Annotated in this window: 55 protein-coding genes and 1 pseudogene (1 of these 56 only partly in view); 17 read left to right on the forward strand and 39 right to left on the reverse strand. The window is 65.0% G+C overall.

What is annotated here, in order from left to right; translation table 11 throughout:
• Nucleotides 1-67: 67 nt before the first annotated feature.
• From ACVMDN_RS21020 to ACVMDN_RS21075, 12 genes are all read right to left on the reverse strand, one after another.
• Entirely contained in the window at nt 68-370 is a 303-nt protein-coding gene (locus tag ACVMDN_RS21020; protein WP_057019685.1) for a copper-binding protein, read from the reverse strand.
• A 29-nt stretch (nt 371-399) separates the two neighbouring features.
• Nucleotides 400-873: a cupredoxin domain-containing protein gene (locus tag ACVMDN_RS21025; protein WP_253639544.1), complete on the reverse strand. Its 474-nt coding sequence runs from the start codon at nt 871-873 to the stop codon at nt 400-402.
• Nucleotides 874-914: 41 nt separating this feature from the next.
• Nucleotides 915-2,270 carry a multicopper oxidase family protein gene (locus tag ACVMDN_RS21030; RefSeq protein WP_456814519.1) on the reverse strand — a complete coding sequence of 452 codons (1,356 nt, stop codon included), beginning with the start codon at nt 2,268-2,270 and terminating at the stop codon, nt 915-917.
• Between the two features lie 12 nt (nt 2,271-2,282).
• Entirely contained in the window at nt 2,283-3,710 is a 1,428-nt protein-coding gene (locus tag ACVMDN_RS21035; RefSeq protein WP_456835023.1) for a TolC family protein, read from the reverse strand.
• A gap of 9 nt (nt 3,711-3,719) precedes the next feature.
• Nucleotides 3,720-4,031 (reverse strand): hypothetical protein, encoded by a 312-nt coding sequence (locus ACVMDN_RS21040; protein WP_456814521.1) that lies wholly within the window; start codon nt 4,029-4,031, stop codon nt 3,720-3,722.
• A gap of 77 nt (nt 4,032-4,108) precedes the next feature.
• On the reverse strand, nt 4,109-4,381 hold the full coding sequence (locus tag ACVMDN_RS21045) for a hypothetical protein (RefSeq protein ID WP_456814522.1): 273 nt from the start codon (nt 4,379-4,381) through the stop codon (nt 4,109-4,111).
• Between the two features lie 300 nt (nt 4,382-4,681).
• Entirely contained in the window at nt 4,682-7,849 is a 3,168-nt protein-coding gene (locus tag ACVMDN_RS21050) for an efflux RND transporter permease subunit (RefSeq protein WP_456814523.1), read from the reverse strand.
• Nucleotides 7,846-9,288 (reverse strand): efflux RND transporter periplasmic adaptor subunit, encoded by a 1,443-nt coding sequence (locus ACVMDN_RS21055; RefSeq protein WP_456835022.1) that lies wholly within the window; start codon nt 9,286-9,288, stop codon nt 7,846-7,848. Before ACVMDN_RS21055 ends, ACVMDN_RS21050 begins: the two co-directional genes overlap by 4 nt.
• An 11-nt stretch (nt 9,289-9,299) precedes the next feature.
• Nucleotides 9,300-9,701: a FixH family protein gene (locus ACVMDN_RS21060; RefSeq protein WP_456835021.1), complete on the reverse strand. Its 402-nt coding sequence runs from the start codon at nt 9,699-9,701 to the stop codon at nt 9,300-9,302.
• 99 nt (nt 9,702-9,800) lie between these two features.
• The gene (locus ACVMDN_RS21065) at nt 9,801-10,202 is read right to left on the reverse strand and encodes a hypothetical protein (RefSeq protein WP_456835020.1); all 402 of its coding nucleotides are present in this window, start codon (nt 10,200-10,202) and stop codon (nt 9,801-9,803) included.
• A gap of 87 nt (nt 10,203-10,289) precedes the next feature.
• Nucleotides 10,290-12,467, reverse strand: coding sequence for a xanthine dehydrogenase family protein molybdopterin-binding subunit (locus ACVMDN_RS21070; RefSeq protein WP_141339749.1), 2,178 nt, complete (start codon nt 12,465-12,467; stop codon nt 10,290-10,292).
• 3 nt (nt 12,468-12,470) lie between these two features.
• A complete protein-coding gene (locus ACVMDN_RS21075; RefSeq protein ID WP_057019645.1) occupies nt 12,471-12,932 on the reverse strand; it encodes a (2Fe-2S)-binding protein in 462 nt (153 codons plus the stop codon).
• Between the two features lie 181 nt (nt 12,933-13,113).
• Here ACVMDN_RS21075 and ACVMDN_RS21080 point away from each other — a divergent pair, with 181 nt between their 5' ends.
• From ACVMDN_RS21080 to ACVMDN_RS21090, 3 genes are all read left to right on the forward strand, one after another.
• Complete coding sequence (locus ACVMDN_RS21080; RefSeq protein WP_057019646.1) at nt 13,114-13,995, forward strand: LysR substrate-binding domain-containing protein; 882 nt, start codon at nt 13,114-13,116, stop codon at nt 13,993-13,995.
• A gap of 134 nt (nt 13,996-14,129) precedes the next feature.
• Complete coding sequence (locus tag ACVMDN_RS21085; protein WP_456835019.1) at nt 14,130-14,339, forward strand: hypothetical protein; 210 nt, start codon at nt 14,130-14,132, stop codon at nt 14,337-14,339.
• A gap of 24 nt (nt 14,340-14,363) precedes the next feature.
• A complete protein-coding gene (locus tag ACVMDN_RS21090) occupies nt 14,364-14,870 on the forward strand; it encodes a hypothetical protein (RefSeq protein ID WP_076831596.1) in 507 nt (168 codons plus the stop codon).
• A gap of 78 nt (nt 14,871-14,948) precedes the next feature.
• Here ACVMDN_RS21090 and ACVMDN_RS21095 read toward each other — a convergent pair whose 3' ends face one another.
• The 8 genes from ACVMDN_RS21095 to ACVMDN_RS21130 form a co-directional block, all read right to left on the reverse strand.
• A complete protein-coding gene (locus tag ACVMDN_RS21095) occupies nt 14,949-15,386 on the reverse strand; it encodes a DUF5658 family protein (RefSeq protein WP_057019648.1) in 438 nt (145 codons plus the stop codon).
• A gap of 150 nt (nt 15,387-15,536) precedes the next feature.
• Nucleotides 15,537-15,701, reverse strand: coding sequence for a hypothetical protein (locus ACVMDN_RS21100; RefSeq protein WP_168856726.1), 165 nt, complete (start codon nt 15,699-15,701; stop codon nt 15,537-15,539).
• 450 nt (nt 15,702-16,151) lie between these two features.
• Complete coding sequence (locus ACVMDN_RS21105) at nt 16,152-17,060, reverse strand: heme o synthase (RefSeq protein ID WP_456814524.1); 909 nt, start codon at nt 17,058-17,060, stop codon at nt 16,152-16,154.
• Nucleotides 17,061-17,200: 140 nt separating this feature from the next.
• Nucleotides 17,201-17,608: a cytochrome C oxidase subunit IV family protein gene (locus ACVMDN_RS21110; RefSeq protein ID WP_050384760.1), complete on the reverse strand. Its 408-nt coding sequence runs from the start codon at nt 17,606-17,608 to the stop codon at nt 17,201-17,203.
• Nucleotides 17,609-17,616: 8 nt separating this feature from the next.
• Nucleotides 17,617-18,339 (reverse strand): heme-copper oxidase subunit III family protein, encoded by a 723-nt coding sequence (locus tag ACVMDN_RS21115; protein WP_057019651.1) that lies wholly within the window; start codon nt 18,337-18,339, stop codon nt 17,617-17,619.
• 14 nt (nt 18,340-18,353) lie between these two features.
• Complete coding sequence (locus tag ACVMDN_RS21120; RefSeq protein WP_229189347.1) at nt 18,354-19,058, reverse strand: cytochrome c oxidase subunit 3; 705 nt, start codon at nt 19,056-19,058, stop codon at nt 18,354-18,356.
• On the reverse strand, nt 19,055-20,830 hold the full coding sequence (gene ctaD / locus ACVMDN_RS21125; RefSeq protein ID WP_456835018.1) for a cytochrome c oxidase subunit I: 1,776 nt from the start codon (nt 20,828-20,830) through the stop codon (nt 19,055-19,057). Before ctaD ends, ACVMDN_RS21120 begins: the two co-directional genes overlap by 4 nt.
• Nucleotides 20,831-20,913: 83 nt before the next feature.
• Nucleotides 20,914-21,747, reverse strand: coding sequence for a cytochrome c oxidase subunit II (locus ACVMDN_RS21130; RefSeq protein WP_076831602.1), 834 nt, complete (start codon nt 21,745-21,747; stop codon nt 20,914-20,916).
• 546 nt (nt 21,748-22,293) lie between these two features.
• Here ACVMDN_RS21130 and ACVMDN_RS21135 point away from each other — a divergent pair.
• Nucleotides 22,294-23,190: a DUF2189 domain-containing protein gene (locus tag ACVMDN_RS21135; RefSeq protein WP_026192934.1), complete on the forward strand. Its 897-nt coding sequence runs from the start codon at nt 22,294-22,296 to the stop codon at nt 23,188-23,190.
• A 203-nt stretch (nt 23,191-23,393) separates the two neighbouring features.
• Complete coding sequence (locus ACVMDN_RS21140; RefSeq protein ID WP_456835017.1) at nt 23,394-24,479, forward strand: IS4 family transposase; 1,086 nt, start codon at nt 23,394-23,396, stop codon at nt 24,477-24,479.
• Nucleotides 24,480-24,817: 338 nt separating this feature from the next.
• Here ACVMDN_RS21140 and ACVMDN_RS21145 read toward each other — a convergent pair whose 3' ends face one another.
• The gene (locus tag ACVMDN_RS21145; protein WP_076831605.1) at nt 24,818-26,434 is read right to left on the reverse strand and encodes a S10 family peptidase; all 1,617 of its coding nucleotides are present in this window, start codon (nt 26,432-26,434) and stop codon (nt 24,818-24,820) included.
• Nucleotides 26,435-26,597: 163 nt separating this feature from the next.
• Between ACVMDN_RS21145 and ACVMDN_RS21150 the strand changes: the two genes are divergently transcribed.
• The 3 genes from ACVMDN_RS21150 (at nt 26,598) to ACVMDN_RS21160 (ending at nt 28,616) form a co-directional block, all read left to right on the forward strand.
• Nucleotides 26,598-27,377 carry an NAD kinase gene (locus tag ACVMDN_RS21150; RefSeq protein ID WP_028336174.1) on the forward strand — a complete coding sequence of 260 codons (780 nt, stop codon included), beginning with the start codon at nt 26,598-26,600 and terminating at the stop codon, nt 27,375-27,377.
• A 105-nt stretch (nt 27,378-27,482) separates the two neighbouring features.
• Nucleotides 27,483-28,028, forward strand: a complete 546-nt coding sequence (locus tag ACVMDN_RS21155; protein ID WP_028336173.1) for a response regulator — start codon at nt 27,483-27,485, stop codon at nt 28,026-28,028.
• 9 nt (nt 28,029-28,037) lie between these two features.
• Nucleotides 28,038-28,616, forward strand: a complete 579-nt coding sequence (locus ACVMDN_RS21160) for an Hpt domain-containing protein (RefSeq protein ID WP_016843908.1) — start codon at nt 28,038-28,040, stop codon at nt 28,614-28,616.
• A gap of 68 nt (nt 28,617-28,684) precedes the next feature.
• Here ACVMDN_RS21160 and ACVMDN_RS21165 read toward each other — a convergent pair whose 3' ends face one another.
• From ACVMDN_RS21165 to folE, 10 genes are all read right to left on the reverse strand, one after another.
• A complete protein-coding gene (locus ACVMDN_RS21165; protein ID WP_076831608.1) occupies nt 28,685-29,866 on the reverse strand; it encodes a DUF2336 domain-containing protein in 1,182 nt (393 codons plus the stop codon).
• Between the two features lie 163 nt (nt 29,867-30,029).
• Nucleotides 30,030-31,034, reverse strand: a complete 1,005-nt coding sequence (locus ACVMDN_RS21170) for a transglycosylase SLT domain-containing protein (RefSeq protein WP_143271131.1) — start codon at nt 31,032-31,034, stop codon at nt 30,030-30,032.
• A 92-nt stretch (nt 31,035-31,126) separates the two neighbouring features.
• Complete coding sequence (locus tag ACVMDN_RS21175) at nt 31,127-31,918, reverse strand: c-type cytochrome (protein WP_076831613.1); 792 nt, start codon at nt 31,916-31,918, stop codon at nt 31,127-31,129.
• A complete protein-coding gene (locus ACVMDN_RS21180; RefSeq protein ID WP_076831616.1) occupies nt 31,915-33,540 on the reverse strand; it encodes a cbb3-type cytochrome c oxidase subunit I in 1,626 nt (541 codons plus the stop codon). The genes ACVMDN_RS21175 and ACVMDN_RS21180 overlap by 4 nt, the downstream gene beginning before the upstream one ends.
• Nucleotides 33,530-34,093 carry a cupredoxin domain-containing protein gene (locus ACVMDN_RS21185; protein ID WP_057019660.1) on the reverse strand — a complete coding sequence of 188 codons (564 nt, stop codon included), beginning with the start codon at nt 34,091-34,093 and terminating at the stop codon, nt 33,530-33,532. The genes ACVMDN_RS21180 and ACVMDN_RS21185 overlap by 11 nt, the downstream gene beginning before the upstream one ends.
• Complete coding sequence (locus ACVMDN_RS21190; protein WP_016843914.1) at nt 34,093-34,272, reverse strand: hypothetical protein; 180 nt, start codon at nt 34,270-34,272, stop codon at nt 34,093-34,095. Before ACVMDN_RS21190 ends, ACVMDN_RS21185 begins: the two co-directional genes overlap by 1 nt.
• A gap of 115 nt (nt 34,273-34,387) precedes the next feature.
• Nucleotides 34,388-35,638, reverse strand: coding sequence for a c-type cytochrome (locus tag ACVMDN_RS21195; protein WP_076831618.1), 1,251 nt, complete (start codon nt 35,636-35,638; stop codon nt 34,388-34,390).
• 13 nt (nt 35,639-35,651) lie between these two features.
• Nucleotides 35,652-36,263 (reverse strand): c-type cytochrome, encoded by a 612-nt coding sequence (locus tag ACVMDN_RS21200; RefSeq protein ID WP_082190604.1) that lies wholly within the window; start codon nt 36,261-36,263, stop codon nt 35,652-35,654.
• 202 nt (nt 36,264-36,465) lie between these two features.
• Nucleotides 36,466-36,894, reverse strand: a complete 429-nt coding sequence (hisI, locus tag ACVMDN_RS21205; RefSeq protein ID WP_057019662.1) for a phosphoribosyl-AMP cyclohydrolase — start codon at nt 36,892-36,894, stop codon at nt 36,466-36,468.
• Nucleotides 36,895-36,922: 28 nt separating this feature from the next.
• Nucleotides 36,923-37,603 carry a GTP cyclohydrolase I FolE gene (folE, locus tag ACVMDN_RS21210; RefSeq protein WP_016843918.1) on the reverse strand — a complete coding sequence of 227 codons (681 nt, stop codon included), beginning with the start codon at nt 37,601-37,603 and terminating at the stop codon, nt 36,923-36,925.
• Nucleotides 37,604-37,843: 240 nt separating this feature from the next.
• Between folE and ACVMDN_RS21215 the strand changes: the two genes are divergently transcribed.
• On the forward strand, nt 37,844-38,290 hold the full coding sequence (locus ACVMDN_RS21215; RefSeq protein ID WP_057019663.1) for an iron-sulfur cluster assembly scaffold protein: 447 nt from the start codon (nt 37,844-37,846) through the stop codon (nt 38,288-38,290).
• Nucleotides 38,291-38,416: 126 nt separating this feature from the next.
• On the opposite strand, the gene ACVMDN_RS21220 is transcribed toward ACVMDN_RS21215, so the two are convergent.
• Nucleotides 38,417-39,340, reverse strand: a complete 924-nt coding sequence (locus ACVMDN_RS21220; protein ID WP_076831621.1) for a COG3904 family protein — start codon at nt 39,338-39,340, stop codon at nt 38,417-38,419.
• Between the two features lie 282 nt (nt 39,341-39,622).
• Here ACVMDN_RS21220 and yidD point away from each other — a divergent pair, with 282 nt between their 5' ends.
• Both yidD and ACVMDN_RS21230 read left to right on the forward strand, forming a co-directional pair.
• On the forward strand, nt 39,623-39,934 hold the full coding sequence (gene yidD, locus ACVMDN_RS21225; protein ID WP_076831624.1) for a membrane protein insertion efficiency factor YidD: 312 nt from the start codon (nt 39,623-39,625) through the stop codon (nt 39,932-39,934).
• Between the two features lie 124 nt (nt 39,935-40,058).
• The gene (locus ACVMDN_RS21230; protein WP_016843922.1) at nt 40,059-40,226 is read left to right on the forward strand and encodes a hypothetical protein; all 168 of its coding nucleotides are present in this window, start codon (nt 40,059-40,061) and stop codon (nt 40,224-40,226) included.
• Between the two features lie 82 nt (nt 40,227-40,308).
• On the opposite strand, the gene ACVMDN_RS21235 is transcribed toward ACVMDN_RS21230, so the two are convergent.
• Nucleotides 40,309-41,445, reverse strand: coding sequence for an MFS transporter (locus tag ACVMDN_RS21235; protein WP_076831626.1), 1,137 nt, complete (start codon nt 41,443-41,445; stop codon nt 40,309-40,311).
• A 106-nt stretch (nt 41,446-41,551) separates the two neighbouring features.
• On the reverse strand, nt 41,552-42,850 hold the full coding sequence (locus tag ACVMDN_RS21240; RefSeq protein WP_076831629.1) for a COG3904 family protein: 1,299 nt from the start codon (nt 42,848-42,850) through the stop codon (nt 41,552-41,554).
• 227 nt (nt 42,851-43,077) lie between these two features.
• Between ACVMDN_RS21240 and thrS the strand changes: the two genes are divergently transcribed.
• Both thrS and ACVMDN_RS21250 read left to right on the forward strand, forming a co-directional pair.
• Entirely contained in the window at nt 43,078-45,126 is a 2,049-nt protein-coding gene (gene thrS / locus ACVMDN_RS21245; RefSeq protein WP_076831632.1) for a threonine--tRNA ligase, read from the forward strand.
• An 84-nt stretch (nt 45,127-45,210) separates the two neighbouring features.
• Nucleotides 45,211-45,774, forward strand: coding sequence for a nitroreductase family protein (locus ACVMDN_RS21250; RefSeq protein ID WP_076831733.1), 564 nt, complete (start codon nt 45,211-45,213; stop codon nt 45,772-45,774).
• Nucleotides 45,775-45,883: 109 nt separating this feature from the next.
• Here the strand turns inward: ACVMDN_RS21250 and ACVMDN_RS21255 are convergent, their stop codons facing one another.
• Complete coding sequence (locus ACVMDN_RS21255; protein ID WP_456835016.1) at nt 45,884-48,367, reverse strand: putative bifunctional diguanylate cyclase/phosphodiesterase; 2,484 nt, start codon at nt 48,365-48,367, stop codon at nt 45,884-45,886.
• Between the two features lie 178 nt (nt 48,368-48,545).
• Nucleotides 48,546-49,622, reverse strand: a complete 1,077-nt coding sequence (locus tag ACVMDN_RS21260) for a hypothetical protein (protein WP_028342693.1) — start codon at nt 49,620-49,622, stop codon at nt 48,546-48,548.
• Nucleotides 49,623-49,900: 278 nt separating this feature from the next.
• Between ACVMDN_RS21260 and ACVMDN_RS21265 the strand changes: the two genes are divergently transcribed.
• Nucleotides 49,901-50,947: a patatin-like phospholipase family protein gene (locus ACVMDN_RS21265; RefSeq protein WP_057019669.1), complete on the forward strand. Its 1,047-nt coding sequence runs from the start codon at nt 49,901-49,903 to the stop codon at nt 50,945-50,947.
• Between the two features lie 3 nt (nt 50,948-50,950).
• Here the strand turns inward: ACVMDN_RS21265 and ACVMDN_RS21270 are convergent.
• Nucleotides 50,951-51,380: pseudogene (locus tag ACVMDN_RS21270) on the reverse strand (CBS domain-containing protein).
• A 191-nt stretch (nt 51,381-51,571) separates the two neighbouring features.
• Complete coding sequence (locus ACVMDN_RS21275) at nt 51,572-52,369, reverse strand: rhomboid family intramembrane serine protease (protein WP_057019671.1); 798 nt, start codon at nt 52,367-52,369, stop codon at nt 51,572-51,574.
• A gap of 486 nt (nt 52,370-52,855) precedes the next feature.
• Here ACVMDN_RS21275 and ACVMDN_RS21280 point away from each other — a divergent pair, with 486 nt between their 5' ends.
• Nucleotides 52,856-53,410, forward strand: coding sequence for a PAS domain-containing protein (locus ACVMDN_RS21280; RefSeq protein WP_057019672.1), 555 nt, complete (start codon nt 52,856-52,858; stop codon nt 53,408-53,410).
• A gap of 129 nt (nt 53,411-53,539) precedes the next feature.
• Nucleotides 53,540-55,273: an adenylate/guanylate cyclase domain-containing protein gene (locus ACVMDN_RS21285; RefSeq protein WP_076831638.1), complete on the forward strand. Its 1,734-nt coding sequence runs from the start codon at nt 53,540-53,542 to the stop codon at nt 55,271-55,273.
• A 28-nt stretch (nt 55,274-55,301) separates the two neighbouring features.
• Here the strand turns inward: ACVMDN_RS21285 and ACVMDN_RS21290 are convergent, their stop codons facing one another.
• The gene (locus ACVMDN_RS21290; RefSeq protein WP_076831641.1) at nt 55,302-55,688 is read right to left on the reverse strand and encodes an ester cyclase; all 387 of its coding nucleotides are present in this window, start codon (nt 55,686-55,688) and stop codon (nt 55,302-55,304) included.
• A 257-nt stretch (nt 55,689-55,945) separates the two neighbouring features.
• On the opposite strand from ACVMDN_RS21290, the gene ACVMDN_RS21295 reads away from it, so the two are divergent.
• Nucleotides 55,946-56,115 carry the beginning of a tetratricopeptide repeat protein gene (locus tag ACVMDN_RS21295; RefSeq protein ID WP_076831644.1) on the forward strand. Its footprint extends 427 nt past the window's final position, so the window shows 170 of its 597 coding nt (coding positions 1-170); it begins with the start codon at nt 55,946-55,948; its stop codon lies off the right edge, out of view.

Genomic DNA, 56,115 nt, shown 5'->3' on the forward strand with positions numbered 1-56,115 from the left:
GTCGCGGGTTCAAGGGCTGCCGGCTGCGTTCAGCCGACAGCCCAACCTGCTGATGCGGGCCGTCGCCTCACTTCGCCTTCTGGATCGCGGTGACCGTGTAGCCGCCGTCGCCCTCCTGGGCCTCGAACCGGACCTTGTCGCCGACCTTGACCTGCTTCAGCAGCGCAGGATCCTTGACCCGGTAAACCATCGTCATCGGCTCGTCCATGCCAAGGCTCTTGGCCGGGCCGTGCTTGAGCGTGATCTTGCCGGCTCCCTCGTCGATCTTCTTGACCTCGCCATTGATCGCGGCGGCCTGCGCGAGCGCCGCGCCCAGGGTCAGAGCCAGCGCGAACGCGCCGGCGCCGGCAAGTTGGATCATCCTGTTCATCATTGTTGTGCTTTCTTTCGTTGCTGGTTTCATTTCACGATGACGCGGCCGGTCATCCCGTAGTCGCGGTGATCCGGGATCAGGCAGGAATATTCAAACGTTCCGGCCTTGGTGAACTTCCAGACGATCTCCGCACTCTTCTTCGGTGCGAGGCGAACGCCGTTCGGATCGTCATGCTCCATGTGCGGATGCTTCTTCATCACTTCGGCATGCTTCAGATTCTCTTCGGTGGTCGCGAGCAGGAATTCATGATCCTCGGTGCCCGCGTTGCGGATCACGAAGCGGATCTGCTCGCCGCGCTTGACCTCGATGCGGAACGGCGTGAACTCCATCTCCTTCATCTCGACCTCGACCGTGCGCGACGGCTTGCTCGGATCGCCGGGCTCGCCGGCCGAATAGGATTCATGGCCGTGCTTCTCGTGACCGCGGGACGGCACTGCGGTGACCGACAGCGCAATCAGCGCGATGCCGATGCTGGTGAGTTGCTTCACTGGATTCTCCATTCTGTGTTTGATGCTTGTCGTTGGTGAGTGGGCTGAATCCGTTACATCTTCATTCCCTTCATCGATGGCTTGGCTTTTCGCCCGGGCGCCGCCGGCGGCTGGCGCGCGGGCTCGGCGGCGGGCGCCTCGATCTCATAGGCAACCGTGCCCGGCGGATATTTGTACGGTCCGGGGTCGGCGTAATCGTCGCGGCCGAGCCCCTCGCGGATCTTCATCACCGTGAACATGCCGCCCATCTCGATCGGCCCGAATTGTCCGGTGCCGGTCATCATCGGCAGCGTGTTGTCGGGCGCGGGCATCTCCATGTTGCCCATCGCCATGCCGGTCGATCCCATCACCATGGCGTCGGGCGCGAGCTTGCCGACCGCCTTGGCCAGATCCTGGCGCGACACGCCGATGAAGTTTCTGACGTCGTGGCCCATCGCGTTCATGGTGTGGTGCGACTTGTGGCAGTGGAACGCCCAGTCGCCCGGATTGTCGGCGAGCATGTCGAACGCCCTGACCGCGCCGACCGGCACGTCGGTCGTGGTCTCCGGATACTGCGCGCTCTCCGGCACCCAGCCGCCGTCGGTGCAGGTCACCGCGAAATTATGCCCATGCACATGGATCGGATGGTTGGTCATGGTCAGGTTGCCGATCCGCACGCGGATCCTGTCGCCGAGACGGATCGGCATCGGATCGATGCCGGGATAGACGCGGCTGTTCCAGGTCCACATGTTGAAGTCGGTCATCTCATTGACCTTCGGCAGATAGGTGCCGGGGTCGATCAGGTAGCTGCTCATGATGAAGACGAAATCGCGGTCGACTGGCCGGAATGCCGGATCGCGCGGGTGCACGATGAACATGCCCATCATGCCCATCGCCATCTGCACCATCTCGTCGGAATGCGGGTGGTACATGAAGGTCCCGCTGTGCTTCATCTCGAACTCGTAGACGAAGGTCTTGCCCGGCTTGATGTGCGGCTGGTTGAGCCCGCCGACGCCATCCATGCCTGACGGCACGATCATGCCGTGCCAGTGCACCGTGGTGTGCTCCGGCAGTTTGTTGGTGACGAAGATGCGGACCTTGTCGCCCTCGACCGCCTCGATGGTTGGCCCCGGCGCCTGGCCGTTATAGCCCCAGAGATTGGCCTTCATGCCGTCGGCGAATTCGCGCACCACGGGCTCGGCGACGAGATGGAATTCCTTCCAGTCGCCGTTCATCCGCCACGGCAGCGACCAGCCATTGAGCGTGACCACCGGCCGGTAGTCCGGCCCGCTGGCGGGATGTAGCGGCGGCTGCATCACCACCTTGTCCATGGTCGGCGCTTCGGGAATGGCGGCGGCCTGGACGCGGCCGCTGACCGCGCTCGCCGTGACCAGCGCCGCGCCGCCCAGAAATCCTCGTCGAGAAAACATGTGCTGCTCCATTCAATGACCGCCGCCGGCCGCGGGCTGCGCGGCCGAGGCGATGGAAGACGGTGTCGATGCTGCGCCGGCCGAGCCGCCGCCGTTGATCGCGGTCTGCAGCTCGGATTGCGCCAGAAGGAAGTCGCGCCTGGCGTCGATCGCCGCGCGCAGCGAGGCGAGCCGCTGCCGCGCTTCGGTCAGCAGCGCGAACACGTCGACCTGCATGCTGGAGAAGCGCAGCTGCATCTCCTCGGTGATGATCTGCCGCAGCGGCAGCACCTCGCGCTGGTAATGGCGCGCGATGTCGTAGGTCGAGCGGTAGACGCGGTAGGCGTCGCGTGCCTCGGAGCGGACGTTGATCGCCTTCTCGGTCAGGCGGTTCATCGCCTGGCGGTAGATCTCCGCCGCCTGGCGCACGCGCACCTCGCCGCCGTCGAAGATCGGAATCTGGAACTGGACGTCGAAGCCGCGCTCCCTGAACGGCGGGGCTTCGGGATCGTGCGTCCGCCTGTCTATGCCGGCGACGTCGAGCAGCGTGACGAAACGCGTCGCCTCGGTGAGATCGAGCGCCTTGGCGAGCGCGACGATTTCCATCCGTGCGATCTGCAGGTCGACGCGATGGCCGACCGCGGCGACCTCGATCGACGGCTGTTCCAATGGCCGCTTCGGCAGCAATGGCAACTTGCCGGGGATTCGGAAGCCGAGATCGCCGTCCCACAATCCGAGCAGGCGCGCCAGCCGCTCGCGCGAACTCGCCGCATTCTGCCGCGCGCTGGCGAGGTCGGCGGTGATCTCGGCGTAGAACACCTGCTCGCGGGCCTGGTCGAGCTTGTTCATGCCGCCGGTCTCGCCGAGCTTTTTCGCGAGCTGCGCGGTCGACTCCGCGGTCGCCTTCGCATCCGTCAGCAGCGCGACCGTCTCGTTCGCGGCCACCGCCGCGACATGGCTGCGCCGCACCTCGGCGGCAAGCCGCAAGGTGGCGAGCGCGGCCTTGAGCTGCGCCTGGCGGAAGCGCTCGCGCGCGATCTCGGAGCGGGCCGGAAGGGTCGCCAGCGCCAGGATGTCGCCGACCACCTGCCGCTCGACCTCGCTGGCGCCGTTGCCGCTGATGCGGGAGACCGAGAAGGTCGGGTTCGGCGGCAGGCTGTCGGCGACGTAATCGGTCTCCGCCAGCGCCAGCTCGTTATAGGCGGCCTGCAGCCCCTTGTTGTTCAAGAGCGCAACCTGCACGGCGGCATCCGCCGTCAAATTGCGCGCGAGCAGCCGCTTCACTGCGGCGTCGACGGTCGCGGCCTCATCCACCGACCGCACGAAGGCGACGTCCTTGCCGATCGCCTGCTCGGTCACCTCGGAGACAACGCCCATGCCGGTGTCGGGCGAGAACGACGCGCATCCCGCGAGCGCGGATGACGCAAGCAGCAGGATCGGCACGATGATCCGATGTCGCATGGCGCCCTCCTACTGGTCCGGCTTGGCCGGCGGCGTCACGCCGCCATTGCGCTCGCGCCAGGGCTGCGGCGTCGACGGACGCAGGCTGCTGTAGGGCGCGATCGTCGAGCGGTAGCCGACGGCGGCCGTCCCCGCCGCCGGGTTTGCCGGATCGCCTGCGACGGCGACCGGCCGGCCGTCGGTCATGCAGCCGGCGAGCGGCGCAGATGCGAGGATGGCGGCGGCCATCCGCGACAGCAATGTGGGTGGCGCGCGCCAGCCGAGCCTGTTGCCAAGCCTGGTGGCCACGGCGGCGAGCCTCGCCCCGAGATGCGAATACATGGATCTGTCCCGATCATCCGATGAATAACAGGCGTGCGCACGCAAGCGTGCGGCACCGCCACGATGTCAGCGAACGATCAGGCGATGGGGGGACGATAGAGGCGCGGAGGCGCCTCGCTCCGCAGGCCCTGACAGGCCTCGGCGAGACGGGTCGAGATCGGATGCAAGGGACCGGCGACGAAAGGAAGATCGGCCGGCAGCGCCGACACGCACATCAAGGCGCAGCACGGCCCCGGCGCGTTCTTGCCGTCGTGGCTGTGCTTGGCCGGCGGTTCGGCGGCATCGGCGGCGTGATGCAAATGCGTGCCGCCATGATCGTGCGCGGCAGCATCGGCGTGTGTCATCGGCATCGCGCCATCATGCACATGCATCATCACAGGCGGCTGGACCTCATCGGTCAGGCACGGAAACGGCGCGCCGAACGCGAGCGCAAAGGACGGCGCGAGCACGCAAAACAGATAGGCTAGGATGATGGAACATCCCGCCCGAACCCGCCCTGTCCTCGTCAATCGCACCAACACCCGCGCCCGCGTCTCCAACCACCCGCAAGCTAACCGCAAATCAGCCTGCCGCAAACCGCCATCAGCTATATACCCCCTTGGGGTATCATTCAATCCGATTTGAAACTACCAACAGGCGTCATGTTTCCATCACATCCTTGCCTGCTGGCGCGCGGCACAGGAAGCAACTTCGGGTGCCGACACTCTCGCTTCGATCTTGATGCCCTTCACGACGGCGAAGATCGCGGGAATCACGATCAGCGTCAGCAGCGTCGACGAGATCATACCGCCGATCATGGGCACCGCGATGCGCTGCATGATCTCCGAGCCGGTGCCGGTGCTCCACATGATCGGCAACAGCCCGGCCATGATGGCGACCACCGTCATCATCTTCGGCCGGACGCGCTCGACCGCGCCCGCGATGATCGCGCGATTGAGGTCGTCACGATCGATCGTGCGTCCCTCGGCAGCGCGGCGCGCCGTGACCTCGCCCAGCGCCTGGTTGAGATACATCAGCATCACGACGCCGGTCTCGGCGGCAACGCCGGCGAGCGCGATGAAGCCGACCGCGACCGCAACCGACAGGTTGAAGCCGAGCGCCCACATCAGCCAGAAGCCGCCGACCAGCGCGAACGGCAGCGACAGCATCACGATCATCGTCTCCGCCACCGAGCGGAAATTGAGGTAGAGCAGCAGGAAGATGATCGACAGCGTCACCGGCACCACGATCCTGAGCCGCGCCGCGGCGCGTTCGAGATATTCGTACTGCCCGCTCCAGACCACGTAGGTTCCGGGCGGAAACTGCACGCCGGCCTGCACCGCGCGCTCCGCGTCCGCGACATAGCCGCCGAGATCGCGATCGCGGATGTCGACATAGATGTAGGTCGCGAGTTGCCCGTTCTCGGTCCGGATCGTGGTCGGCCCGCGCGCCGGCGCGATGTCGGCGACCTCGCCGAGCGGCACCGCGCCGCCCGCCGGCATCGGCACCAGGATGTCGCTGGCGATCGCGCCCGGATTGTCGCGCAAATCGCGCGGATAGCGCATGTTGACGGTGAAGCGCTGGCGTCCCTCGACCGTCGTCGTCACGCTCTGCCCGCCGAGCGCGGTCGCGATGGTGTCCTGCACGTCCTGCACCGCGATGCCGTAGCGCGACAAGGCCTCACGATTCGGCGTGACCTCGAGATAGTAGCCGCCGAGGCTGCGCTCGGCATAGGCCGACGAGGTGCCGGGCACGCCCCGCACGACCTGCTCGACCTGGCGGGCGAGCTTGTCGATCACGGCAAGATCGGGACCGATCACCTTGACGCCGACCGGCGTCCGAATCCCGGTCGAGAGCATGTCGATGCGCGCCTTGATCGGCATGGTCCAGGCGTTGGAGACGCCGGGGAATTGCAGCGCCTTGTCCATCTCCGCGATCAGGCGGTCGAGCGTGAGGCCGGCGCGCCATTGCACTTTCGGCTTCAGATTGATGATGGTCTCGAACATCTCCGACGGCGCCGGATCGGTCGCGGTCGCGGCGCGGCCGGCCTTGCCGTAGACCGAGGCGACCTCCGGAAAGCTGCGGATGATGCGGTCCTGCATCTGCAACAGCTCGGCCGCCTTGGTCACCGAAATCCCCGGCAGCGTGGTCGGCATATAGAGCAGCGTGCCCTCATTGAGGTCGGGCATGAACTCGGTGCCGAGCTGCCGGGCCGGCCAGATCGAGACGGCGACGGCGCCGAGCGCCAGCAGGATCACCAGCGTTTTCGCCCGCAACACGGCGTGGATGACCGGACGGTAGATCCAGATCAGGAAACGGTTGATCGGATTTCTGTGCTCGGGGACGATCCTGCCGCGGACGAAGATCACCATCAGCGCCGGCACCAGCGTCACCGACAACAGCGCCGCCGCCGCCATCGCGAACGTCTTGGTGAACGCAAGCGGCGAGAACAGCCGCCCCTCCTGCGATTCCAGCGTGAAGATCGGCATGAAGGACACGGTGATGATCAGCAGGCTGAAGAACAGCGCCGGCCCCACCTCCGCCGCGGCCTCGATCAGGATCGCGACCCGCGACCTGCCGGGCTCGGCTCGCTCCAGGTGCTTGTGCGCGTTCTCGATCATCACGATCGCCGCATCGATCATGGCGCCGATCGCGATCGCGATGCCGCCGAGGCTCATGATGTTGGAGCCGATGCCGAGCAGCTTCATCGCGCCGAACGCCATCAAGACGCCGACCGGCAGCATCAGGATCGCGACCAGCGCGCTGCGGACATGCAGCAGGAACAGGATGCAGACCAGCGCGACCACCGCGCTCTCCTCCAGCAATGTGCGCTTCAGCGTGTCGATCGCCGCATAGATCAGATTGGACCGGTCGTAGACCGGCACGATCTCGACCGACTTCGGCAAGCTGCTCGCGATCTCCCTGAAACGCTTCTTGACGTTCTCGATCACGTCGAGCGCGTTGACGCCGAAGCGTTGCAGCACGATACCGCTCGCGACCTCGCCCTCGCCGTTCAGTTCAGTGATGCCGCGCCGCTCGTCGGGGCCGAGCTCGACGCGGGCGACGTCGCGCAGCAGCACCGGCGTGCCGCTATCGGTCTTCAGCACGATGTTGCCGAGATCGTTGATGTCCTTCAGATAGCCCTTGCCGCGGATGACATATTCGAACTCGGAGAGCTCGACGGTGCGGCCGCCGACATCGGCGTTGCTGGCACGAATCGCGTCGCGCATCCGCTGCATGGTGATGCCGCGATCGCGCATCCGCTGCGGATCGAGGATCACATTATACTGCTTGACGAAGCCGCCGACGCTGGCGACCTCGGCCACGCCTTCGGCCCTGGCAAGCGCGAATTTCAGGTTCCAGTCCTGGATCGTGCGGGTGTCGGCAAGGTTCAGCTCTTTCGACATCACGGCATACTGGTAGACCCAGCCGACCCCGGTCGCATCGGGCCCGATGGTCGGTGAGACGCCGGCCGGCAGCCGCGACGCCGCGCCGTTGAGGAATTCGAGCACGCGCGAGCGCGCCCAGTAGATATCCGTGCCGTCCTCGAAGATGACATAGACGAAGGAGACGCCGAAGAACGAGAAGCCGCGCACGACCTTCGACTTCGGCACCGTCAGCATCGCCGTGGTCAGGGGATAGGTGACCTGGTCCTCGATCACCTGCGGCGCCTGGCCGGGATATTCGGTGTAGACGATGACCTGGGTGTCGGAGAGATCGGGGATCGCATCGAGCGGCAGATGCAGCAGCGCGTAGAGGCCCGCGGCTGCCGCAAAGCCGGTGCCGAACAGCACCAGCAGCAGGTTACGCGCCGACCAGGCGATGACACGGGCAATCATCGCCGGTCTCCCGTCTTGTCGCCCTCGCCCGCCTGGGCAGCACCGGCCTCGGCGAAGCCCTTGATCGCCGCCTTCAGGTTGCTTTCGGCATCGATCAGAAACGTCGCTGATGTCACGACCGCATCGCCTTCGGCGATGCCCTCGCGGATTTCGACATAGCCCTCGCCGCGCCGCCCGAGCTTGACCTCGCGCGGCTCGAACCGCCCGTTGCCGCGGTCGATCAGCACGCTCTGGCGGCTCCCGGTGTCGAGGATGGAATTATCAGCTACCGCAAGTACCGGCGCCGGGCTGCCGGTGTCGATCTCCGCGTCGACATACATGTCCGGCAGCAGCGCGAGGTCGGCATTCTGCAATTCGATCCGCACCCGCGCGGTGCGCGTCTCCTTGTTGACCTGCGGATAGACCACGCTGATCCGGCCGACGAAACTGCGGCCGGGATAGCTGCGCGCGCGTACGGTCACGTTCTGCCCGACCACGATATTGCCGAGATCGCGCTCGGCAACGTCGACCAATGCCCACACGACAGAGACGTCGGCAATCCGAAACAGCACGTCGCCTTGCTGCGCGCGCATGCCCTCGATGGCGGCACGCTGCAGCACGATGCCGTCGCGCGGCGACAGCCACTGGATCGCGATCGGAACGGTCCGGCTCTTCTCCATCTCGGCGATGACGGGTTCGGGAAGGTCGAGATTGGTCAGCCGCTGCTTGGAGCCGCGTCCGTAGGGCTCGATGTTCGCAGTCGCCTTCGACGTGATGGTCGCGACATATTCGGCCGCAGCGGACGATATTGCCGGACTGTAGATCTCCATCAACGGCTGGCCCTTCGTCACACGGCTGCCGGTCGTGACGTCGGCGACTTTCTGCACATAGCTCTCGGCGCGCATTGCGATCACCGACACCCGCCGTTCGTCGAGCTGGATCGTGCCGGGTGCGCGGACCAGCGTACGGATGCGGCGCATCTGCGCGGGCTCGGACTTGACGCCGCTGCGCTGGATCCTGCCGGGCGACAGCGTGATCGAACCGTCGTCGCTGTCATCGCCGTCATAGACGGCGATGTAATCCATCCCCATGGAGTCCTTCTTCGGCACCGGCGAGGTGTCGGGAAGTCCCATGGGATTGCGATAATATTTCACCTTGCGCTCGCCTTTCGCGGCGGGCGCGCTCACGTCTGCCGATTGCCCGGGCCCGCCGGCACCGCCGTCGTCATCGGCAAACACCGGCAGATAGTCGCGCCCGTCAGGCGTCTTCTTCGGTGTCGCCGAATAGAGCGACTTGCCGTCGGGATCGCGGTAGTAGATCGGCGCAGCAGTCTCCGCCGCCCGCGCGACGGCGACGATCGCAGCGGTCACCGGCCGCGGCGGCAGGTTGCGGCCGATCCATGCGGCGCCTGCCGCTGCCGCGATCGCAGCGGCAGCGCCGGCCCATGTTAAGGCGCCCATTGCTCGGCGGCTCATTGCTCGGCCGTGACGACGAGCTTGTTCTCGAGCGCGCCGGTCTCGCCCTGCACCTTGGCGCCGAGCGACAATTGCCAGCGGCCGGCCATGCCGAAAGTCGCCTTGAACCGGTAGGTGCCGGGCTCGGTGCCCGGCATCGGCGTCACCTTGGTGGCCATCTCCTGCATGCCGTCGGGCGCCATGTCGAGCCGGGTCGAGAAGATGACCGCATCGGGCACGGCTTTCCCGCTCGTCTTGTCGACCAGCCGCACCGTGACGATGCGGTCGGCACCCGCCTTGACGGTCGGCTGCACCAGCTGGAATTCGTAGTTCTTGATCTCGGCGTGGGCAGACATGCCCGTCATGGCAACGCCGATCAGCGCGGCGGCGGTGGCGCGCGCCCGGTGGAAAGACTTCATGGTGATGATCCTCGATACGTCTGATGAGCCGCGTGAGCGGCATGCAAAGGCACGCGCGCCATTGGCGCACGCGTCAGCGATCAGGCGCTGGCGCGCCCGTCAGACGGTGGTTCGAGGCGGATGATCGGGAGGTTTGGCGCCAAGGCCGTCGAGCAGACGGTCGTCATGGGCGGCGATCCGGCTGCTCAGCGGATCGCGCTCGATCAGCGACATGGCGCCGGCGGGCACAGGCAGCGAAACGCTCAACATGCAGAGCGCGAGGAACGGACAGTCGTCGCAGCCCTTGCTCTTGCCCTGGTCCGGACAGCACGGCATGTCGTCGGCCAGCGCCTGCTCGGACATCGCCTGTCCAGACATGGCGTGATCGTCCGGCATCGCCTGCATCGCAGCGGCCGAGGCATCCGGCATCATCCGGGCAAATGCCGGCGCCACGGGCGCGAGCAACAGCCCGGCCGCGACGAGCAGCAGAATCCAGAGATTGGCGAGCCGCCTCAGATGCATGCCCGCTTCTCGCACGGATCAGTGCACGGCGCAAATCCGTCCGGCTTCACGATCGCGCCAGCACCCGGGGGGAGCTCTCACTCGCCCCTAGGTCTGCTTCAATACCGCCGGATCGGCCGGCATCTTGCGCAGCCGCTTGCCGGTCGCCGCGAAGATCGCGTTGCTGATCGCCGGCACGATGCCCGAGGTTCCGGTCTCGCCCATGCCGCCCGGCGGCTCGGTGCTCGGCACGATATGGACCTCGATCGCCGGCGCCTGATCGATGCGCAGCATCTGGTAGCTGTCGAAATTGCTCTGCTCGACGCGGCCGTCCTTGAGCGTGATCTCGCCGTAGAGCGCCGCCGTGACGCCGAAATTGATGCCACTCTGGAGCTGCGCCTGCACTGTGTCGGGATTGACCACGGTGCCGCAATCCATCGCACAGACGACGCGGTGGACACGGACCGAGCCGTCCTTGGCGACCTCGACCTCGGCGACCTGCGCGAGGTAGCTGCCGAACACGAATTGCAGCGACACGCCGCGTCCGCGCCCGGCCGGCAGCTTGCCGCCCCAGCCGGCTTTGGCCGCCGCGAGCTCGAGCGCCGCCTTGGCGCGCGGCGATTTGCCGAGCAGCGCGCGGCGGTAGTCGACCGGATCCTGCTTCGCCGCCGCCGCCAGCTCGTCGATCACGCTTTCGGTGACGAACACGTTGTGCGAGGGCCCGACGCTGCGCCAGAACGCGGTCGGAATGCCCGGTGGTTCGACCCGGACATATTCGACATGGAAGTTCGGAATGTCGTAGACGAGATCGATCGCGCCCTCGGTCGTGTCGGGATCGAGCCCGTTGCGGAACGCCGGCGGCGCCCATCGCGCCAGCACCGACGAGCCGGCGAAGCGGTTGTTCCAGGCAACCGGCTTGCCAGATGCATCGAGGCCGACCGCAATCCGGTCGCACCAGTAGGGCCGGTACATGTCGTGCTGGATGTCCTCCTCGCGGGTCCACACCACCTTGACCGGCGTATCGACCTGCTTGGCGATCTGCACGGCGCGAATGACACCGTCGACCTCGAGCCTGCGGCCGAAGCCGCCGCCGAGCAGATGATTGTGCACCACCACCTTCTCCGGTGGCATGTTCAGCACCTTCGCGGCCACCGCCTGCGCACGCGAGAGCGCCTGGCTGCCGACCCAGATCTCGCAACCGTCGGAACGCACATGCACGGTGCAGTTCATCGGCTCCATCGTGGCATGGGCGAGGAACGGCAGTTGATAGGTCGCCTCGACTTTCGTCGCCGCGCCCGCCATCGCCTTGTCGGCGTCGCCGATATTTTGCGCGACCGTGCCCGGCTTGGTGGTGGCTGCTTCGAGCTCGCGCGCGATGTCCGATGTGGCGAGCTTGGCGTGAGGGCCCTCGTCCCACTCGATCGTGAGCGCCGCCAGACCCTTCTTCGCCGCCCCCATGTGGTCGGCCACCACCGCGACGGCGTCGTCGAGCGTCACGATCTGGCGCACGCCCTTGACGGCTTTTGCCGCCGCATCATCGACGCGCTTCACCCGCCCGCCGAACACCGGCGACTGCGCCAGCGTCGCGACCTTCACCCCGGGCGGCCGTGCGTCGATGCCATAGACCGCCGTGCCGTTGATCTTGGAGGGTGTATCGAGCCGCTTGGCCGGCGTGCCGATCAGCTTGAACTCGGACGGGCTCTTCAGCGTGACATTCTCCGGCACCGGCATCTGCGCCGCGTCAGTCGCGAGTTCACCGTAACCCAGCTTGCGTCCGGAGGCCGCGTGATGCACCTCGCCGTTCTCGGCGCGGCATGTCCCCGGCTCGACGTTCCAGCGTTTCGCCGCGGCCGCGACCAGCATCGCCTTCGCGGTGGCGCCGGCTTTCCGCATCGGCTGCCAGGCGCCGCGCATTGCGTTCGAATTGCCGGTGGCCTGCACGCCGAGCAGCGGGTTGGCGTAGAGCTTGTCGCTCGGCGGCGCGTGTTCGAGCCGGACCTGCGTCAGGCCGATCTCGAGCTCCTCGGCGATCAACATCGGGATCGAGGTGTAGGTGCCCTGCCCCATCTCGACATAGGGCATGGTCAACACGACCTTGCCGTCGCCGCCAATCCGGACGAAGGCGTTCGGCGCGAAGCCGTCGGAGGCCGCCGCCTCGCTCTCGCGGCCCGCGAACGGCAGGCTCACGCTGAGCAGCAGACCGCCGCCCGCGATCGCGCCGGCGCGGAGGAAATTGCGCCGCGACAGGTCGGCAGCGCGCTCAGACAGATTGTCGATCAGCGTCATGGCTCAACCTCCCGACTGCGCGGCTTGCTTGATGGCTTCGCGAATGCGCACATAGGTGCCGCAGCGGCAGATATTGCCCGACATCGCTTCATCGATATCGGCATCGGTCGGCTTCGGCTTGCCCGCGAGCAGCGCGGAGGCCGACATGATCTGCCCCGACTGGCAGTAACCGCATTGCGGCACCTCATGCGCGAGCCAGGCGTCCTGGATCTTCTTGCCCGCCGGCGTCATGCCGACCGCCTCGATGGTCGTGATCCTGGAGTCGCCGATGCTGTCGATGGTCGTGATGCAGGAGCGCACCGCCGTGTCGTCGAGATGCACCGTGCAGGCGCCGCACAGCGCCATGCCGCAGCCGAACTTGGTGCCGGTCATGCCGAGCACGTCGCGCAGCACCCAGAGCAGCGGCGTGTCGCCATCGGCATCGACCGAATGACTGGTCCCATTGATCGTGATCTGGAAGGGCATCGTGACACTCCTGTCTGGTTCAGGCTCCGGCGAGATTGCGTCCCTCCGGGCGAAATCGGCAGCATTTCGAAGCAATCGGACGCATCATCGCGCCGATTGCTCACTTATGGTAATAAATATAGTTCCAGCACCCAATAAGTAGCGCCTTGATGCGCAGTGAAACAACCATTGGTTTATAATCATGGATCGACTGACCAGCATGTCCGTGTTCGCCCGCGTCGCCGATCTCGGCTCCTTCACCGCGGCGGCCAAGGAGTTGCGGATGTCGCCGACCATGATCGGCAAGCATATCCGATTTCTCGAGGACCGGCTCGGATCGCAATTGATCAACCGGTCGACCCGGCGGCAGGGCCTCACCGAGCTCGGCCGCAGCTATCTCGATCACTGCAAGCAATTGCTTGAACAGGCCGAGGCCGGCGATGCGCTGGTCGAGGAGGCGCTCAGCGCGCCGCGCGGCAAGCTCCGCGTGGCGACCTCGGTCGCCTTCGGGTCGTACAGCCTGGCGCCCGCGCTGGTCCGCTTCATGAAGAAATATCCGGAAGTCTCGGTCGACCTCATCCTCAGCGACAGGATGGTCGATCTGCTCGAGGAAGGGCTGGATGCGGCGATCCGGGTCGGCACGCTGACCGACTCCACCATGATGTCGCGCTCGCTGTCGCCCTATACAGGCGTGGTGTGCGCCGCGCCGAGCTATCTCGCCGAACGCGGCACGCCAACCCATCCGGCCGATCTCGCCCGCCATGAATGCCTGCGCTACCCCGGCTGGTCGGACGGGCAGCGATGGACATTCTCGGGGCCGGAGGGCGAAGTGCATGTCGATGTCGCGAGCCGCCTCTTCATCAACAGCGCGTTCGGCATCCGCTATGCGGCGCTGGCGGGCGCCGGCATCGTGCTGATGCGCGACGAGCTGCTGGCCGACGATATCGCCGCGGGACGGCTGCAGGTCCTGCTGCCGAACTACACGACGCAGAGCCGCGCGCGCCAGATCCTGTGGCCGAAGCATCGCAAGATGACGCCGAAGCTGCGCGCGCTGATCGACTTCATCGTGGAGACGTATGGCTGAGACAGATCGCCGCGGCCAAACCGCTCAACGCGACTGGCCAAGGTTGTGACATCGCGACGGAGCGCGTAGGATGAGAACGTGCAATGAGGCCGTCGCGCCGATGCCGGGCGGCTTCCGTTCAAGTGAGGCGCGACATGCTGCCTGCCGAGGTTTGGACGCGCCTTCCCATCTCGAGAATTGAATATCCGAGCGACGCCGTTGGCGGCGCGGGCCTTGACTCGACCCAGATGTCCAGCGGTCATCTCTCGGGCAGTCTCGTCTTTTCGAACTCGGACGGCATCGAGTACAGCGGGCTGATCGACGGAGGACAGCGCCGCGCCCACCGGATCGACCGGTGGACGTAGCCGAATTTAGCAGGAGATACACTGATGCTTGACTTGAAGCGTACTACGATGCTTGCAGCGTCCATCCTCACCGCCTCGATCATTGCGGCAATACCGCTTGAATCGGCGTCCGCAGCGCTGCTCGGCGCGATGCCGATCGGTAATCACGTCGCGCAATCATCCGACGTCGTTGCAGTCCGCGCGGCCGGCCGCCGTGGCGGCGCAGCGGTCGGTCCCCGCGGCGGTGCCGTCGTTCACCGTGGTGGCGCAGCCGTTGGGCCGCGCGGTGGCGCCTATCGCGGCCGCACCGCCGTCGTCGGGCCCCGCGGCAACGTCGCGGTTCGCGGCCGGACGGTGGTGGGAGGCGGCGGATGGGCGCGTCCGGGCCGGTATTACTGGCCAAGGGGCGGCGCAATCGCAGCCGGCGCTGCCATCGGGGTCGTGACGGCGGCAACGGCCGCGGCATGGGCCGGTGCCGCGCCGGCGCCCGGCATGTGCTGGTACTATACCGATCCGTCCCGCACGCAAGGATTCTGGGACTACTGCCAGTAATCGCCGTAGCGAGCGAACCGATATGAAGCCAGCGATGTCTCGCGCCTGCCCTGGCGGAGGCACCACTGGTGTTCCTCGCTACTTCGTGCTTGCGATGATCAGAAGATTATTGAGTACGGGCGTGGAGCAAAACGCCGCCACGATCGCGATATTGTAGGGGTTGTTGCTGCGCCAAAGCAGCCACATCATGAAATAGGTCAGACCGAGCTTCGGAATAAGCCACCAGGGGCCGAGCCATGTCTGAGCGACATGCATGAACGGGTTCAACTCGCCGAGGCCGAGATTCAGGATCGTGTTGGTGGTGTAGAGATCGGCGATGCCAAGAAGCAGGACGGACAGCACGAGGAGCGTCTTGGCGAGGTAACGTGGCCCCAGAATAATCTCGTAAGCAAATGCGGCGCCCCCCGGGACGTTTCGCTTGAACCACGACTGCGCGGCATCATTGGTCGCGAAAATCTTCAGATGCTCCGGCTCGCCAACGGGCTTGCTTGTGTCGGTATAGACCCAGACCTTCATTCGATTGCTCAAATATCTCTTTTCAAATCACAAAAAAGCATCATCTGCCGAGATGGTCATCTCGGGAGACCAAGGTAGCTCTGCCGTCGCCGTGAGGATAATTCCGGAGAGTGGCGTTGCGTTGGCCTCGAGGTGCCGCTTCAGGGCGGTTCAATCGTTGCGGCGCTTCAGGTCCAAGCGTCCGATGCGTTCATCAATCAGTCGATTTAGTTTCTCGTCCCGCCGTGAATTCTTCCTAAACAGCCCGCCATGCAGCCGATAGGCAAGAAGGAGCAGGACAATGGCAGTGCCCCCGAGATAGTAGGACCAGTCCATTCTTGAACCGCGCCTGGTTGCTGCAACGGCCGAAGCTTAGGGCGAGCCTGTCCTACTTGTCCAACGCTATCCCGTGCGCCGCACTTGCCCGGGCCCAAATGGATTGGCCTGATTTATGCTTGGAAATGGCCGCATACGGAGGACGCGCGATGAGGCGGGACCTTTTGGTTATTTGCGGCGGAATGCTGGCCACGGGCGCCATCGCCTGGATCCTGTTGGGCAACCCGGCGAGCGGGCCACATATGCACGGGCTCCAGACGATGTCGGCAGACCAAGACTTGAGACTCGTCTCCCAGCGAAGTCCATATATGCGGGACGAGCGCTAGGGCCGTCCCTGGCGGGTGCCTGCGAACTTCAATCACTGAGCTGCCCGGCAGCGCAAGCCCGCTCGGCAACAATATTCGATTTTTCCGAACAACGCCCAGCGGCTGTCGATTCGAATGCGTCCAGTCAGTGGGACTGAGCGTAGGGTGCAGCATTCATCAGCAGCCCCCCAAAAAGCAGGACCAGATAGAGCATCGAAAACACGAACAAGCGACGAGCAGGCCGCCTTTCCTTGTCGTCGCTCCGGCGCAACTGCCATGCGAGAAAAATCATGATCGCTCCCAGCGTCGCCGCGGCCGCGCCGTAGACGGCTCCCGCGAACCCCAGCGCACAAGGCAGCAGTGAGATCGGAACCAAAAGCACGCAATAGAGAAGAATCTGGCGCTTTGTTTCTGTCTTGCCAGCCACGACCGGCAACATCGGCACACCGGCACGGGCGTATTCTCCAGCAAGATTGAGCGACAGTGCCCAGAAGTGGGGTGGCGTCCAGAGGAAGATGATCAGAAACAGGATGAGCGGCTCGAGCCCAACATGTCCCGTGACCGCAGCCCAGCCAATCACCGGAGGGAGCGCGCCGGCGGCACCGCCAATGACGATATTCTGCGGCGTTCGGCGTTTGAGCCACATCGTGTAGACGACGACGTAGAAGAAGATAGTGAAAGCAAGCAGCGCAGCAGCGGCTATGTTCAGCAAGGTGCCGAGGGCCAGGACGGCGCACGTGCCGAGCATCAATCCGAAGGCCAATGCTTCCGGGCGCGATACGCGGCCGCTGGGAATTGGACGGACGGCGGTACGCGCCATCACCGCATCGATGTCGGCGTCGTACCACATATTGAGCGCAGCTGCGGCGCCAGCTCCCGCGGCTATGCAGAGAAGAGCAGCGAAACCGGTGAAGGGATCGATGCCGCCTGGTGCGACCATGAGACCGACCAGTGCGGTAAAGACGACCAGCGACATCACGCGCGGTTTCGTCAGTGCGACGTAGTCTCCGATGTTGGCATAACTCCGGCGAAGAATTGAACGATTGATTTGCACGAGACTAATTCCTCGTCGGTTCGAAAAAGCCATCGGCCAAAGGCCTGCTTCGCAGGGTTCCGGACGATGTGGCGAGTCCTCCGCCTTCAGGACGCTTTGCCTTGTCCAGCATGACCCACGCGGTCGTGGCCGTCCATTTCTTAGCTTGCTGACGCGAAGAACATCACCCGAAGCAGATGCGTATAGTCGGATTCGAACATCATGATCCCGACAAAAACCAGCACCAGCACCGGCGGCAACAGGATGGCGTAGGCCAACGCCAACCGCTCCCAGGCCATGTGCATGAACACAGCGACGATCAGGCCGGCCTTCAGCACCATGAACAGCAGGATCAGCGACCATCGCAGGTGGCCGTGGATACCAAAATAGTCGACGAGATAGGAGCAGGTGCTGAGCACGAACAGCCATCCCCAGACCACGAGATAGAGCTTGATCGGGTGCTGCTGGCCCTCTGCATGCGCGGCGCCCGATGCCACCGCACCATGCACATAGCTGTGTAGCGCATGCTGTGCTGCCTGCCCTTCCACATGTACCGCTGCTTCTGTCATGCGCGACCTCACCAGAGATAAAAGAAGGCAAAGATGAACACCCAGACCAGATCGACGAAATGCCAGTACAGGCCCATGATTTCGACGATCTCGTAATAGCCCTTGCGGCTCGTGAAAAAGCCGCGCCGCTCGACGTCGAAGTCTCCCCGCCAAACCTTTCGCGCGATGGCGATCAGGAAGATCACGCCGATGGTCACGTGGGTGCCGTGGAAGCCGGTGATCATGAAGAAGGAAGCGCCAAATTGCGGTGCGCCCCACGGGTTGCCCCAGGGCCGGACGCCCTCCATGATCAGCTTGGTCCATTCGAAAGCCTGCATTCCGACGAACGTCGCGCCAAATGCCGCGGTGGCCAGCATCAAGGCTGCCGTTTTGACGCGATCCCGGCGGTAACCGAAGTTGACGGCCATCGCCATCGTCCCGCTGCTGCTGATCAGGATGAAGGTCATGATCGCGATCAGGATGAGCGGGATGTGCTGACCGCCGATATTGAGCGCGAATACTTCGCTGGGGTTGGGCCACGGCACGGTCGTCGACATTCGCGCCGTCATGTACGACAGCAGGAAGCAGCTGAAGATGAAGGTGTCGCTCAGAAGGAAGATCCACATCATGGCCTTCCCCCAGGACACGTTCTTGAACGCGCGCTGGTCCGAGGCCCAGTCGGCGGCGATGCCGCGCAATCCGGGTATCGTTCCGGGCAGCGCCTTGGGGGTTGCGAGTGTGGTTTCGGTCATCGCTTCCTGCCTCGCTAGGTGAGCAACTGGCGACAGATGTCGACGAAATTGTCTGTCCAGCCCGTCAGCAGACCGAGCAGGACCAGCCAGACCAACAACAGGAAATGCCAGTAGATGGTACAAAGCTCGACGCTCAGGCGCATCTGCGTCATCGGCGCGCCACGCCACAGTTTTACGGTCGCCCTGCCGAGCGCCACCAGGCCGCCGGTCAGGTGCAGCCCGTGGAGCGCGGTGATCAGATAGAAGAAGGAATTGGCCGGATTCGACGCCATGGCATAGCCGGCGATGTTGAGCTGCTGCCACACCACGAGCTGCCCGATCAGGAACATCACGGCCGATGCACCGCCGACCAACAGGCCCGCGATCAGGCCCTCATGGTCGTCGCGGCGCGCGGCCATCAGCGCCCATTGCAGCGCCATGCTGCTGATGACGAGGACGCCGGTGTTGAACCACACCAGCCTCGGCAGCGGCAACTCGCGCCAGTCCACCATGGTGGTGCGCATCGAGTAGGCGCTGATCAGGAGCGCGAACAGCGAACCGACCACCGCGAGAAAAACACCGAGGCCGATTTTCGCCGCCGGCACCGAAGAGCCGAGATCGCCGCGAAGATCCACCGCAATGCCCTGCTCCAGCCACGGCTTGGCGGCCAGCCGTTGCTGCGAGAGCCACCATCCCGCGATCGCTGCAATCGTAGCAATGAACAGGACGATGGCACTCACGGATGGGCTCCCTGGGCCACCACCTTGGCCGGCGGTTCATTCTGCGGGATGAAGTCCCTCGCGGAACCGGGCACGCTGTAATCGTAGGCCCAGCGATAGACGACGGGGAGCTCCTTGCCCCAGTTGCCGTGCCCCGGCGGGGTCTCCGGCGTCTGCCATTCCAGCGAGGTGGCACCCCAGGGATTGCCGCCCGCCTCTTTTCCCTTGAACAGGCTCCAGACCAGATTGAACAGGAAGACGAGCTGAGCGAAGCCGACAATCAGCGCCGCCACGCTCATGAACGCATTGAGGTCATGGGCGGAGGCCGGGACGAACGAGGTCTCGCCGATGTCGTGATAGCGGCGCGGCATCCCAAGCAGGCCGAGATAGTGCATCGGGAAGAATACCGCATAGGCCCCGATGAACGTCACCCAGAAGTGGAAGCGTCCGAGCGCGTCATTGAGCATCCGCCCGGTGACCTTCGGATACCAATGATAGATCCCGCCGAACACGGCCATGATCGGCGCAATCCCCATCACCATGTGGAAGTGCGCGACGACGAACATCGTATCCGACAGTGGAACGTCGACGACAACGTTGCCGAGGAACAGCCCGGTCAGGCCGCCATTGACGAAGGTGACGATGAAGCCGAGCGCAAACAGCATCGGCACAGTTAGATGGATGTCACCGCGCCAAAGGGTCAACACCCAGTTGTAGACCTTGATCGCGGTCGGGACCGCGATGATGAGCGTCGTGGTGGCGAAGAAGAACCCGAAATACGGGTGCATGCCGCTGACATACATGTGGTGCGCCCACACGACGAAGCTCAGCGCCCCGATCGCCACGATCGCCCAGACCATCATGCGATAGCCGAAGATGTTCTTGCGCGCGTGCGTACTGATCAGATCCGAGATGATGCCGAACGCCGGCAGCGCGACGATGTAGACTTCGGGGTGGCCGAAGAACCAGAACAAATGCTGGAACAGGATCGGGCTGCCGCCGCCATACTTGGTCAGCTGGCCCATCTCGACCAGTGTCGGCATGAAGAAGCTGGTTCCAAGGAGGCGGTCCAGCAGCAGCATCACCGAGGCCACGAACAGCGCCGGGAACGCCAGGAGGGCCATCACGGTCGCGGTGAAGATGCCCCACACCGTCAAGGGCATGCGCATCAAGGTCATGCCGCGTGTGCGGGCCTGCAATACTGTTACCACGTAATTGAGCCCGCCCATCGTGAAGCCGATGATGAACAGGATCAGCGAGGCCAGCATGAGAACGATGCCCCAGTCCTGCCCGGGGGTACCGGAGAGAATCGCCTGGGGTGGATAAAGCGTCCAACCGGCGCCGGTCGGCCCGCCCGGCACGAAGAACGTCGCGGCCAGCACCAGCACCGCGAGCAGGTAGACCCAATAGCTCAGCATGTTCACGTAAGGGAAGACCATGTCCCGCGCGCCAACCATCAGCGGGATGAGGTAGTTGCCGAAGCCGCCAAGAAACAACGCCGTGAGCAGGTAGATCACCATGATCATGCCGTGCATGGTAATGAACTGAAGGTACTGGTTGGCATCGATAAAGGAGAACGTGCCGGGAAACCCCAGTTGCAGCCGCATCATCCACGACAGCACCAGCGCGACCATTCCGATCGACATCGCCGTGATCGAGTACTGGACGGCGATCACCTTGGCGTCTTGCGAAAAGACGTACCTCGTCCACCAGCTGTGCGGATGATAGAGCTCGACCTCACCTACTTCGGCGGGCGGGATGCCTGCGACCTCATCAAACGGGATATCGACCATCGGAATACCCTCCTTGGTCTTCCGCTCAGCGACGAGTTCACTTCATCTCCGGCCGATCATCCGGCCGATCCTCGTCGGCATGTTCATTCGCTGCCAGTCTTGTACGCGGCCTTCGCGACGTTGCGCTGGCCGGACAAGGCGGCGAACGTGTGCTGCTTGTCCAGCCACGCGTGATATTCCTTCTCTTCTTCCACGACGACCTTGCTGCGCATCTGTGCGTGCGCGGCACCGCAAAGCTCCGCGCAGAGGACGTCGAAGGTTCCGGTCCGGGTCGGCGTGAGCCAGTAGTAGGTCACCGAGCCAGGGATCATATCCATCTTCGCCCGGAACTCGGGCACGTAGAAATCATGCAGGACGTCGATCGAGCGGAGCAGCACCTTCACCGGCTTCCCGACCGGCAGATGCAGATCCTCGTTTTGCACGACGATGTCGTCCTGCCCGTTCGGATCATTGGGATTCAACCCGAGTGGATTGTCGGAGCTGATCAGGCGCGCATCTGACGTGCCGAGCCGGCCGTCCTTTCCCGGAAGCCGATAACTCCACATCCACTGTTGTCCGACGACCTCGACGTCGGTCGCGTCGGCGGGAACGGTGACGAACTGGTGCCAGACGATGAGGCCCGGCGCCAGCATGGCGACGACGCCGATCGCGGTGCCGATGCTGAGCCACCATTCGAGCTTCTTGTTCTCGGGATTGTAGTGGGCGCGCCGTCCCTCGGTGTGGTGAAAGCGCAGGACGCAATAGGCCATGAACACGATCACCGCGCAGAACACCGCTCCGGTGATCCAGAATGTCAGGTTGATCGTGTGGTCGATATAGCTCCAGTTCGAGGCAATCGGGGTCCACCACCAGGGGCTGTAGAGGTGGAACAGCACCGAGGCGACGGCAACCAGGAGCAGTAAAATCGCTACAGCCATCCCTCATTCCTCCTTGCCATTGAAGGCTGCGGAGACGAACGAAAGGGCGGAGCTCACGTCAGAGGGATGGTCTCACGTTCACCATCACCGTGGCTTTTGCCTCGCCCATTCTGCCGGTCGCGATGCTGGGACATGACAAAAACTCAACGTCACGGCCGCAACCTCATCGGAGCTGGGGGCGTCAAGCATCAACATGGTACCCATCGAGCCAGACGTCAATAGAGGAGTAATGCCCGCCGCTGTCCGGCGCGTGTTGGCGGGAATGCATTGGATGCCGCGAACACTGATCGACCCTCCCCAATCGCATGGTGCATCGCAAGACCTCGTTTGTGCATCTGCACAATTCTCCCGACCGCATTCGCCACCTTGCTTCTGCCGCGCATCGGACTAGTTTTACTTGACCGGTTGCGACAGGCGTCGTCCGGCAAGCTCCTTCTGGTTGAATCTGATTTGCCGGACTCAGTCGCGATTTTCGCGCATGAGGCGGATGTGCGTGTGTTGATGGCGCTCCGTTCCCCTGCGGCCACAAGCAAGGAGACCGGAACCATGACCACGGTGTTCGCACGACCCAAGCTGCAATTGTTTGGCGTCTCTACCGCCTTCGTCGTTCGCAAGATCAGCCTTTCCGACCTGGGCGACGCGTTGCGCCTCGGCTGGGAAGACTTCAAGGCCATCCCGACCCACGCAATCGTCCTGTGCGTGATGTATCCCGTGCTCGGACTTGTCCTGTTCAGACTTGTGCTTGGCTATTCGGTGCTGCCGCTGCTGTTTCCGCTCGCCGCCGGCTTCGCCCTGATCGGTCCTTTCGCCGGCCTCGGCCTCTACGAACTGAGCCGACGGCGCGAACGCGGAGAGGAGCCAGGAGCCTGGGATGCGATGCAGGTGCTGCGCGCGCCGTCGTTCGGCGCCATGTTCGAACTTGGCGTTCTTCTGTTCGTTCTGTTCGGGGTCTGGATCGCCACCGCGGACGCGATCTACATCATGACGTTCGGTTATGCGCCGGCTGCGAGCATCCCTGATTTCGCAAAGCGTGTGTTGACGACGCCCGAAGGCTGGTCGCTCATCATCGTCGGATGCGGCGTCGGCTTCCTTTTCGCCTTGGTTGCCCTATGCGTCAGCGTCGTCTCCTTTCCACTGATGCTCGACCGTCATGCGACCGCGATCGATGCGATCCGCACCTCGATACGGGCCGTGATGATGAATCCAATTGAGATGGCCGCGTGGGGATTGATCGTTGCGGTATTGCTGGCGGTGGGCTCACTGCCATTCTTCGTCGGTCTCTGCGTCGTTCTGCCGGTGCTTGGTCATGCGACCTGGCATCTTTACAGGAAGGTGGTCGAGCCTGACCGGAATCCTCCGCAAGAAGAGCCCCGCCCGCCGATCGGTCACCGCTATGCGGCCGATTTCCCGGCCTCCCTCTTCCCGTGGAGCCGTGAGCGCTAAGCGTTTTCGCGCGAAGCATGTCGCGCAATTCAGTGTCGTCCCGGCCTAGTGCGCAATTGCGCACGGGGGCCGGGACGACGAAGGTGGATGTCGGCCGTGTCACACTATCGATGTCGTCCTGGCGAAAGCCCATAGGCGCTAAAATAGGATTTGCGCCTTGGATTCGCTTGTGATTCCAAGATGGAATGGCACACGAATCGCTTGTGAACAAAGATTGGGCGCGCGTTGTCGCCCGACTTGGCGGAGCCGAGGCTCTGAACATTAGCGCGCGCAAGACGAAGGCGTTTGTCCGTCCGCGGGAGATCAGCAATGCGGTCGACTTGCTGCGCCTGATCTTGGCTTATTGCCTTGGTGAGAAAGGGCTGCGGTTGACGGCGGCATGGGCCACGTCGGTTGGGCTTGTCGATATCTCCAACGTGGCTCTGTTGTATCGCTTACGTCAGTGCGGAGATTGGCTGGCAATCTTGGTCGAGCAGGCGCTTGCCGACGCGGCGCCGAAGGCGAGCCGCGGTCGTCTGATCCGTATTGTTGACGCCACGACGGTCCCCAAGGCTGGGACGAGCGGCAGGAACAAGAACGCAGTGTGGCGTATCCATAGCGCGTTCGATCTTCCGCAGGAGCGCTTTGGTCACTTCGAACTGACCGATCAGCGAGCGGGCGAGACGCTGGATCGGATACCGGCGGTTGCCGGTGAGATCCGTCTTGCCGATCGCGCCTATCTGCAACCGGAGCGCATGGCGCATCTCGTCGATGCCGATGCAGACTTCGTGATCCGGGCCGGCTGGAAGAGCGCGCGCTGGCTCGATGCCGAAGGTAATCTTGTTGACCTCACTGCCGAACTGCGCAACGCCTCGGCGCGTGGCCTGATCGATCGGCCGATTTGGATAAAGCGCAAGTCAGGTGCGCCGCCGCTCGCAGTGCGTCTGGTTGCCGCGAAGAAGCCGGCGCAAGCTGCTGCGGCTGCGCGACGCAAGGCGCGCCGGACTGCACAAAAGGGAGGTCATCAGCTCTCCAGGCAAACACTTGACGCCGCAGATTGGGTGATCCTGGTGACCTCACTCAGGCCAGAGGACTTCACGACTGCAGATATCCTCGCCCTCTATCGGCTGCGATGGCGCATTGAGCTCGGCTTCAAGCGGCTGAAAAGCCTGATTGGCCTGAAGGGACCTCCCGGAACCGACGAGCGGTCCGCCAGACCCCATATCCTCGCTCATCTGCTGATCATTCTATTGCTCGAGCCGCTCGTCGACGAACTCGAAGACTCTCCCCGCTTGGCCGACGCCGCCTGACCCACCCAGTGACGTGGCGTCTGCTGCGCCAGCTCGTCGTTTCGCTACGGCAAGCGATCATTCCACAGCCCGCAATCGCTCTACTCTGCAGAGCCAGTCACGCTCTCCGGCGACATCTACGCGAGCCACCCAGACATAAGCGCCACTATCAGACTATGATCAAACTATCTTAGCGCCTATGGGCGAAAGCCAGGACCCATTACCCCAAACGGAATTTGTTGCGCGACGCCGGGGCCGCGATCCCGTTCACAATCGAATTTGGTGGTTATAGGTCCTGGCTTTCGCCAGGACGACGACCGTATTTGCAGCGACGGCGCAATCCACACCGCCACATCCCCTTACCTCATCAGCGCCTCGACCTCCTTGCGGAACGCCTGGCGCGAGCCGTCGCGGGAGTAGAACATGTGGCCGCCGGGATAGACCGCGAGCCTGGTGCGGCCCGGGCCCGCGAAGGCCGGCAACTGATCGAGGATGATCTTCGAGGCGAAGTACGGCGTGGCGAGATCGAACAGGCCGTGGCCGACCAGGAGTTTCAGGTTGGGGTCGAGCGCCAGCGCCTGGCGAAGCTGCGTCACCGACTCCGCCGGACTGATGCCGTGACCGAACTCCCAGGCCTTGTTCACGCTTTCGCTGAGCAGATGATAGGAGCCGTCCGGCCGCCAGTTCAGCTTGCGCGTGGTGAGGTCGACGGCGGCGCTGGTCAAGGGCGCCATCAGCGGATCGCCGGACGGATCGTTGAAACGGAAATAGCTGGAATCCGGATAAGGATCGAAGCCCTCGATGGAGGCGTCGTAGCGGCCGGTCACCTTGCCGTTCTTGCGATCGAACTCGCGGCGGAATTCGCCGATGTCGAAACGGCCGGCGAGCCTGCGGCTCACCACCTGATCGATGCCGGTCAGGCTAGCGACCTTGTCGGCGAGCCGCGTGGTGGCCTCGGTGTCGGCCTGCCCCTTGACGAGGTCGAGCAGGAAATCGCCGCGCGCGTAGCTCTCGACGTCGGCGAGATCCTCACGCGTCACCGGGCCCTTTGCCTGTCGCGCGACCGCCGCCATGGTCGGCAGGCTTGCGACATATTGCAGGAGGCTGGAGCCGGTATATTCGCGGAAATCGAGCACCGGCGAGATCAGCACCAGGCCGCGGACGCCGACGCCCTGCTGCATTTGCAGATTGCGCACCACCTTGGGCCCGCGAATGCCGCCATAGCTTTCGCCGACGAGATATTTCGGCGAGGTCAGCCGGTCGTATTTCTCCAGCCAGCGGCGGATCACCAGCGCGACCGAATTGGCGTCGCCGTCGACGGTGAAGAAGCGCTTGCGCGCCTCCTCCGAGGTGGTGACAAAGCGGCTGTAGCCGGTGCCGACAGGGTCGATGAAGACGAGATCGGTGAAATCGAGCCAGGTATCGGCATTGGCCTGCAGCTCGGGCGCGGCCGAGGACACCGCGCCGTCGAACGGCAGCCGCCACGGCCCGACATTGCCCAATTGCAGCCAGGCCGACGCGGAGCCCGGACCGCCGTTGAACAGGAAGGTTACCGGCCGATTCGCCTTCTCGGCACCGTCGAGTTGGTAGGATGTATAGGCGATGTCGGCGAGCGGCTCGCCCTTGTCGTCGAACACGCGGATCGAGCCCGCGGTCGCGCTGAAGTTCAGCGTGCGGGAAGGCAGCGCGACCGATTGCTTGGTCGTGGAGTCCGGCGGCAGGCGGTGCTGCTCGGCGGTCGAGCCGCTGGCCGCAGCGTTGGCGCCGGAGCCGGCCTCGCCGCCGCGTCCTGCCCGCCCCTTCTGGCCGCTCGGGTTCTGGCCACCTGGGCTCTGGCCGCTTGGGTTCTGGCCGCTTGGGGCCTGCGCGCTCGGCGACGGCGATGGCTGCGGGACGTCATCGTCGGCTCGCGCCGCGGTCGCAAGACAGGCCACCAGCAACGCCGCGGCGAGCCGTGTCGCAAGACTGTTAGCCATATCGTTCACTCCCTGCGCCCCGATTTACGCAATCCAGCAACAAACTGCGCTAGTTTGGCGGCGCCGGCGTGGCATGCGGTCCGTTCCCGGACCATCTCGACAAGGCCGCCCGGGATGTATAGACGAGCGCGGCGTGTTCCGTGCCAAACGAGTTCGTGAGCGAATGGCCAGCTCCAAGCGGTATGACAAGATCGCCTTCGTCGCCAGCGCGAGCGTGGAAGCGCAGTCGGCGCTCGAGCAGCTGACGGAAATGTACGGCAACCATCTACCCGCGGATGCCGACGTCGTGGTCGCGCTCGGCGGCGACGGTTTGATGCTGCAGACGCTGCACGCCAACATGCGCAGCGGCAAGCCGATCTACGGCATGCACCGCGGCACCGTCGGGTTCCTGATGAACGAATATTCGACGCATGATCTGCGCACCCGGCTTGCCGCCGCGCGGGAGTCGCTGATCAATCCGCTGCTGATGCGCGCGACCGACATCCACGGCGCCGTGCATCTGCATCACGCCATCAACGAGGTCGCGCTGTTCCGGCAGACCTACCAGGTCGCCAAGTTGCGCATCCTGATCGACGAGCACGAGCGGATGCCCGAGCTGATGGCCGACGGCATCCTGGTGGCGACGCCGGCCGGATCGACCGCCTACAACCTCTCCGCCCAGGGGCCGATCCTGCCGATCAACGCGGCGCTGCTGGCGCTGACCCCGATCAGCGCGTTCCGGCCGCGGCGCTGGCGCGGCGCGCTGCTGCCGAATTCCGCCTTCGTGGTGATCGAGGTGATCGAGGGCGAGAAGCGCCCGGTCGCCGCGGTCGCCGACCATGACGAGGTCCGCGACGTCCGCCGGGTCGAGGTGCTGTCCGACAAGACGATCGCAATGCGGATGCTGTTCGACCCCGGCCACTCGCTGGAAGAACGCATCCTGCGCGAGCAGTTCGGCTACTGACGGCGTCTGCCTCCTTGCCCGGCAACCAATCATTAACCCCGGGCGGGATATGGTTAACGTCGGGTAATACCGCATTGGCCCGGTATGCCCTATCAGGGCCGGACCATGTATCGCATCGATTTCAACAAGCTGCGATTTTTGATTTGCGACGACAATCCGCACATGCGCCGCATCCTGCGGACGCTTTTGCATTCGTTCGGCGCGCGCGAGGTGTATGAGGCCGAGGACGGCGCCACCGCGCTCGAGATGTACACGCACTACGTGCCCGACATCGTCATCACCGACTGGTCGATGCCGATCTTCGACGGGCTCGAACTTGCGCAGATGATCCGGCAGCCGGAATCCAAGGGTAATCCCTACGCGCCGATCATCATGCTGACCGGACATTCCGAGAAGCGTCGCGTCACGGTGGCGCGCGATGCCGGCGTCACCGAATTTTTGGCCAAGCCGATCTCGGCCAAGGGCCTCTACCAGCGCATCATGAACGTGGTCGCCAACCCGCGCCCGTTCATCAAGACCAAGACCTATTTCGGCCCCGACCGCCGCCGCAACACCACCAACACCTATATCGGCCCCGAACGCCGCGGTAGCGGCGAGGTCGAGGTGCTGCAACAGCCGTCGCTGCTCGAAAAGGCGCGCTCGGCCATCTAGGATACCGCCATGGCGAAAGACAAACCCGGGACGATCGAAGTCAAGAGTTTCGGCACGCACCACGTGATCACGCAGCCCAATCCGCTGCGCAAGATGCTGCTGCGCGTCCCCGAGAGCGATCTCGACGATCCGGTCGGCCGCGCCGAAAAGGCGCTCGCCGGGCTGTCGGGCGAGTTCAAGGAGTGGATGACGATCGAGGCCGACCGCCTCTCCGCCGCGCACGCCACCGTGCTGCGCGAGGGCTTCAGCGACAAGACGCGCGAGGAGCTGTTCCGCGCCGCGCATGACATCAAGGGCGATGCCGCGACATTCGGCTATCCGTCGGCCGCCGCAGCCGCGGAGAGCCTGTGCCGCATCATCGAGCACGCGCCGGATCTCGGCGCCGTGCCGCCGCAGCTGATCGCCCACCACATCAACGCCGTGCAGGCGATCGTGCGCAACCGCACCAAGCTCGACACCGCAGTCGTCGCCGGCGTGCTGAGCAAGCAGCTCCGCGGCATCGCCGATGAATTCCTGACCCACGCCAACCGCGACCGTCCCGAACACCTCGAGGCGATCCTCGCGCCGAGCATCGTGCCCGGCGAATAGCCGCGCGGCCGGCTGCTCGCGTTGCGCAGCCCACTCAAGCATCCATCGATGGGAAGGAAGCGCGGCCCTCAGGCCGCGATGAGATCGTCGTCGTAGGGCAGCACCGCGATGGCGTCTTCCGCGGCGAGCTCCTCGCAGAACATCCGTGCGTCCTCGCGGGCCGATTCGGTCGCAAAGCGGCGCAGCAGGATCAGGAGCGGCTCGGCCGCCGAATGATCTGTCTCGCAATGCGTCAGCACCCGCTCCACCATGCGGCGATGCAGCCGCGCCGCGCCGTCACCGCTGTCGACATAGCCGACCTCGTGGCTGGCCTCGAGCGCGACGCGGAACGCGGCGTAGGTGGATTCCGGCAAGCCGGCGCGGCGCAGCAGCGCCTGCAGGCCGTTGCCGCCGCGGTCGTTCAACAACGCGGAGACGCGGCCATAGGGCAGTCCGGAGAGTTCAGCGAGCGCCGCCCCGAACAGATCGAGATTGCCCGACAGCAGCGCGCGCAGGATTAACCCGGCGGTCAATTGCCCGGTGGCGCGCAGATGCGTGATCAGGTTCTGCATGTCGTCGCCGAAGGCGCGCGCGGCGATGTTCACCGTGGAGCGTTCCCTGGCCTCGCCGGCAATCCGGTCGGCGCGATCGGCACCGAGCCAGTTTCGCGTGACGACGAACTGCGCCAGCGTGTCGGAGAGCTTTGCGACCAGCGCCAGCCGCGTTGCCGACGGCAGGTCCTCCAGCTGCAGCATCGATTCCCTGATGGCGGCGAGATGGCCGTGGCGTTCGACGATGCGATCCCAGGAGAACGGCGCGAGGCCGGCGCAAGGATTTTCGATCAGCTCGAGCGCGGCGGCCGCCGAGCCGACCTCGGCAATCGCGGCGGCGACGGAGGCCGGCAGATTGGTGCGGCGCGCGATCGCGCACTGCATCTCGTCGGAGCCAGTGGCGACGATGTCGACGAGGTCGGCATCGATCAAGAGCGGTGAATGTTCCAGCACCGGCAGCGCGATCGCCGGCTGGTCGGCCGACAGCGCCTGCACGATTGCGGCGGGTGCGTCCGCGCTGCGCGCGAACACCTCGGCCATCGCCTGCCGCACCAGTGGCGACGGGTCGTCGAGCAGCATCAGCAGCGCGCCTTCGGCTGCGATGCGGTCGTCCTCGGTGAGATCCGAGATGAGCCAGGCCCGGGCCAACGCCCGCGTTGCCTCTGCTCGCTCACCTGCTGGAGCGGTCCTAATCCAACTAATAAACTGCCGAACGATCATGGTCCTTCCGGCTTACGCAACGAAACGGCATCGACATACGACGCCACCACAAGGAAAAATAAACCATGACGCTTAACAAAGGGTTCACCATAAACGTTTGGGATTATTGACGTTTCGTTAAAGCCGCAACGGCGCGCGGCTTCGCGCGCGCAGCAAGACAGCGCTAGCCGTTGCTGTAGGTGCCGCTCGGATCGCTGAACAGGTCGAGCCGTCCGGGCGCGCGGACCTTCGGCGTCGCCGATGACGTCAGCGAGGCGGAATTGCCCCACAGCTCCTGCACCGCCGGGGAGATCGGCTCCGAGCGGTCGCCGGCCTGGTAGAGCGAGCGGAAGGTCGGCGCCGGCTGTGCCGATGCCACAGCCGAGGTCGCAGCGACGGGCGCGGCCGACCGGGAGTCCGGGAAGGTCGAGAGATAGGACGCGGTGTCCATGGTCAGCGCTGCGGTCGGCGCGGCGCCTGCGATCGCGTAAGGCGACATGGTGTCGCCGCCCGCCGCCGCGAAGGCGGTGCGCGTATCCTTGGAGTTCGCGGCCGCGGCGTACCGCGTGGTCAGCACCGAATAGACCTGGCTGACGCTGCGCGCGCTGCCCGCCCTGTCGTAGAAGATCGACTGGTTGGCGGCTGCCGCCTTCGGAAACATCGCGGCCGCATTCGCGCTCGCGCTGTCCTCGGCACTCGAGATCAACTTGCCGGCGCCGCCGACGCCCATGAAGTGGGCCATGTAGAGTTCGGCATCGGTCGGACGGCGGCCGAGCTTGCCGGTAAGCTTGAAGCTGTTGGACTGCGTCAGCACCGCCGCCATCGAGGACGCCGCGTCCGGATCGTCGCGCAGCTTCATGACCGCGGCGCGCGCCGAGGGATCGCTGACCGAATAGCTGCCGTCGGAATTCCTGGTGATGGCGTCGGCGTACTGGCCATAGCCGAGCTGGCTTCCGGCCTCCTTGACGGTGCCGAGCCAGGTTTGGTCGATGAATTGATAAAGTCCATGCGCCGACGAGGTCGTGGCGCCGGCCCGCGGATTGAAATTGGATTCCATCTTCGCGGTGGTGAGCAGATATTCGAAGCTCGTGCCGGTGGTCGCGGCCGCCTGCTTGATCGAGCTCGCCACCTTCAGGCGCGAGGAATCGACACCTGCCGAAGCCGTCGCATTGAAGAGGTCGACCGCCATCTGTCCGGGTGCCTTGCCGGGCGCCGGCAATCGGCACCCATGTCCCGTCAAGGTGCCGTAATTATGGTTAATGGCGCGTTAATAGCGCCGATTCAGGGCTGGGCCTCGTAGTAGTGCGCGACCTGGTCGATCTCCTCGGCCGTCATCTGGCGCGCGATGTTGCGCATCTGCTGGCTGATGTCGTTGCGGCGGGCCCCGGATGCAAAGGCCTCGAGCTGTGCCTTGATGTAGACTGCCGACTGGCCGCCCAGCCAGGGGCTTCCCGCCTTGTTGTCGACATCGCCGTGGCAGGAGCCGCAAGGCGCGATGTTGCGCATCGGGGCGCCCGTCACCACGATCGCCGGCGCGGGACGCGCGGTATCCAGATTGTTCGAAGGCACCCGCGGCAGATAGGCGTAATAGGCCGCGACATCCTTCATGTCCTGATCGCTCATCGCCGCTGCGAACGGGCTCATCACCACGCTGACCCGCGCGCCGGTCTTGAAGTCATTCAGCTCCTTGTAGGTCACCGCGGCAAATTGCCCGGCGAGGTTCGGTGAATGGGCGTCGCTGACGCCCTGCGGTCCGTGGCAGATCGCGCAGCGCTGCGCCAGCGTTGCGCCCCGCCCGATCGAGACCTGATCTGCCTTGGTCAGCATCTCCGACGTCATGATGACATTGGACGTCTTGAAATCCGGCTTGATGCCGGGCTCCTGCACGGCGGCACGCGGAACGCCGGCCGCGCTGCAGATCGCATCCCAGACCCCCGCAAGCTTCAAATTGGGCTGCGCCAGCGGCAACCAGATCAGGCCGGCGACGGCCGACAGCACGGCGATGGCGGCCGTGATGCCGACGCTGGCGCCGAACCACGGATTGCGAAGCGAGAACAGCGGCTGGTCGCTCATCGGCCGGCTCCGACATAGACCGCAGGCACGCTGGTCTCGTTCAGCGCCATCAGCTGCGCAATCGGGAAACCATAGTTCACCACGGTGAGACCGACCATCAACGCGAGCCACAGGCCGAATGAGTTGAGCGCGACCGGAATCCGCGCGGGCATGTGCAACGGGACCGCGAAGCGGTACGCACCCGCCTCGCCTCGCGCGCCGAACTGCCCGCGGATCAGCACCAGCAGGAACAGCAGGCCCGATATCAGAAGAATGAGCCCGCCGATCGCCGACATCGTGACCGACAAGGCCTGTGGCGAGATCGCCGGGTTGGCATAGTCGTAATACGCCATGCGGCGCGGCATGCCGAGAATACCGACATAGTGCCACGGGAAGGTGGTCACGATCATACCGATGAACCACAGCCAGAGCTGCGTGCGCATCAGGCCAAAACTGTCCAGCGCACGGTCGGTCAGATGCGGCCACAGATCATAGGCGATGGCAAAATACATGATCACGATGGCGCCACCGAAGATCAGGTGGAAATGGCCGGTGATCCACTGCGTGTTGTGCACGGTGGCGTCGAGCTGATAGCTCATGTTGATCAGACCGCCGGCGCCTCCGAAGCCGAGCATGACCAGCGACAGCGCCGTCGCCAGCATGATCGGATTGGACCACGGCAGCGCGCCGATCCAGCCGAAGGCGCCGCGGCCGCCACGCAGGCGGCTGGCAATCTCCGCCGAGGCGCAGATCGTGAACACCGTGAGCAGCGTCGGCAGCGCGACGAGGCCGGTGAACACCGAATGCATGAACTTGAATCCGGCGCCGACCTGCGGGTCGGCAAACAGGTGATGCACGCCGATCGGCATCGCCACCACGACGAACAGGATGAACGAAATCCGCGCCATCGGGTCGCTGAAGAGCCGGCCGCCGATCGCGCGCGGAAAGATCGTGTAATAGGCGATGTAGGTCGGGATCAGCCAGAAATAGACGATGGCATGCAGCGTCCAGGAGAAGAAGACGCGGGCCAGCCCCGCATCGATCGTCGACTTCAGCCCAAGCGCCACGGGCAGGATCTGGAACAGGATCTCAAGCGCCGCGCCGACCGCGGTCCAGCCCCAGAGGAACGAGCCCGCAACATTGGCATACATCGCAAGCGGCACCGGCTTGCCCGGGTTCTTGCGCTTCCAGATCACGAAATTGGTCACCATCAGCGCGACCCAGATCCATGAGCCGACCACGACCATGACGACGCCGATGTAATAGAAGGGATTGCCGACCATCGGCGGATAGAAGGTGTAGAGCACCGAGGCGAGCCCGAGCGACACCGGGATCATCGCGACAACGGCGCCGACGGCGACCAGGAAGAAGCCCACCCAGGCCCAGCGCCGTCCAACCAGCTCTTTCTCGAGCGAGGCTTCGGTGATCGCGTAACCGAATCCCATCGCGATCAGTGTCGGGAATACGTATCCCATCGCCGAGCCATGGGCGGTGACCGAGCGATAGTAGAATTCCGGATTGAAATGCCAGGCGTTCAACGGGCTGCGCACGAACATCTGCCAGGCGCCGAGCACCAGCGCGACGCCGAACACGATGAAGGCAAGCCAGAAATGCACCGCGATCAGCCGCTTGTTAATCAACACAGGTCAGCCTCCGCTTCGCTGCCGCCATGTCACGGAACGCAGCCTTGTCGACCACCTTGACCTTGCCCCACATGCCCTGGTGGCCGATGCCACAGAATTCCTGGCACGGCATCACGTGATCGCCCGGCGCCTTGAAGCGCACCGGCAGGTCGGTGACGTAGCCCGGCACCAGCATCGTGTTGATGTTGGTGCCCTCGATCAGGAAACCGTGGACGACATCGGCGCTGGTGGCGCGGAAGGTGATCGGCGTCTCCGCGGGCACCACGATGCATTGCGGTGTGAAGGAATATTGCTGGCCAATCGCACGCACGGTGACCGATCCGTCGGCCAGCATTTCGCTGCCGAGATTGCTCTCGACGAATTCGCCCGACAGATGCAGCGTCTTGGGATCGGCGGTTTCGACCCGGCCCTGCGGCATCGTCGCCTGATGGATGCCGATATAGGTCGCCATGCCGACCAGGACGCCGACAATGACGATCGACAGCGTCGCCCAGCGCCGCTCGATCCGTGCGGCAACGGCCTCGCCGAGGCTGTGGTCAGTCTCGCTCGCCATCAGGGAACGCTCCGCGGCAGGAAGACCAGTAGATAGAATGCAAACCACAACCCGACCACGACGGCCGTCGCAATGCCCGCGACCGCGACCGCGCCGCCCGGACCGGCGCGTACGATGGTCTCGACATCATCGTCTTCCGAGCCCGATGCCGGCGGTTGCGGCGAAGACGAGTTGATCATGATCGCGCTCCCCTTAACGCGCGACGAGACGAGGTTGACTAGTCATCGCGCTTTAGCTCCTTTGTTTGAGCATGATCGTTTCGGAAAACCGCTTCGCACTTTTCCGGATCATGCTTTAGTTCAGCGTTGCTGCCCGCAGTTCGTTGGCCTGCCGCGCCGACACCGGCTCGCCGCGATTGCCCCAAGCCGTTCGAATGTAGGTCACGACAGCCGCGACCTCGTCATCCGACAGCTTCTGCGCGAACGGCGGCATGCCGTGGGGCATCGGATTGCCCAACGTGCCCGGCGGATACCCGCCATTGAGCACCATCCGGATCGGGTTCACCGCGGAGACCATCTGGATCGACTGATTGCCGGCAAGCGGCGGATAATCCGGCGGCATGCCCTGCCCGGTCGCGCCATGACAGCTTGCGCAGTCGCGGTCATAGATCGACTTGCCAAAGGACAGCAGCAGACTGCTCTCGGCCGACGGTAGCGAAGTCGACGCCTTCTCCGGAGGACCGCCCTGCGCAAGGCCCTTCAGGTAGACCGCCATCGCGCGCGCATCATCATCATTGAGATATTGCAGGCTGTTGTAGACGACCTCGGCCATCGGTCCGTACACGGCGCCCTTGGCGGACACGCCCTTGCGCAGATAGTCGACGATCTCCTCGATCGTCCAGTCGCCGAGCCCCGTCTCCTTGTTGGAGGTCAGCGACGGCGCGTACCAGTTCTGCATCGGGATCAGGCCGCCCTCGAAGGCCTGCGACTGCTTGCTGCCGCCGAGCGCATTGATCGGGGTATGACACATCCCGCAATGCCCTAGCCCCTCGACCAGATAGTTACCTCTGTTCCACTCCGCCGACTTCGTCGGATCAGGCTTGAACTCGCCTTCCCTGAAGAACAGCGTGCGCCAGCCAATGATCAGCGAGCGGTTGTTGAACGGGAATGTCAGGTCATGCGGCTTGTTGAGCTGCCTGACCGGCGGCACCGTGCGCAAATAGGCGTAGATCGCGTCGCTGTCCTCGCGCGTCACCTTGGTATAGGAGGCGAACGGCATCGCCGGATAGACCAGGCCGCCATCGGGGAAGCGGCCATTGTGCATCATCTGGTAGAACTGATCCGACGTCCATGTGCCGATCCCGGTCTGCGGGTCGGGCGTGATGTTCGACGTGTAGAGCGTGCCGAATGGCGTCTTCATCGGCAGCCCGCCGGCGAAGGTCTTGCCTTCGCGCGCGGTGTGGCAGGCGATGCAATCGCCGGCGCGTGCGAGATACTCGCCCTTGGCGAGCACGGCCGGATCGGCCGCCTTCTGCTGCGCCGATGCCCCAATCGGCGACAGTGCCAGCATCAGTCCGACAAGCAGTCCTGTTAAGGTTCGCGACATCGGCACGATCCCTTCAATGCGGTTCGCTGCCGCATTCGAGCGGCATCGGAAGGCTGCCTCGCGGCGCGAAGGATGGATCCGCCGGCGCCGGACGCGACGACAGGTAGGCTGCCACCGCCTTCACGTCGTCCTCCGTCAGCAGGCTCGCGACGATCTGCATGCAATCGGGAGCGAACGCGGTCCGCGTGCCGTAGCGCCAGCCGCCGAGCTGGCCGCTGATATAGGCGGCGCGCAGGCCAAGCAGGCCGGGAATGCCGGGCTCCATGCCCCCCAATGTAGGACCATGACAGGCCGAACAGGGCGGAATGCCGTGCTGCGGATCGCCGTTCTTCACGATCGTCTCGCCGCGCGCCAGAATCTCCTTGCTGTCGACCGGCGGGACCGGCGGCGGAAATGCCGGCCTGAGCGAGGCGAAATATTCGGCGATCTTCTTCAGGTAATCGTCGGTCTGAAACTCCAGCAGGTAGTTCATCGGCGGATATTTCCGCCGTCCATCCCGGAAAGCGATGAGCTGGTTGTAGAGATAGCCTGCCGGCTTGCCGGCCAGCCGCGGGAAATAGGCGTCGCTGGTGCCCTCGCCTTCGGCGCCGTGACACGGCGCACAGGCAAGGACGCGCGCGGCCATCGTATCGGGCGCACGCTCGGTCGTTTGCGATTGCGCCTCGCCGATCGGCCACACAGCCCAGGCAAGAAACCCAACAAGCGGTATCAGGCGATGCGCCACAGTTCACCCCCAGTGACGACCATGCGCAACGGCTTGCGCATGGCGTAACAGGGGCCACGAAGTACACGACTTCGCCGCGCTGTACTTGATTCAGATCAATGATCTATTTGCGATAGACCTGCGCCGGATCGAACAGCTTCTCGGCGTCGACAAAGGACAGGCTGACATGCCCGCCCTCGTCCTTCACCGCGCGATAGAAGCAGGAGCGCCGTCCGGTGTGGCAGGCGGCGCCGATCTGCTCGACCTTGATCCACACCGCGTCCTGATCGCAATCCATCCGGATCTCGACCACGCGCTGGGTCTGGCCCGAGCTCTCGCCCTTGCGCCACAGCGCATTGCGCGAGCGGCTGAAGTACCAGCCTTCGCCGGTCGCGATCGTCTTGCGCAGGGCCTCGTCGTTCATGTGCGCGACCATCAGCACATCGCCGGTCGCGGCATCGGTCGCGACGCAGGTCACAAGACCTGCCGCGTCGAATTTAGGCTGGAAGGCCAGCCCCTCCTCGCGGTCGTGATCGTGGGTCGCTGCGGACACGGAAAACCTCGCTCAGGAAAATGCGAGGTTACCGGTTCGGTCCTCGCACCAGGGACAAGAAACGCTGCTGCTCCGCCGGATTGTCGCGGAACATGCCGGTGAAGCGGCTGGTGAAGGTCGATGCACCATGCTTGGCAACGCCGCGCACCGACATGCAGGTATGCTCCGCCTCGATCAGCACGGCAACGCCGCGGGGCTTCAGCACCTCGTCGATCGCAGCCGCGACCTGCGCGGTGAGATGCTCCTGGGTCTGCAGACGGCGGGCGAAGATATCGGTCAGCCGCGCCAGCTTGGAGAGGCCGACGACGCGCTCCACCGGCGTATAGGCAATATGCGCCTTGCCGTAGAACGGCATCATGTGATGCTCGCACTGCGAGGTGAACTCGATGTCGCGGACGAGGACGAAATCGTCGTAGCCGGCGGTCTCGCCGAAGGTGCGGTTCAGTACCTCGGCCGGGCACTGGTGGTAGCCCTGATAGAGCTCGTCATAGGCCTCGACGACCCGGCGCGGCGTGTCGAGCAGTCCCTCGCGGCCGGTGTTCTCGCCGATATAGGCGAGCAGCGTCTTCACGGCGTCCTCCGCCTCCGCCCGCGACGGGCGCGGCTGGTCGGCGCGGACGGCCGCCGTCATGAATTCTGAGGGGTCGAGCTCGCCGGGCTTCGCGTCGGCCGGCTTGTTGGGGCGAATCGATTTGATCAAGGCGTCCATGTCTTCTCCGTTCGACCGGCCCTCGGATTTGACCTTGGTCCGGATGTGTCACCGGGCAGACGGGGCGGATGGTTCGACCGCCGGGCGCCTGAGTCCCACAATTGTAGCACCGCCGCGGCGGAGGTGGGCCGCGGTGGCTGCATGGCCGGGCTATGTTTCCGGCGTTGCCGTCCATATATAGGACGGTGCAACCCAGGCGCCAAGAGCGCCCGGCACCGCCGGAACCAGGCATCTGTCCCCATGCTGAACGACATTTACAACAAGCGGATCATCGAGTTGGCCGGCAATATTCCGCGCCTCGGACGGCTGGCCGACCCGGACGCCAGCGCCACCGCCCACTCCAAATTGTGCGGTTCGACCGTCAAGGTCGACCTCAAGATGGACGGTCCCGTGGTGACGGATTTCGCCCATGACGTGAAGGCCTGTGCGCTCGGCCAGGCCTCCTCCTCGATCATGGCGAGCCGGGTGGTGGGCTCGACCGCGGACGAGCTGCGCGAATTGCGCGAGACGGTCCGCAAGATGCTGAAGGAAAACGGCCAGCCCCCGCAGGGCGGCAAATGGGCCGATATCGCGCTGCTCGAGCCGGTGCGCGACTACAAGGCCCGCCATGCCTCGACCCTGCTGACCTTCGATGCCGTGGTCGATGCGATCGGCCAGATCGAGGCCAAGGCGAAGCAGCCGGCGTAAAATTGCATGTCAGGTCATTCCGGGGCGATGCGCAGCATCGAACCCGGAATCTCGAGGTTCCCCGATGCACAATTGCGCATCTGTAGTCCGCTTACGCGTCCCGGAACGACGCGACAATGTGCGTTCTTACTGCGCGGGCTGGACCGGCGCCGGCGCTGCGCTGCCGCCGGTCGGCACCACGACCTCGGCGGTCTTGGTCGCTCTCGCCTGCGACGCCTCGCCCTCCATCGCGCTGCTCAAGAAGCGATCGTTGTTCTTCGGCTTCGCCTCGGCGACGGGAATAGCGTTGTCCTTGCTGTTGTCCTGCCGCGGCAGCACGTCGGCAACCGCATCGGTGGTGATGAGATTGGTCAGCCGCAATTCGGCCGCCGACAATTCGTGCAGGTCCTCCCACGGCGGCACGCTGAGCGAGAGCGCCAGCAGATCACCCGCGCCGCCCATATCGAAGGTGTATTTGGCAAGACGGCCGATATCGCGCTCGACGATCATCAGGTCCTGCGCGGTGTAGCTCGCCGCCTTGGCGTCGTCGGCGCGATCGCCCATCCAGATCTGATGTACGCGAACATGGGCGGCCGGCGGAACGTAGCGCGTCTTGCCCGACAACAGCAGGAACACGCACATCGACTCGCAATAAGCATCGGGCAGAACGCTCGTGCGGCCGCCCTGCGCGGCCTGATTGACGACGCTGGTGCCGACCGTGGTCAGCACGCCGAGACCGCGGAAGCGGCGGCCGAGCGCGATCGCGTCGTTGACCGAGCCGCCGCTGGAATCGAGCACGATGGTGGCGCCGTTGAGCTGGCGGCCGCGCGCGAACTCGTCGAATTCCCTGGGACTATCGGCCGTGATGATGCCGACCGCGGACACCCAGCCGCGGCAATTCGGCTGGCAGGCGATCCAGCTGAACTTCATCGGCAGCTTGCGCTCTTCGAGGGTCGAATTGGCCTGCGCGGAACCGCCCGCCATGGCGGCGGTGCCGGAAACCGCGAAGCAAAGAGCAACGGCGCCGGTAAGCGCCCAACTGCGCAACGAGAGCGACTTGACGAGCCTCAATTTGGTTCCTTCCCCCAAGCCCTTGGTGATGCGAGCGGTGGCAATGGCCCCATGGCAATGCGCCACGATTCTGTCAGCGGCGCGTTATGGGAACGGTAGCGTTGCTGACCCGGACCGTCCATAGAGCCCTTGCTGCAGCGCCATCGGTGCTGTGCAATAATAACGAACTGTGGCGTAAATATCTGCAAGAAAACAGTTCCTTGGCTTGGAACCCCCGCAAGACTACGTACATACTTGCGTATGCCGCCGACAGACCATTCAACGACACACCATCCACGATGCATGGACTGTGCCAGCACCATGCGCCGCTTGCCGCGCAACCTCGGCCGTGCCCTGATCTGGATCTACCGGCACACGCTGTCGCCGCTGGTCGGCTACAACTGCCGGCATCTGCCGACCTGCTCGGTCTATGGCGACGAGGCGATCGAACGCTTCGGCCTGTGGGGCGGCGGCTGGATGACGCTGGCGCGGCTGCTGCGCTGCCAGCCCTGGGGAACATCCGGGATCGATAATGTCCCGCTGACGAAGCCGCCCGGGGCACGCTGGTACCTGCCCTGGCGCTATGGCCGCTGGCGCGGCGTCAACGAAGGCTGACGCGGCGTCAACGACAATTGATCGATTGCTGCGGTACGTCCAAGCGCGGCGCGCATTGCTGCCCGGCGGAACTGTGGCGATAGTTGGCGCATTGTTTCATTGCCCCCTTGGGGAGGAAACAACAATGCGCTGGAAAATCAGCCACAACGGTCATGATCCCCGGCAGATCGACTTGCTGGCCGTGCTTGCCTTGCTCGTCGTGATCGTCGCCGCCTACGGCTACTTCACCCACAATCCGAACAAGCCAAGCACGACGGCGTTCATCGTGCCCAGCCAAAGCGTGAGGTGGTGACGCGCAGCCGAGCCCCCTGATGTTCCTCACGCGGATCGTTGCTTGGGATGCTCTCGCGAACACAAGCGTGAAAGCCAACCGTTCACTCGGCCGCGGCGGTGGCGGCCGTCCGTCGCGGCCGCGTGACGACCACGACCGCAAGCGCCGCCGCGACGAAGGCCGCGGCGACGTAGCCTGCGCTGTGCAGCCATTCGCGGGCGAACAGCAACCCGCCGATCGCGGAGCCGATGGCCTGGCCGATATACAGCACCGAGGTATTGAGCGAGACCGACGCCGAAGCGAGCGCCGGCGCCGCACCGACCAGGCGTACCTGCTGCATCGAATTGGTCGATGCAAAGCCGAGGCCCCACACCGCGACGGAGGCGGCCATCAGGGCGTAGGCGCCGGCGCTCAGCGCCCAGCCGGCGACGCCTGCGAGAAGCAGCACGGTGAACAGGACCGAGGTCTTCCAGGCGCCCCAGGAATCCACCACGCGCGTTGCGATCACGATGCCGACGAACCCGAAGATGCCGTAGAGCGCGAACACGATCCCGACGGCGTCCGCATTGGCGCCAGTCAGTTTGGCGAGCAGCGGCCCCATGAAGGTGAACACCACGAACTGGCCGGACATCTGCAGCGTCGTGATCGACAGCAGCAGAATGACCATCGGATTGCGGCCGAGATCGACCCAGGTTCGGAGATCAACCGGCGCGCCGTGCAATCCGCCTGGCAGCCGCCACCACAGCAGTAGGGAACTGACGAGCCCGGTCAGCGCGATCGCGCCATAGGTCGCGCGAAAGCCGTAGCGGCTTGCGATGAAGGTGATCAGCGGCAGCCCGATCGCGGCGGCGAGCGACCAGCCGAGAAAGATGTAGGCAATCGTGCTGCCGCGCTTCTCCACCGGCACGATCAGTGCCGCGGTGCCCGCCGCCTGCGGCGTGTAGAGCACGCCGACCGCGAGCATCACCAGCCGAATGATCAGGAGGCTGTCGTAGTTCGGCACAAAGGCGGATGCCGCATTGGTCAGCGTCAGCACCAGCAGCGTCGCCGTCAGCAGCGCCCGCCGCTCGATCCGGCTGGTCAACCACGCCGTCACCGGCGAGCCCACGCACAGCACGATCGCGCCGAAGGTGATCAGGAGACCCGCGGTGTGGATCGTGACGCCGAGTCCGTCGGACAACTCCGCCAGCATGCCGGCCGGCGCCAGCACCGAGCAGCCGGTGACGATGTTGCCGAGCATCAATGCGGTGGGAGCGAAGCGTTTCACGCCGCGTTGTTAGCAGACGCCGAGATCGATGCAACTGCATCTAAATGCATGGCACCTGATCGAACAGCGCCTCTTGCGCTCATGGCGACGGCGACGCCGCTGGCACCGCGCTGACACTCGGCGACGCGGCGGCCGGCAACGGGCTCGCAGGCTTCGGGCCGGCGGTCGCCGCCGGGCATGATGCCAGAAGCTGCGTCCAGCCCTGCTCCAGCCCGGTGGTGCCGATATCGAATGTCGCAAGGCCGGACTTGGTGTCAGACTTGACGTCGGACTTGGCGTCAGGCTTGGCGTCGGTTGCCGGCGGGCTTTCGCCGATCTGCAGATGCGGGGCCGCGAGCATCGCCTTGACGATGTCCGAGGTCACCGCCTCGCTCCAGACCTCGTATTTGCCGAACCGTGCCGACCGGCCGAATGCAACGGTCTTGGTCGCGCCGGCCATCATCAGCACCGTGCTCTTGCCGGCTGCCCCCTCCTCGAACTCGCGCACGAACATCAGCCGCCCGCGATCCTTGCTCTCGCAGAACAGCCGCCACTCCATCATGCGGAACGCGCTGCCGTCGGCCCTTTTCTGCTGCACGATCTTGCGAACATAGGGCCGTGTCTCCTTCTCCACCGCCCACAGGGTTTCCGGCAGCGGCCGCGTATCGATGCCGAATCGATAGAGCTCCGGCCGCGTCAGCACGTGCAGGTCCTCGAACTTCACGGACTTGATGAGGTCGCTGAGCTCATGGCTGATGCCCATCGCCGCGAGGAATACGTTGCGGTCGCGATCGGCGCTCACCATCTCGCGCCGCCTGAAGTCCGCGACGACCTGCGCAGGCGGATGCCCGTGGACGACGAACATCAGCTTGGAGTTATGCACCGCGAGCACCGAATCGGGCGCCACTTCGCGGCTGGTCGCGCCCAGGAACAGATAGGCGCAGGCCGACACGCACATCGCGTTGCGCGTGGCGAGCTCGGCCTCGACCTCGCCCTTGGCAGCCTTGATCTTCAGGCATGCGGCGTCGATCTGCGTGCCGGTGGAACAGGCCGGCACGATGGTACGGCCGACCCGGGCGATTGCCTTGTGCGCGCGCAGGAACCGCGCGATCCCATAGGACTGCTCGACGTTTCCGCCCGGCGAATGAAGGTAGATCGGAAGCTGCCTGTCCTTGACGGCAAACAGGAAGGTGCGAATCCGCTGAGCGGCTTCCCGATCGATCTCGCCTTCGATCGCGATCCAGCGATCGCAGCCGGCGCCGCAGGCGTTCGCTGGCCCATGGGCGAGATAGATGGTCAGCTTCTTCGCAAATCCGGCCTTCTGGACCGGTGTTTCTTCCGCCCGCAACACGCCCGGGATCAGAAGCAACGCCACGAAAAACAGGAGACGGGAAAACATGAACCTTGCGGATCGCGCGATGGCGGAAAACGGACGCCGGACGTTAGACGATGATCGGCAGCGTCGCAACGATCCGTGGCGTCGCCTGCAGCCGAGCCTTGTTCAAATCCGTGCGGCCGGTGGCCCATTTTCTTGATATTGCCGGATTGCAGGCGTCAAATCCCCTGCTATACCGCTGCTTTCCGCTTACCTGCGCTCGTTCGCAGGAGTGAGCTACAGGAGTCACCATGGCAGAAACGCCACCCAAATCCGAATCCGGATTCCAGTACAGCCTCTCTAACCTCAAACCCGCAGAACCCGTGAACAAGATCGCCCTCACCTTCCCTGATGGAGCGAGGCGCGATTTCCCGAGAGGGACCACCGGTCTCGACATCGCCAAAGGCATTTCGCCCTCGCTCGCCAAGCGCACCGTCGCGATGGCGCTCGACGGCACGCTTGCCGATCTCAATGATCCGATCGAGGCCGACGCCAAGATCGAGCTGATCGGCCGCGAAGACCCGCGCGCGCTGGAACTGATCCGGCACGATGCCGCGCATGTGCTGGCGGAGGCCGTGCAGTCGCTGTGGCCGGGCACCCAGGTCACGATCGGCCCGGTGATCGAGAACGGCTTCTACTACGACTTCTTCCGCAACGAGCCGTTCACCCCGGAAGATTTTGCCGCGATCGAGAAGCGGATGCGCGAGATCGTCGCGCGCGACAAGCCGTTCACCAAGGAAGTCTGGGATCGCGAGAAGACCAAGCAGGTGTTCCGCGACAAGGGCGAGGCCTTCAAGGTCGAGCTGGTCGACGCCATTCCCGGCAACGAGCCGATCAAGATCTACTTCCAGGGCGACTGGTTCGACCTCTGCCGCGGCCCGCACATGACCTCGACCGGCAAGATCGGCAACGCCTTCAAGCTGATGAAGGTGGCGGGCGCGTATTGGCGCGGCGACTCCAACAATCCGATGCTGACCCGCATCTACGGCACGGCATTCGCCAGGCAGGAAGACCTCGACGCCTATCTCAAGCAGATCGAGGAAGCCGAGAAGCGCGACCACCGCAAGCTCGGCCGCGAGCTCGACCTGTTCCACTTCCAGGAGGAAGGCCCGGGCGTGGTGTTCTGGCACCCCAAGGGCTGGACCATCTTCCAGCAGCTGATCGCCTATATGCGGCGCCGGCTGCTCGGCGACTACAACGAGGTCAACGCCCCGCAGATCCTCGACAAGGCGCTGTGGGAGACCTCGGGCCATTGGGACTGGTACCGCGAGAACATGTTTGCGGCGCAGTCCGCCGGCGACGAGGCCGAGGACAAGCGCTGGTTCGCGCTGAAGCCGATGAACTGCCCGGGCCATGTACAGATCTTCAAGCACGGGCTGAAGAGCTACCGCGACCTGCCGTTGCGGCTCGCCGAGTTCGGCGTCGTGCATCGCTACGAGCCGTCGGGCGCGATGCACGGCCTGATGCGGGTGCGCGGCTTCACCCAGGACGACGCCCATGTGTTCTGCACCGAGCAGCAGCTCGCCGACGAGTGCCTCAAGATCAACGACCTGATCCTGTCGACCTACGCCGATTTCGGTTTCGACGGCGAGCTCACGGTCAAGCTCTCGACGCGGCCGGAGAAGCGCGTCGGCACCGACGAGATGTGGGATCACGCCGAGCGCGTGATGGCGACGGTGCTGTCGGAGATCAAGGCCAAGGGCAGCAACCGCATCCGGACCGAGATCAATCCGGGCGAAGGCGCGTTCTACGGACCGAAGTTCGAGTATGTGCTGCGCGACGCCATCGGCCGCGACTGGCAGTGCGGCACGACCCAGGTCGACTTCAACCTGCCGGAGCGGTTCGGCGCGTTCTACATCGATCATGACGGCTCGAAGAAGGCGCCTGTCATGGTGCACCGCGCGATCTGCGGTTCGATGGAGCGCTTCATCGGCATCCTGATCGAGCACTATGCCGGCAACTTCCCGCTCTGGCTGGCGCCGACCCAGCTCGTGGTCACGACCATCACCTCCGAAGGCGATGAGTACGCCAAGGTGGTGGCGGCGGCAGCGCGCCGCGCCGGGCTGCGGGTCGAGATCGACCTGCGCAACGAGAAGATCAACTACAAGGTCCGCGAGCACTCGCTGGCCAAGATTCCGGCCCTGCTCGTCGTCGGCAAGAAGGAAGCCGAGACCCACTCGGTCTCGGTCCGCCGTCTCGGCAGCGAGCGGCAGACCGTGATGCCGACCGATGAGGCGATCGCCGCGCTGGTCGATGAGGCGACGCCGCCCGACGTGAAGCGGGCGCGATCCGTCGCCTGATCTTCACAATCGGTCTAAACTGGCTTTCATTGGCCTGGTCGTGTCCCCATCTTGGGGGCACGACTCCCCTTGAAGGACATTTCCGTGCCCGATGCCATTGAACTCCTGAAGACGCGCCGCTCGATGAAACCGCGCGAGATGACCGGCCCGGGCCCGTCCGCGGCCGAGCTCGAGACCATTTTGACGATCGGCGCACGCGTGCCTGACCACGGCAAGCTCGCGCCCTGGCGCTTCATCGTGTTCGAGGGCGATGCCCGCGCGCGGGCCGGCGACGTGATCGCAAAGGTCTTCGCCCGGAAGAATCCCGGGGCGCCGGCCTCCGACATCGAGGTCGAGAAGAAACGCCTGACCGACGCGCCGCTGGTGATCGGCGTGGTCTCCTTCACCAAGCCGCACCCGAAGGTGCCGCCGTGGGAGCAGGAATTGTCGGCGGGCGCCAGCGCGATGAACATCGTTACCGCGGCGACCGCGCTCGGCTACGGCGCCTGCTGGCTGACCGGCTGGTTCGTCTTCGACCGCGACGTGCTCGACGGCCTCGGCCTGAAGCCGGACGAGAAGCTCGCCGGGCTCATTCACATCGGCACCCCGACCAGGCCGAGCGAGGACCGCCCGCGCCCGGCCCTGTCGGATATCGTGACGCGGTTCTAGGGTATAGCCTTGTAGCCCGCATGAGCGGAGCGATATGCGGGACACTCGTCCCGGGTGTCGCTTCGCTCACCCGGGCTACAAAAGCCCTCGCCATTGTCGGGCATGACGACTACGCCGCCTTCGACGCACGCTCCGCAAAACTGCTCAGCAGCGCCGCGATCTCGCCGGCCGGCCTCGCCGCGCTGAACAGAAATCCCTGCACCTCGTTGCAACCTTCGGCGCGCAGCCAGTCGAGCTGGTCTGTCGTCTCGACCCCTTCCGCGGTCGTGGTGATCCTGAGGCTGCGGCCAAGGCCCGAGATCGCGCGCACGATCGCGAGGCAATCGGAGCGCCGCGCCAGATCCTTCACGAAGGAGCGGTCGATCTTGATCTTGTCGAACGGGAAGCTGCGCAGATAGCTCAGCGAGGAATAGCCGGTGCCGAAATCGTCCATCGAGATGCTGACGCCCAGCTCGCGCAGCTGATGCAGGATCGCGAGGTTGGCCTCGGTTTCCGCCAGGAACACCGACTCGGTGATCTCGAGCTCGAGCCGCCGCGCCGACAGGCCGGAATGCGCCAGCGCCGAGATCACGGCCTGGACCAGATTGCGGCTGCGGAACTGCACCGGCGACAGATTGACGGCGACCTTGACGTCGGCGGGCCACTTGATCGCCTCCGAGCAGGCTTCGCGCAGCACCCATTCGCCGAGCGCGACGATCAGGCCGATGTCTTCGGCAACCGGGATGAACTCCGCAGGTGAGACCATGCCCTTGTGCGGGTGCCGCCAGCGCAGCAGCGACTCGAAGCCAGAGATGCGGTCGGCCGCGATATCGACCAGCGGCTGGTAGTGCAGCTCGAACTCGCCGTTGCTGAAGGCCGCGCGCAGATCGCGCTCCATGTCGCGGCGCTTCTGCGCCTGCTGATCCATCTCCGGTTCGAAGAAGTGGTGCACGCCGCCGCCCTCGGACTTGGCGCGGTACAGCGCCATGTCGGCATTGCGCATCAATTCTTCCGACGTCGTGCCGTCACCCGGTGACAGCGCGATGCCGACGCTGGCGCCGACCACGACCTCGAGCCCGTCGATGTTGTAGGGCGCGCTCAGCGCTTCGATCAACCGTTCGGCGAAAGCGCTCGCCTCGTTCGGCGAAACGTCGGCCGCAAGCACGATCGCGAATTCGTCGCCGCCGAGGCGGGCCGCCACATTGTCGTCGCGGACCACCTCGAGCAGCCGCCCCGCCACCAGCTTGAGCAGCCGGTCGCCCATCGGATGCCCGAAGGAGTCGTTGACGTTCTTGAACAGGTCGAGGTCGATGCACATCACCGCGACGCGCTTGTTGCCGCTCTGGCCGCGCTCCAGCGCCTCGCGCAGGCGCTCCTTGTAGAAATCGCGGTTCGGCAAATTGGTGAGACCGTCATGGTGCGCCATATGCGCGATCCGCGCTTCGGCGGCGCGGCGCTCGGTGATGTCGACCACCGCGACCAGATAGCCGTCGCGGCCCTCGAACGCCACCTTGCGCCCGAAGGTCAGCACGTGGATCTCGCTGCCATCGGCCCTGATGTGCCGCCAGTCGCGGCTCGATTGATAGACGTCGCCGATCTCGCGCAAGGCGGCGCTGTGCACGCTCCACTCATCCACCGGCCAGATCTGGCGCAGCGTCATGCCGAGAAACTTTTCCCGGCTGTATCCATAATGCTGAACGGCGGCGTCGTTGACGCTGAGGAATTCCATCGTGCCGGCGTCGAACACCCACATCGGCATCGGGTTGTTCTCGAACAGCAGGCGGAACGACAGCTCGCGCTGCTTCAGCGCGGTGACGTCGGAGACGGTCAGCGACAGCATGTCGCCGAACGCCGTGACGCCGAGCCGCAGGCAGCGATCGCCGCTGTCGATCTCGAACTGCCCGCCCGGGCCGCCGCCGACAAATCCACGCAGACGGCTCATCACCGCTGACGCCGCAAGCGGATTGCCGCCGGCGCTGAGCCGGCGCCACAGCAATTCGGTCGCAGGCTGCATCAGCAGCCTTGCGGCGCCCTGGTTGAGATGCACGATCTGGAAGTCGGCCGGCTCGCCGCGCGCATCGCGGATCGCGGCGAGCGACAGCACGCCCTCGTCGGTGGCCGAGAAAATCGTATCGAGCAGATTGTACTGCGCATTGCGCTCGTTGACATAGACGCCGACCAGGATACCGCCCCAGCGCGACCGCGTCGGCAGCGCCAGCACGTCGAAGGTCCGCACCAGCCCGTCGCGGACGCAATGCGCCGACGCCAGATAGGGCCGGCAGTTCTCGCGCGCGTTTGCGGCCGCTTCGGTCAACGCGGTGGCGCAATCCGGCGGCAGGGCGCTGAGCGGAATGTCCCAGCGCTCGTCGTTCAGCCATGTCTGGACATAGCGGCCGGCATGCGAGACGCTGAGCATGCCATCGACGCTCCGCAGCAGCACGATATGATCCGCGAGCCGGCCGAGACTGCCGAGCATCACGTCTTCATAGTGCGGCAGCTTTTCGCCGGGACGGACCGCGGCCTGCCACTTGCGTTGCAGAACCGGTACGTCGGCGAACATCTCGGAATTGAATTTGGCCGATGCTTTAGCTGATTTCTTGTTGGCCATGACCATGGCGCGCCCCACGCAAACACTAGTCCCCACGGCATCCAAGTCATGCCGCGGCTTAACGTCATGTAAAAATAGGCAGGCCCGGTATCGCCGCGAGCGATTATGACGGCTCAAATCCGCGCGATGGTTAGTTCACATTAGAGACTATGACAGCTGCATGAAATGCAGGACCGGCCGGACGTCAGCGCGCCACGACCTCGACTTCGCCATCGACACCGTTGACGACATTGAAGGGGCGCTCGAACACCTTGCCTTCGTTCTTGGCGATCGCGCGATACTCGCCCTCGGAGAGCACGACACGCGGGAACGCGCCGATCGATTCCTTGATCACGTCGCCGCCCGGCGTGATCACCGACCAGGCGGTGTTGGCAAGCGCCTCGCCGCCCCGCTCGCTGACCAGCTTGAGGGTGATGACGGCGGCGCGATGGGTGACGGTGACGTCGGTCAGCTTGCCCGCCCCGACGCGAATGTCGGAGCGCACCACCGAGTTGGCGTCGCCATAGTTGGAGACGATGTAGTAGGTGCCCTCGGGCAGCAGCGCGACGTCGCCGGCGGCAACGTTCGGCACCATCGGTCCACGGTCCGAACCGTCGAACTGGCTGCCCTTGTAGATCGCAAACGAGATCTGGTTGGCGGGGATCTTGCTGCTGCCGACCCGACCCTCGATCCGCAGGCCCCCGGCCGGCAGCACGAAGGACTCGCGGTCGGTCTCCGACTTCAGGCTGACGGCGCGCACCGCGCTGACGAGGCCGAGCGCGACATGGACGACATAGTTGCCGGGCGGCAGTACCACGTTGGGCGTCGCCCCGCGCTCTTCGCGGACCAGCTTGTAGGTGCCGTTGTCGTCAGGTTTGTCGGCGAACACCCGCCACACCAGCCCGGCATTGATGACCGGCAGGTCCTTGCCGTACCGCGCCGTCAGCGACAGCACCGCCTGCCCCGCGGCCGGCGACCCGGCCGGCGGCGCTGCTACCACCGGCGGCACGGTCGCAATCGAGGGCTGGACGATGGTCGGCTGGTTCAGCGGACCAGGCAGAACGGGCCCTGAACCGCCGCCCGATGGCGGCGCCAGGTTGAGCGCCGGACCGGACGGCACCTCCGGGACCGAGGCGGGCGGAATCGGCGGCGGCCGGTCGCTGAAGAACTGTGCAGATACGGAACCGGGGATCAGGGCGAGCAAAAATGCCGCAAGCGTCAACAGCGGAAGGAGCCGCATGCCCCGTCCGCATCCGCCGATGCCGTTGCCCCTCGAAGTCATCATCATGCTTTTCAACGAAAACGCGGCAAATTCAAGCCTTCGTCCAAGGGGATCCAGGGGGCGTCCAAGGCTTTGTCACAGTCCGGGTGGGCGGTGCCCGCCATTTGGAACCGCGCGATCAAGCCGATGTTAGCCCTATCGTCGCGGTCCAGTCACATTCCCTGCCTACCGCGGACTACCCGGGGCATGAATCGTGCCTGTGGGACTAACCATGAAGACGGACGACGCTGGCGCAGCCATGCTGCGCAGCCTAGTCTCGCGCTGGCAGGAGATTTGTCGTGTTGGATAGCTGGATGGGCCGAGGCCACAAGAGCTCCGACGGCCCCGACAAGGTAGGCCTGGGAACGGTTCGCCGGCCGGTCATCGGGCTTGCGCTCGGCGGCGGCGCCGCGCGCGGCTTTGCCCATATCGGCATCATCAAGACCCTGCTGGCCCACGGCATCGTCCCCAATGTGGTGGTCGGCACCTCGATCGGCTCCGTGGTCGGTGGCGCCTATGCGGCCGGCCATATCGAGACGCTGGAGCAATGGGCGCGCGGCCTGCAGCCGCGCAGCGTGCTCGGCTACCTCGACATCCGCCTCAACGGCTCCGGCCTGATCCGCGGCGCCAAGCTGGCCGCCGAGATCGAGGCTGCGTTGGGCCAGGTCATGATCGAGGACCTCACGGTCAAGTTCGCCAGCGTCGCCACCGAAGTGCGCACCGGGCACGAGATCTGGCTGACCCAGGGTCGCGTCGTCGACGCCATGCGCGCCTCCTACGCCCTGCCCGGCATCTTCGCGCCGGTCCTGATCGGCGACCGCTGGTTGGTCGACGGCGCGCTGGTCAATCCGGTGCCGGTCTCGGCCGCGCGCGCGCTCGGCGCCGAGATCGTCATTGCGGCGAACCTCTCCAGCGACGTGTTCGCGCACTCGACCACGATCTACAATCACGGCCCGTCCGCCGCGCCGGAGGTGACGGTTGCGGTGACCGCCGAGGCCGAACTTGAGCCGGAGCCGCCGAAGCGCCGGTTTGGCCGCTTCTTCTCCGCCGAACGTACCGTGAAGCGGGAGTTTTTCGGCAGCGCCAGCCGGCCCGGCATCTCGAGCGTCATGGTCGACGCCTTCAACATCATGCAGGACCGCATCACCCGCGCACGCCTTGCCGGCGATCCGCCTGATATGCTGATCTCGCCGCGGGTCGGTCAGATCGGCTGGTTCGACTTCCACCGCGCCGACGACCTGATCGCGCACGGGATACGCGCCGCCGAACGCTCCATCAGCGCAATCGAGGAAGCGATCGACATCCTGGCGCCGCCGTCTAGCGGCGCGGGCAGCACCGGGAAGTAGCGCTCAGGCGGTCTTGATGTAGTCGCGCAACGCCTCCTGCTCGCGCTCATATTCCTCGACGCGCCGCTTGACGATGTCGCCGATCGAGATCAGCCCGACCACCTTGCCGTCCTCGACGACAGGAAGATGGCGGAATTTCCCCGTGGTCATCATCTCCATGATGCCGCTGACCGTATCGGACTCGCGGCAGCTCACGACCTTCTTGGTCATGACCGCCGCTGACCGGTTCGTCCAGCGCGCCCGCGCCGCGCTCAGAGAGCACGCGCACGATGTCGCGCTCCGACAGGATGCCCTCCATGCGGCTCTGCTCCATCACCAGCACCGCGCCGATCCTACGCTCGCCGAGCAGCTTGACCGCGGCCGAGAGCTTCGCGCCGGGCGCGACGCTCATGACCTGATGGCCTTTTGCATCGAGAATGGAACGTACCGTCATTGTCGGCCTCCCTGAATCCGCTCGCGCCCCGCTTGAGCGGAGCCGAGCCTGTTCGCCAGAGTCTTCAATCAACAGTTCCGCGCCGATTTCGGTTCCGGGGCGCGGCGAGTAGCAGGGCTCGATTTGTCGGCCCGCTTTGTTTCTGCGTCACAAAGATGATGGAGGAATTCGATCCAGGCCGCAAGCGGCGATCAGACGCGCCCCGACTGATCCACCGACGACGCATCTGCAGCATCGTCCCGCGTGCGCGGCACCGGATCGAACAACGAGAACAGCAGCAGTCCGGCGAGGAAGCCGCCGATATGCGCCTGCCAGGCGACGCTCGCGCCCTCGCCGCCGAGCGACAGCGAGGTGGCGCCGAACAGGATGTTGACGCCGAACCATATCGCCAGGAAGGCGAGCACCCGTCCGTTGCGCAGCGCCCGCCACAGCGACAGCGCAGGCACCTTGGCCGCCGCCTCGGCATCGCCACGGCTGAACGACAGGAAGCTGCCCTTCACGAAGGCAAAGCGGATCGCCGCCGCCATCGTCCCCGACACCGAAGCCGACGCTCCGATCATCGGCGCGATCGCGTGCTCATGGGTCAACAGATGCGCAAGCGCCCCGGCGGCCGCCGTCACCGCCATGAAGACAAAGAAACGCAGCGCGCCGAAGCGCCGCGCCAGCGCGCTGCCGAACGGCAGCAACCACAGCACGTTGAAGCCGATATGGGTGAGGTTGGCGTGCAGCAGCGAATAGGTGACGAAGGTCCAGACCTTGGCGCCTTCGCCGCCCGGAAAGGTGATGTCGAGCAGCGTCGAATCGTAGCGCTTCGGGATGAAGCCGAAGACGTCGATGGTCCAGTTCTCCAGCTCCGGCGGCAGCAGCACCCGCAGATGAATCACCGCGATCAGGAGGATGTAGGCGGTGAGCGCCGGCGGCAAGGTCAGGATCGGCTCGCGCGGCGCCTCCGGCGGCGGCGCGAGCGGGGATTCGGGATGGGAGTCCAAGGGGTCGGCGACCTCGATGCGGCGGTGGATCAGAGATAGGCGGCTTTCGCACCCCTGTGCAAGTGCACAATCCCAAAATCGGACACCGGGTGTCGCGCAGTGCGGAATCGGGACAAAAGAAAAGGGAGGGCGCTGAGAACGCCCTCCCTGGTCTGCTGGTCTTTCTCGTGCCCCGGAGGGATCGGGAGAAAATCCCCACCCTCCCCGCACGGTGACCAAACTGTTTGACGCCACCTGTGTACCAACGGCGCCGGCGCTTGGGGCAGCCGGCGCGAACGGGAACGCGCGGACCCTACCCACTGGTTCCGCGGGGGCCAAGGACATAGTTAAATTTACGTTAACAACACAAAGCTGCCGATAAGCCGCCCAAAGCGCGGCCACGGCATGGACGCTGCACAGCCTTCCCTGCACAACAGAGAAGGGAAGGCGCCTGAGCAAAACCGGGACAGATGTGTCCCGCCGAGACAGGTGCCGGGCAAGGTTTAGATGAAACACAGCTCGAGCCGCGAGTTCTTCGCATATTGGAATGCGAAGCGCGGCACCGCACGTGCACCTGACCGGAGTGAGTTCGAGCCGTCCGCGGTACGCGAACTGCTGTCCGACATCTTCGTGCTGTCCTATGACGGCGAGACCCGATTTCCGTTCCGCGTCGCCGGCACCCGCACCTCCGCCCTGCTCGGTTGCGACCTCAAGAACCGGAGCTTTTCCGCCCTGTTCACCGGTGCGAGCCGCGGCGAGATCGAAGACATCATCACCTGCGTCGTCGAAGAGACCCTGCCGGCCATCGCCGGCATCACCGCCACGACCGAGAGCGGCGCCAAGGCGCATCTCGAGCTGCTGCTGCTGCCCTTCACGAGCCGCGTCCACATGCCGGCGAGCCTCACCGGCCTGCTCGCCCCGTTCGAGGACGACGTCGGCCGGCTGCACGACCTGGTGCTGACCTCGTGGCGTTACCTGCATCCCCAGGAGCGGTTCGTGCCGCGGACCCTGCGCAAGCTCGCCATCGCGCGCGGCCTGATGGTCTACGAGGGCCTGCGCTAGCCGCCGGCACCCGCCTGGGGACGGGATGGCAGGCGCCGGTCGCTTGCACCCCGCCCCGCGGAACTCTATTAGCTGTCTGGCCGCCACGGCGGGGTGGACCCGCTCATTGCAGCTGCGGCCGGGTTGGGCATGTTTCGGAATTCGATCAGGCAGAAGATCGTCGGCATTGCCGCGGGACTCATCATCCTCGCGGTGGTCACCTCGCTGCTGTCGATGGTGATGGCGGGCCAGGTCGGCCATCTCCTCGACGAGCTCACCAACCGCTACATCCCCGCCTATGGCCACCTCGCCCGCGTCAACATCCGCGCGCTGGAGCGGTCGCTCGCCATGCGCCGGATGATGATGGCGAAGATGCAGGCGCCGGGCGAAGACTCCGGCTACGAAAGCGCGCGCAAGGCCTTCGACGAGATCGAGCCCCTGATCAAGCGCGAGGCCGACGCCGCGCGCACGCTGATCGATGCGATCATCGCCGATCCCTCGACGCCATCCGACAACGCCGCGCTCGGACGCCTCGATGACCGCATCGACAATGCCGTCAACGACCTGTTGATGCGCCTGAACGCAGAGAACAAGACGCTGCTCGAGCAAATCGACGCCAAGGACTTTGCGGCGGCGAAAGCGACCACGCTGCGCGCCGACGCCCTGCGCGACGACTTCAACACCAGGATCGAGGGCATCCGTGCCGACATGCTGGCGCAGGTCGCTTCCGCCGCTGCGAAGGTGATGAGTGCCCAGCAGCGGGCGATCATCATCTCCGGCGTCGTGACCGCCATTGCCGCGATCCTCGGCTTCGTGTTCGCGATGCTGGTCGGCAGCGGCATCACGCGGCCGGTGATGCGCCTGCTCGAAAGCACCCGCGAGGTCGAGGCCGGCCGCCTCGACGGCGCCATCACCATCACGACCCAGGACGAGATCGGCCAGCTGTCGGCCGCCTTCAACCGCATGATCGAGACGCTGCGGCACAACCAGCGCATCCGCGAGACGTTTGGCCGCTACATCAATCCGCGGATCGCCGAGGGCCTGCTCGAACAGCCCGCGATCGCCGCGACCGAAGGACAGCGCCGCGTCATGACGGTGATGTTCTGCGACATGAAGGGCTTCACCAGCCTGAGCGAGGGCGTGACGCCGAGCGGCCTCGTCAAGATCATGAACCTCTACCTGTCGACGATGTCGGCGCCGGTCCATGCGCATCGCGGCATCATCGACAAATATATCGGCGACGCCATCATGGCCTATTGGGGCGCGCCCTTCGTCGAGGAGGCCGAGCAGACCCATCTGGCCGCGCTTGCCGCCATCGACATGATCGGCCAGGTCAACCAGCTGCGCAAGGATCTGCCGGAACTGCTCGGCGTCCGCGTGATTCCGGCCGATTGCGACATCCGGATCGGGATCGCCACCGGCGAGGCCCTGGTCGGCAGCATCGGCTCCGAGTTCATGATGAGCTACACCGTGCTCGGCGACACCGTGAACCTCGCCTCGCGGCTGGAAGGCGCCAACAAGTTCTACGGCAGCCGCAGCCTGATCTCGGAGGCCACCGCCGCGGCCTGCGCCGCAACCATCGAGCTGCGCGAGATCGACCGCCTCGTGGTGATGGGGCAGACCCAGCCGGTCGCGGTGTTCGAGATCCTCGGCAAGAAGGACGAACTGACGCCGGCGCAGACCGAGTTGCGGCAGCGTTACGCGGATGGTCTCGCCGCCTATCGCGAGCGCCGCTGGGATGACGCCGAGCAAGCCTTCGCCGCGGCGCTGGCGGCGGCGCCCGGCGACGGCCCGTCGATCGCCATGAAGGCGCGCGTCGCAGCGTTCAGGCAAGATCCGCCGGCGGCCGATTGGGACGGCGCCTGGCATCCGGAGCGGAAGTAGCGGCGTCACGCTCATCCAGGCTCCGCCGCTACAGCTGGGCCTCGATCGCAACCTTGTCGATCACCGACCAGACCTGCACGATCTTCCCGTCGCGGAATTCATAGAACACGTTTTCGGCAAACGAGACGCGCTTGCCGTTGACGCCGAGACCGAGGAACGCGCCCTTCGGCGAACAGTCGAACGCCAGCCGGCTCGCGACGTTGGACGCATCCGACACCAGCAGAACGATGTTGAAGCGAAGGTCCGGGATGTCGCGAAAGTCCCCTTCCAGCATCGCGCGATAGCCGGATAACCCGAGCCGCCGGCCGTTGTGGCACACATCCTCGTCAACGAACTGACCGAGTTGCGGCCAGTCCTGGCGATTCAAACAGGCAATGTAGTTCCGGTAGATCTCGGCGAGGTCCGTTTTCATCATCGATCGTCCTCCTTGCCGCGGGTCCAGATGGCCATTGAGCATCTGAGTGCGATTCTAACACCGATGTCAGTTTCGACTCCGATGTCCGATGGCGCGAACGAAACACTCAGCCAGCGTGCACGTGAAAGCGCGACGTCCCGAAGAGACAGTGCGATTGCCGCTTCGGCAAACAATTTCTCAAACCGCGCGGAATGTCTCGCGCGATCGGGAGTTAGTGCTTCAGGTCAATAACTGTCCTTGTCAAATCGGAGGCGTACATGATCAAGTCACCGATGATGCTTGCGGCATTCCTGACAGCGCCGATCATTCTGTTCCCACCGCAGACCGCCGTCGCGGCTGGCGGAGGTGGCGGCGGTGGTGGTGGTGGCGACCCATACGGGTCGAGCTACGGCACTCCCGCGCCGTCCTATCCCCAGCAGAAGGACAG

This window comes from Bradyrhizobium sp. USDA 4510 (assembly GCF_054059095.1).

Excerpts from the sequence above, each read along its gene's own strand:
- ACVMDN_RS21020 (WP_057019685.1), bottom strand. The coding sequence starts at position 370 with ATGAACAGGATGATCCAACTTGCCGGCGCCGGCGCGTTCGCGCTGGCT.
- ACVMDN_RS21025 (WP_253639544.1), bottom strand. The coding sequence starts at position 873 with ATGGAGAATCCAGTGAAGCAACTCACCAGCATCGGCATCGCGCTGATT.
- ACVMDN_RS21030 (WP_456814519.1), bottom strand. The coding sequence starts at position 2,270 with ATGTTTTCTCGACGAGGATTTCTGGGCGGCGCGGCGCTGGTCACGGCG.
- ACVMDN_RS21035 (WP_456835023.1), bottom strand. The coding sequence starts at position 3,710 with ATGCGACATCGGATCATCGTGCCGATCCTGCTGCTTGCGTCATCCGCG.
- ACVMDN_RS21040 (WP_456814521.1), bottom strand. The coding sequence starts at position 4,031 with ATGTATTCGCATCTCGGGGCGAGGCTCGCCGCCGTGGCCACCAGGCTT.
- ACVMDN_RS21045 (WP_456814522.1), bottom strand. The coding sequence starts at position 4,381 with ATGCCGATGACACACGCCGATGCTGCCGCGCACGATCATGGCGGCACG.
- ACVMDN_RS21050 (WP_456814523.1), bottom strand. The coding sequence starts at position 7,849 with ATGATTGCCCGTGTCATCGCCTGGTCGGCGCGTAACCTGCTGCTGGTG.
- ACVMDN_RS21055 (WP_456835022.1), bottom strand. The coding sequence starts at position 9,288 with ATGGGCGCCTTAACATGGGCCGGCGCTGCCGCTGCGATCGCGGCAGCG.
- ACVMDN_RS21060 (WP_456835021.1), bottom strand. The coding sequence starts at position 9,701 with ATGAAGTCTTTCCACCGGGCGCGCGCCACCGCCGCCGCGCTGATCGGC.
- ACVMDN_RS21065 (WP_456835020.1), bottom strand. The coding sequence starts at position 10,202 with ATGCATCTGAGGCGGCTCGCCAATCTCTGGATTCTGCTGCTCGTCGCG.
- ACVMDN_RS21070 (WP_141339749.1), bottom strand. The coding sequence starts at position 12,467 with ATGACGCTGATCGACAATCTGTCTGAGCGCGCTGCCGACCTGTCGCGG.
- ACVMDN_RS21075 (WP_057019645.1), bottom strand. The coding sequence starts at position 12,932 with ATGCCCTTCCAGATCACGATCAATGGGACCAGTCATTCGGTCGATGCC.
- ACVMDN_RS21080 (WP_057019646.1), top strand. The coding sequence starts at position 13,114 with ATGGATCGACTGACCAGCATGTCCGTGTTCGCCCGCGTCGCCGATCTC.
- ACVMDN_RS21085 (WP_456835019.1), top strand. The coding sequence starts at position 14,130 with ATGCTGCCTGCCGAGGTTTGGACGCGCCTTCCCATCTCGAGAATTGAA.
- ACVMDN_RS21090 (WP_076831596.1), top strand. The coding sequence starts at position 14,364 with ATGCTTGACTTGAAGCGTACTACGATGCTTGCAGCGTCCATCCTCACC.
- ACVMDN_RS21095 (WP_057019648.1), bottom strand. The coding sequence starts at position 15,386 with ATGAAGGTCTGGGTCTATACCGACACAAGCAAGCCCGTTGGCGAGCCG.
- ACVMDN_RS21100 (WP_168856726.1), bottom strand. The coding sequence starts at position 15,701 with ATGGACTGGTCCTACTATCTCGGGGGCACTGCCATTGTCCTGCTCCTT.
- ACVMDN_RS21110 (WP_050384760.1), bottom strand. The coding sequence starts at position 17,608 with ATGACAGAAGCAGCGGTACATGTGGAAGGGCAGGCAGCACAGCATGCG.
- ACVMDN_RS21115 (WP_057019651.1), bottom strand. The coding sequence starts at position 18,339 with ATGACCGAAACCACACTCGCAACCCCCAAGGCGCTGCCCGGAACGATA.
- ctaD (WP_456835018.1), bottom strand. The coding sequence starts at position 20,830 with ATGGTCGATATCCCGTTTGATGAGGTCGCAGGCATCCCGCCCGCCGAA.
- ACVMDN_RS21130 (WP_076831602.1), bottom strand. The coding sequence starts at position 21,747 with ATGGCTGTAGCGATTTTACTGCTCCTGGTTGCCGTCGCCTCGGTGCTG.
- ACVMDN_RS21135 (WP_026192934.1), top strand. The coding sequence starts at position 22,294 with ATGACCACGGTGTTCGCACGACCCAAGCTGCAATTGTTTGGCGTCTCT.
- ACVMDN_RS21145 (WP_076831605.1), bottom strand. The coding sequence starts at position 26,434 with ATGGCTAACAGTCTTGCGACACGGCTCGCCGCGGCGTTGCTGGTGGCC.
- ACVMDN_RS21150 (WP_028336174.1), top strand. The coding sequence starts at position 26,598 with ATGGCCAGCTCCAAGCGGTATGACAAGATCGCCTTCGTCGCCAGCGCG.
- ACVMDN_RS21155 (WP_028336173.1), top strand. The coding sequence starts at position 27,483 with ATGTATCGCATCGATTTCAACAAGCTGCGATTTTTGATTTGCGACGAC.
- ACVMDN_RS21160 (WP_016843908.1), top strand. The coding sequence starts at position 28,038 with ATGGCGAAAGACAAACCCGGGACGATCGAAGTCAAGAGTTTCGGCACG.
- ACVMDN_RS21165 (WP_076831608.1), bottom strand. The coding sequence starts at position 29,866 with ATGATCGTTCGGCAGTTTATTAGTTGGATTAGGACCGCTCCAGCAGGT.
- ACVMDN_RS21170 (WP_143271131.1), bottom strand. The coding sequence starts at position 31,034 with ATGGCGGTCGACCTCTTCAATGCGACGGCTTCGGCAGGTGTCGATTCC.
- ACVMDN_RS21175 (WP_076831613.1), bottom strand. The coding sequence starts at position 31,918 with ATGAGCGACCAGCCGCTGTTCTCGCTTCGCAATCCGTGGTTCGGCGCC.
- ACVMDN_RS21185 (WP_057019660.1), bottom strand. The coding sequence starts at position 34,093 with ATGGCGAGCGAGACTGACCACAGCCTCGGCGAGGCCGTTGCCGCACGG.
- ACVMDN_RS21190 (WP_016843914.1), bottom strand. The coding sequence starts at position 34,272 with ATGATCAACTCGTCTTCGCCGCAACCGCCGGCATCGGGCTCGGAAGAC.
- ACVMDN_RS21195 (WP_076831618.1), bottom strand. The coding sequence starts at position 35,638 with ATGTCGCGAACCTTAACAGGACTGCTTGTCGGACTGATGCTGGCACTG.
- ACVMDN_RS21200 (WP_082190604.1), bottom strand. The coding sequence starts at position 36,263 with ATGGCCGCGCGCGTCCTTGCCTGTGCGCCGTGTCACGGCGCCGAAGGC.
- folE (WP_016843918.1), bottom strand. The coding sequence starts at position 37,603 with ATGGACGCCTTGATCAAATCGATTCGCCCCAACAAGCCGGCCGACGCG.
- ACVMDN_RS21215 (WP_057019663.1), top strand. The coding sequence starts at position 37,844 with ATGCTGAACGACATTTACAACAAGCGGATCATCGAGTTGGCCGGCAAT.
- yidD (WP_076831624.1), top strand. The coding sequence starts at position 39,623 with ATGGACTGTGCCAGCACCATGCGCCGCTTGCCGCGCAACCTCGGCCGT.
- ACVMDN_RS21230 (WP_016843922.1), top strand. The coding sequence starts at position 40,059 with ATGCGCTGGAAAATCAGCCACAACGGTCATGATCCCCGGCAGATCGAC.
- ACVMDN_RS21235 (WP_076831626.1), bottom strand. The coding sequence starts at position 41,445 with ATGCTCGGCAACATCGTCACCGGCTGCTCGGTGCTGGCGCCGGCCGGC.
- ACVMDN_RS21240 (WP_076831629.1), bottom strand. The coding sequence starts at position 42,850 with ATGTTTTCCCGTCTCCTGTTTTTCGTGGCGTTGCTTCTGATCCCGGGC.
- thrS (WP_076831632.1), top strand. The coding sequence starts at position 43,078 with ATGGCAGAAACGCCACCCAAATCCGAATCCGGATTCCAGTACAGCCTC.
- ACVMDN_RS21255 (WP_456835016.1), bottom strand. The coding sequence starts at position 48,367 with ATGGTCATGGCCAACAAGAAATCAGCTAAAGCATCGGCCAAATTCAAT.
- ACVMDN_RS21260 (WP_028342693.1), bottom strand. The coding sequence starts at position 49,622 with ATGACTTCGAGGGGCAACGGCATCGGCGGATGCGGACGGGGCATGCGG.
- ACVMDN_RS21280 (WP_057019672.1), top strand. The coding sequence starts at position 52,856 with ATGAAACACAGCTCGAGCCGCGAGTTCTTCGCATATTGGAATGCGAAG.
- ACVMDN_RS21285 (WP_076831638.1), top strand. The coding sequence starts at position 53,540 with ATGTTTCGGAATTCGATCAGGCAGAAGATCGTCGGCATTGCCGCGGGA.
- ACVMDN_RS21290 (WP_076831641.1), bottom strand. The coding sequence starts at position 55,688 with ATGATGAAAACGGACCTCGCCGAGATCTACCGGAACTACATTGCCTGT.